Origin of the sequence: Microbacterium sp. CJ77, assembly GCF_002911615.1 — a bacterium.
Lineage (GTDB): Bacteria > Actinomycetota > Actinomycetes > Actinomycetales > Microbacteriaceae > Microbacterium.
Map to the genome: position 1 here is coordinate 1 of NZ_PQBR01000007.1, position 56,599 is coordinate 56,599.

At 69.3% G+C, this 56,599-nt stretch carries 54 protein-coding genes (1 of these 54 cut by a window edge); 32 read left to right on the forward strand and 22 right to left on the reverse strand.

Translation table 11 applies throughout. The features are described from left to right. The first annotated feature begins 137 nt into the window (after positions 1-137). Entirely contained in the window at positions 138-512 is a 375-nt protein-coding gene (locus tag C2868_RS05860; RefSeq protein WP_100810945.1) for a VOC family protein, read from the forward strand. 179 nt (positions 513-691) lie between these two features. After that, positions 692-1,489, forward strand: a complete 798-nt coding sequence (locus C2868_RS05865; RefSeq protein WP_198519531.1) for an IclR family transcriptional regulator — start codon at positions 692-694, stop codon at positions 1,487-1,489. A 26-nt stretch (positions 1,490-1,515) separates the two neighbouring features. Here C2868_RS05865 and C2868_RS05870 read toward each other — a convergent pair whose 3' ends face one another. From C2868_RS05870 to C2868_RS05895, 6 genes are read right to left on the reverse strand one after another with little or no spacing between them, the layout of a single operon-like run. Continuing rightward, on the reverse strand, positions 1,516-2,496 hold the full coding sequence (locus tag C2868_RS05870) for an aldo/keto reductase (RefSeq protein WP_100810943.1): 981 nt from the start codon (positions 2,494-2,496) through the stop codon (positions 1,516-1,518). Between the two features lie 58 nt (positions 2,497-2,554). Further along, a complete protein-coding gene (locus tag C2868_RS05875) occupies positions 2,555-3,784 on the reverse strand; it encodes an acyl-CoA dehydrogenase family protein (RefSeq protein WP_100810942.1) in 1,230 nt (409 codons plus the stop codon). Beyond that, on the reverse strand, positions 3,781-4,662 hold the full coding sequence (locus C2868_RS05880; RefSeq protein WP_100810941.1) for an amidohydrolase family protein: 882 nt from the start codon (positions 4,660-4,662) through the stop codon (positions 3,781-3,783). The genes C2868_RS05875 and C2868_RS05880 overlap by 4 nt, the downstream gene beginning before the upstream one ends. After that, positions 4,659-6,275 carry an AMP-binding protein gene (locus tag C2868_RS05885; protein WP_181003368.1) on the reverse strand — a complete coding sequence of 539 codons (1,617 nt, stop codon included), beginning with the start codon at positions 6,273-6,275 and terminating at the stop codon, positions 4,659-4,661. Before C2868_RS05885 ends, C2868_RS05880 begins: the two co-directional genes overlap by 4 nt. A gap of 5 nt (positions 6,276-6,280) precedes the next feature. Continuing rightward, entirely contained in the window at positions 6,281-7,183 is a 903-nt protein-coding gene (locus C2868_RS05890; RefSeq protein WP_103663123.1) for an SDR family oxidoreductase, read from the reverse strand. A gap of 35 nt (positions 7,184-7,218) precedes the next feature. After that, a complete protein-coding gene (locus C2868_RS05895) occupies positions 7,219-7,716 on the reverse strand; it encodes a MaoC family dehydratase (RefSeq protein WP_157813916.1) in 498 nt (165 codons plus the stop codon). 196 nt (positions 7,717-7,912) lie between these two features. Between C2868_RS05895 and C2868_RS05900 the strand changes: the two genes are divergently transcribed. From C2868_RS05900 to C2868_RS05960, 13 genes are all read left to right on the forward strand, one after another. After that, positions 7,913-9,016, forward strand: a complete 1,104-nt coding sequence (locus C2868_RS05900; RefSeq protein WP_100810938.1) for a hypothetical protein — start codon at positions 7,913-7,915, stop codon at positions 9,014-9,016. Positions 9,017-9,149: 133 nt separating this feature from the next. Beyond that, positions 9,150-10,058 (forward strand): MurR/RpiR family transcriptional regulator, encoded by a 909-nt coding sequence (locus tag C2868_RS05905; RefSeq protein WP_100810937.1) that lies wholly within the window; start codon positions 9,150-9,152, stop codon positions 10,056-10,058. 101 nt (positions 10,059-10,159) lie between these two features. Beyond that, on the forward strand, positions 10,160-11,296 hold the full coding sequence (locus tag C2868_RS05910) for an ABC transporter ATP-binding protein (protein WP_100810936.1): 1,137 nt from the start codon (positions 10,160-10,162) through the stop codon (positions 11,294-11,296). Positions 11,297-11,356: 60 nt separating this feature from the next. Then, a complete protein-coding gene (locus tag C2868_RS05915) occupies positions 11,357-12,703 on the forward strand; it encodes an extracellular solute-binding protein (protein WP_100810935.1) in 1,347 nt (448 codons plus the stop codon). 38 nt (positions 12,704-12,741) lie between these two features. Beyond that, the gene (locus C2868_RS05920) at positions 12,742-13,518 is read left to right on the forward strand and encodes a tyrosine-protein phosphatase (RefSeq protein ID WP_181003369.1); all 777 of its coding nucleotides are present in this window, start codon (positions 12,742-12,744) and stop codon (positions 13,516-13,518) included. A 52-nt stretch (positions 13,519-13,570) separates the two neighbouring features. Next, positions 13,571-14,485 (forward strand): phosphodiesterase, encoded by a 915-nt coding sequence (locus tag C2868_RS05925; protein ID WP_100810933.1) that lies wholly within the window; start codon positions 13,571-13,573, stop codon positions 14,483-14,485. 3 nt (positions 14,486-14,488) lie between these two features. Then, on the forward strand, positions 14,489-15,466 hold the full coding sequence (locus C2868_RS05930; RefSeq protein ID WP_232711184.1) for a carbohydrate ABC transporter permease: 978 nt from the start codon (positions 14,489-14,491) through the stop codon (positions 15,464-15,466). Positions 15,467-15,474: 8 nt separating this feature from the next. Then, positions 15,475-16,404: a carbohydrate ABC transporter permease gene (locus C2868_RS05935; protein ID WP_100810932.1), complete on the forward strand. Its 930-nt coding sequence runs from the start codon at positions 15,475-15,477 to the stop codon at positions 16,402-16,404. Positions 16,405-16,661: 257 nt separating this feature from the next. Further along, positions 16,662-17,942, forward strand: coding sequence for an aconitase X catalytic domain-containing protein (locus tag C2868_RS05940; protein ID WP_100810931.1), 1,281 nt, complete (start codon positions 16,662-16,664; stop codon positions 17,940-17,942). Continuing rightward, positions 17,939-18,418, forward strand: coding sequence for an aconitase X swivel domain-containing protein (locus C2868_RS05945; protein WP_100811353.1), 480 nt, complete (start codon positions 17,939-17,941; stop codon positions 18,416-18,418). The genes C2868_RS05940 and C2868_RS05945 overlap by 4 nt, the downstream gene beginning before the upstream one ends. Before the next feature lie 91 nt (positions 18,419-18,509). Continuing rightward, on the forward strand, positions 18,510-19,610 hold the full coding sequence (locus C2868_RS05950) for an ABC transporter substrate-binding protein (protein ID WP_157813915.1): 1,101 nt from the start codon (positions 18,510-18,512) through the stop codon (positions 19,608-19,610). A gap of 80 nt (positions 19,611-19,690) precedes the next feature. After that, the gene (locus C2868_RS05955; RefSeq protein ID WP_100810929.1) at positions 19,691-20,536 is read left to right on the forward strand and encodes an ABC transporter ATP-binding protein; all 846 of its coding nucleotides are present in this window, start codon (positions 19,691-19,693) and stop codon (positions 20,534-20,536) included. Further along, positions 20,536-21,333 carry an ABC transporter permease gene (locus C2868_RS05960; protein WP_100810928.1) on the forward strand — a complete coding sequence of 266 codons (798 nt, stop codon included), beginning with the start codon at positions 20,536-20,538 and terminating at the stop codon, positions 21,331-21,333. The genes C2868_RS05955 and C2868_RS05960 overlap by 1 nt, the downstream gene beginning before the upstream one ends. A gap of 44 nt (positions 21,334-21,377) precedes the next feature. Here the strand turns inward: C2868_RS05960 and mftF are convergent, their stop codons facing one another. From mftF to mftA, 6 genes are read right to left on the reverse strand one after another with little or no spacing between them, the layout of a single operon-like run. After that, complete coding sequence (gene mftF / locus C2868_RS05965) at positions 21,378-22,802, reverse strand: mycofactocin biosynthesis glycosyltransferase MftF (protein ID WP_100810927.1); 1,425 nt, start codon at positions 22,800-22,802, stop codon at positions 21,378-21,380. Then, positions 22,795-23,634 (reverse strand): mycofactocin biosynthesis peptidyl-dipeptidase MftE, encoded by an 840-nt coding sequence (gene mftE, locus C2868_RS05970; RefSeq protein ID WP_103663083.1) that lies wholly within the window; start codon positions 23,632-23,634, stop codon positions 22,795-22,797. The genes mftF and mftE overlap by 8 nt, the downstream gene beginning before the upstream one ends. Then, positions 23,634-24,824 (reverse strand): pre-mycofactocin synthase MftD, encoded by a 1,191-nt coding sequence (gene mftD / locus C2868_RS05975; RefSeq protein WP_100810925.1) that lies wholly within the window; start codon positions 24,822-24,824, stop codon positions 23,634-23,636. The genes mftE and mftD overlap by 1 nt, the downstream gene beginning before the upstream one ends. Positions 24,825-24,870: 46 nt before the next feature. Beyond that, the gene (gene mftC, locus C2868_RS05980) at positions 24,871-26,133 is read right to left on the reverse strand and encodes a mycofactocin radical SAM maturase (protein WP_100810924.1); all 1,263 of its coding nucleotides are present in this window, start codon (positions 26,131-26,133) and stop codon (positions 24,871-24,873) included. Beyond that, a complete protein-coding gene (gene mftB / locus C2868_RS05985) occupies positions 26,130-26,414 on the reverse strand; it encodes a mycofactocin biosynthesis chaperone MftB (RefSeq protein ID WP_100810923.1) in 285 nt (94 codons plus the stop codon). Before mftB ends, mftC begins: the two co-directional genes overlap by 4 nt. Position 26,415: 1 nt before the next feature. Next, positions 26,416-26,517: a mycofactocin precursor MftA gene (gene mftA, locus C2868_RS05990; protein ID WP_100810922.1), complete on the reverse strand. Its 102-nt coding sequence runs from the start codon at positions 26,515-26,517 to the stop codon at positions 26,416-26,418. A gap of 103 nt (positions 26,518-26,620) precedes the next feature. Here mftA and mftR point away from each other — a divergent pair, with 103 nt between their 5' ends. Together mftR and C2868_RS06000 are read left to right on the forward strand one after the other, a co-directional pair. Continuing rightward, positions 26,621-27,229, forward strand: coding sequence for a mycofactocin system transcriptional regulator (gene mftR / locus C2868_RS05995; RefSeq protein ID WP_100810921.1), 609 nt, complete (start codon positions 26,621-26,623; stop codon positions 27,227-27,229). Further along, a complete protein-coding gene (locus tag C2868_RS06000) occupies positions 27,226-28,860 on the forward strand; it encodes a GMC family oxidoreductase N-terminal domain-containing protein (protein WP_100810920.1) in 1,635 nt (544 codons plus the stop codon). Before mftR ends, C2868_RS06000 begins: the two co-directional genes overlap by 4 nt. A gap of 27 nt (positions 28,861-28,887) precedes the next feature. Here C2868_RS06000 and C2868_RS06005 read toward each other — a convergent pair whose 3' ends face one another. Next, entirely contained in the window at positions 28,888-30,348 is a 1,461-nt protein-coding gene (locus C2868_RS06005) for an aldehyde dehydrogenase (RefSeq protein WP_100810919.1), read from the reverse strand. Next, complete coding sequence (locus C2868_RS06010; protein WP_219811464.1) at positions 30,345-31,505, reverse strand: NDMA-dependent alcohol dehydrogenase; 1,161 nt, start codon at positions 31,503-31,505, stop codon at positions 30,345-30,347. The genes C2868_RS06005 and C2868_RS06010 overlap by 4 nt, the downstream gene beginning before the upstream one ends. A gap of 268 nt (positions 31,506-31,773) precedes the next feature. Between C2868_RS06010 and C2868_RS06015 the strand changes: the two genes are divergently transcribed. The 5 genes from C2868_RS06015 to C2868_RS06035 all read left to right on the forward strand — a co-directional run bounded on the left by C2868_RS06015 (position 31,774) and on the right by C2868_RS06035 (position 36,274). Further along, positions 31,774-32,784 (forward strand): ABC transporter substrate-binding protein, encoded by a 1,011-nt coding sequence (locus C2868_RS06015; protein WP_157813914.1) that lies wholly within the window; start codon positions 31,774-31,776, stop codon positions 32,782-32,784. Positions 32,785-32,915: 131 nt separating this feature from the next. Further along, complete coding sequence (locus tag C2868_RS06020; protein WP_100810917.1) at positions 32,916-33,755, forward strand: ABC transporter permease; 840 nt, start codon at positions 32,916-32,918, stop codon at positions 33,753-33,755. After that, entirely contained in the window at positions 33,752-34,537 is a 786-nt protein-coding gene (locus tag C2868_RS06025; RefSeq protein WP_232711183.1) for an ABC transporter permease, read from the forward strand. The genes C2868_RS06020 and C2868_RS06025 overlap by 4 nt, the downstream gene beginning before the upstream one ends. Then, a complete protein-coding gene (locus tag C2868_RS06030; protein ID WP_100810916.1) occupies positions 34,527-35,366 on the forward strand; it encodes an ABC transporter ATP-binding protein in 840 nt (279 codons plus the stop codon). The genes C2868_RS06025 and C2868_RS06030 overlap by 11 nt, the downstream gene beginning before the upstream one ends. A 110-nt stretch (positions 35,367-35,476) precedes the next feature. Next, positions 35,477-36,274: an IclR family transcriptional regulator C-terminal domain-containing protein gene (locus C2868_RS06035; RefSeq protein ID WP_181003370.1), complete on the forward strand. Its 798-nt coding sequence runs from the start codon at positions 35,477-35,479 to the stop codon at positions 36,272-36,274. A gap of 21 nt (positions 36,275-36,295) precedes the next feature. Here C2868_RS06035 and C2868_RS06040 read toward each other — a convergent pair whose 3' ends face one another. Both C2868_RS06040 and C2868_RS06045 read right to left on the reverse strand, forming a co-directional pair. Continuing rightward, positions 36,296-37,678: an FAD-dependent oxidoreductase gene (locus C2868_RS06040; protein WP_100810914.1), complete on the reverse strand. Its 1,383-nt coding sequence runs from the start codon at positions 37,676-37,678 to the stop codon at positions 36,296-36,298. Beyond that, positions 37,675-39,390: a dihydroxy-acid dehydratase gene (locus C2868_RS06045; RefSeq protein WP_100810913.1), complete on the reverse strand. Its 1,716-nt coding sequence runs from the start codon at positions 39,388-39,390 to the stop codon at positions 37,675-37,677. The genes C2868_RS06040 and C2868_RS06045 overlap by 4 nt, the downstream gene beginning before the upstream one ends. Positions 39,391-39,514: 124 nt before the next feature. Here C2868_RS06045 and C2868_RS06050 point away from each other — a divergent pair, with 124 nt between their 5' ends. From C2868_RS06050 to C2868_RS06070, 5 genes are all read left to right on the forward strand, one after another. Further along, the gene (locus C2868_RS06050) at positions 39,515-40,855 is read left to right on the forward strand and encodes a Bcr/CflA family efflux MFS transporter (RefSeq protein WP_157813913.1); all 1,341 of its coding nucleotides are present in this window, start codon (positions 39,515-39,517) and stop codon (positions 40,853-40,855) included. A gap of 46 nt (positions 40,856-40,901) precedes the next feature. After that, positions 40,902-41,453: a UGSC family (seleno)protein gene (locus C2868_RS06055; RefSeq protein WP_100810911.1), complete on the forward strand. Its 552-nt coding sequence runs from the start codon at positions 40,902-40,904 to the stop codon at positions 41,451-41,453. A 226-nt stretch (positions 41,454-41,679) separates the two neighbouring features. Then, positions 41,680-42,285 carry a PadR family transcriptional regulator gene (locus C2868_RS06060; RefSeq protein ID WP_100810910.1) on the forward strand — a complete coding sequence of 202 codons (606 nt, stop codon included), beginning with the start codon at positions 41,680-41,682 and terminating at the stop codon, positions 42,283-42,285. Positions 42,286-42,389: 104 nt separating this feature from the next. Next, on the forward strand, positions 42,390-44,135 hold the full coding sequence (locus C2868_RS06065) for an AarF/ABC1/UbiB kinase family protein (protein ID WP_100811350.1): 1,746 nt from the start codon (positions 42,390-42,392) through the stop codon (positions 44,133-44,135). 162 nt (positions 44,136-44,297) lie between these two features. Then, positions 44,298-47,075 carry a LuxR C-terminal-related transcriptional regulator gene (locus C2868_RS06070; protein ID WP_100810909.1) on the forward strand — a complete coding sequence of 926 codons (2,778 nt, stop codon included), beginning with the start codon at positions 44,298-44,300 and terminating at the stop codon, positions 47,073-47,075. On the opposite strand, the gene C2868_RS06075 is transcribed toward C2868_RS06070, so the two are convergent. Continuing rightward, complete coding sequence (locus C2868_RS06075; protein ID WP_100810908.1) at positions 47,009-47,506, reverse strand: hypothetical protein; 498 nt, start codon at positions 47,504-47,506, stop codon at positions 47,009-47,011. The two genes, C2868_RS06070 and C2868_RS06075, sit on opposite strands and share 67 nt — an antisense overlap. A 105-nt stretch (positions 47,507-47,611) precedes the next feature. Then, positions 47,612-48,685 carry a DNA polymerase IV gene (locus tag C2868_RS06080; RefSeq protein WP_100810907.1) on the reverse strand — a complete coding sequence of 358 codons (1,074 nt, stop codon included), beginning with the start codon at positions 48,683-48,685 and terminating at the stop codon, positions 47,612-47,614. A 46-nt stretch (positions 48,686-48,731) separates the two neighbouring features. Here C2868_RS06080 and C2868_RS06085 point away from each other — a divergent pair, with 46 nt between their 5' ends. Beyond that, positions 48,732-49,076, forward strand: a complete 345-nt coding sequence (locus tag C2868_RS06085; protein ID WP_100810906.1) for a DUF2200 domain-containing protein — start codon at positions 48,732-48,734, stop codon at positions 49,074-49,076. Between the two features lie 33 nt (positions 49,077-49,109). Here the strand turns inward: C2868_RS06085 and C2868_RS06090 are convergent, their stop codons facing one another. Together C2868_RS06090 and C2868_RS17770 are read right to left on the reverse strand one after the other, a co-directional pair. Continuing rightward, positions 49,110-50,111 (reverse strand): lytic transglycosylase domain-containing protein, encoded by a 1,002-nt coding sequence (locus C2868_RS06090; protein ID WP_181003371.1) that lies wholly within the window; start codon positions 50,109-50,111, stop codon positions 49,110-49,112. A 224-nt stretch (positions 50,112-50,335) separates the two neighbouring features. Next, positions 50,336-51,610, reverse strand: coding sequence for a hypothetical protein (locus C2868_RS17770; protein WP_100810905.1), 1,275 nt, complete (start codon positions 51,608-51,610; stop codon positions 50,336-50,338). A gap of 127 nt (positions 51,611-51,737) precedes the next feature. Between C2868_RS17770 and C2868_RS06100 the strand changes: the two genes are divergently transcribed. Together C2868_RS06100 and C2868_RS06105 are read left to right on the forward strand one after the other, a co-directional pair. Next, a complete protein-coding gene (locus C2868_RS06100; RefSeq protein ID WP_100810904.1) occupies positions 51,738-52,460 on the forward strand; it encodes a potassium channel family protein in 723 nt (240 codons plus the stop codon). Beyond that, positions 52,460-53,215 carry a CoA pyrophosphatase gene (locus C2868_RS06105; protein ID WP_100810903.1) on the forward strand — a complete coding sequence of 252 codons (756 nt, stop codon included), beginning with the start codon at positions 52,460-52,462 and terminating at the stop codon, positions 53,213-53,215. Before C2868_RS06100 ends, C2868_RS06105 begins: the two co-directional genes overlap by 1 nt. Before the next feature lie 28 nt (positions 53,216-53,243). On the opposite strand, the gene C2868_RS17775 is transcribed toward C2868_RS06105, so the two are convergent. Together C2868_RS17775 and C2868_RS06115 are read right to left on the reverse strand one after the other, a co-directional pair. Then, positions 53,244-54,188: a DUF1990 family protein gene (locus C2868_RS17775; RefSeq protein WP_308455392.1), complete on the reverse strand. Its 945-nt coding sequence runs from the start codon at positions 54,186-54,188 to the stop codon at positions 53,244-53,246. A gap of 57 nt (positions 54,189-54,245) precedes the next feature. Beyond that, positions 54,246-54,680: a DUF3054 domain-containing protein gene (locus tag C2868_RS06115; RefSeq protein ID WP_100810902.1), complete on the reverse strand. Its 435-nt coding sequence runs from the start codon at positions 54,678-54,680 to the stop codon at positions 54,246-54,248. A 22-nt stretch (positions 54,681-54,702) separates the two neighbouring features. On the opposite strand from C2868_RS06115, the gene C2868_RS06120 reads away from it, so the two are divergent. Beyond that, entirely contained in the window at positions 54,703-55,689 is a 987-nt protein-coding gene (locus tag C2868_RS06120) for an NAD-dependent epimerase/dehydratase family protein (protein WP_100810901.1), read from the forward strand. A gap of 212 nt (positions 55,690-55,901) precedes the next feature. Further along, positions 55,902-56,599, forward strand: the 5' portion of a protein-coding gene (locus C2868_RS06125; protein ID WP_100810900.1) for an SDR family oxidoreductase. Its footprint extends 199 nt past the window's final position; 698 of the gene's 897 nt are visible here — the first part of the coding sequence; the start codon lies at positions 55,902-55,904; the stop codon falls past the right edge of the window.

Genomic DNA, 56,599 nt, shown 5'->3' on the forward strand with positions numbered 1-56,599 from the left:
CCCGTTAGCATCGGCGGGATGATGACCAGCCAGGCCGTTCGCGGCCGCTCCCGGATCGGCGAACTGGTCGATCGCTGATCCGCGCCCCTCCCGTCGTCTGTGCGACCTCGACCCACTCACACAGACGAAGGAGCATCATGACCGCGCGCTTCAACCACACCATCATCGCGTCCCAGGATGCGGCCGAGATGGCCGACTTCTATCGGGACCTGCTCGAAGCCGACGAGGCCCCGTCCTGGGGACCGTTCACCAACATCCTCATCGGCGACGGGGTATTGCTGCAGTTCGCGGCTCCGTCGATCGAATTCCCGCCCCAGCACTATGCGTACCTCGTCGACGACGAACACTTCGACCGCGCCTACGCGAAGATCGGCGGCAGCGGTCGTGAGCACTGGGCAGACCCGCAGCGCACCCGCCCGGGAGAGATCAATGACGAACACGGGGGACGCGGCGTATACCTGCTCGATCCGTCCGGCCGCTACCTGGAGCTCATCACGCGCCCGTACCTGTGATCCGGGATCGAACCGTTACGAATCGCTCGATACGGACGATCCATGCAGCGGTTCGTGACGGTTCGGCGGGCGGAAAGACCCTGTCGAGCAGCGGAAAATCGGGCGCACGGGCGATACGGCGTGAACGCTCAGCGTACTCCTAGGTGCCAAAGCGTACATCGAGGAGTAGCCTGTCACGCATGACGATGGCGCCAATGAAGGTCCTCGACCCCGATGCCGGGTCGCGCTCGGTCGTAGATCGCGCACTCTCGATCCTGGCCACTTTTCAAGGTACTCGCTCGCGTCAAGCGCTTTCCGACATCAGTCGCAACAGCGGCCTCCCGATCGCGACCTGCTACCGCATCGTGCAACGCCTGACCGAATGGGGAGCGCTCGAGCGCGACACGGATGGCCGCTACCGCGTCGGCCTGCGACTCTGGGAAGTCGCATCGCGTGCACCGCGCTCGGTCGGACTGCAGCGTTACGCGCGGCCCTATCTGCTCGACCTGTACGAGACGACCGGATTCGCGACCCATCTCGCTATCCGCGAGGGCATCGAACTCGTCTCGATCGAACGCTTCCACAACCCCAGAAAGAACCCGCGCCGCCCGATCATCGGCGACCGCTACCAGATGCACATCAGCGCGATCGGGCAGGTGCTTCTCGCCTACGCGCCCCGGCACATCCAGGAAGAGGTCCTGTCGGGCGACCTGCCCGCCTTCACCGCGCACACCTACACCGACCGCGAAACGCTCGAGCGGGTGCTGGTCGACATCCAGCGGAGCGGCTACGCCGTCAGCGACCGGCAGACCGACCTCGAGAACGTCGCGGTCGCGGCACCCGTGCGCGGATTCGACGGCTCGGTCATCGCCTCGGTCTCGCTCGCCTACCCGCCCGGTACGGGCGATCTCCGCGGGATGGTGCACCTGATCCGCCTGACCGCGACCTCGATCTCGCGTACCCTCGCGGCCGCGGGCTACGGCGACGCGGCCAACTGAGCCAGGCCGAGGACCCGAGATCCCGGCTAGACGAACCCCTCGGGTCGACGCGGCGTGTACGGCGCCTCGATACGCGCGACCTCTTCGGACGTGAGCTCGAGATCGAGCGCCGCGACCGCGTCGGACAGGTGATTCGGCTTGGTCGCCCCGATGATCGGCGCCGAGACCGCGGGCTTGGTGAACTGCCACGCGAGCGTGACCTGAGCCCTGTTGACGCCCCGCTCGTCGGCGATCTGTCCGACCGCGTCCGAGATCGCGCGATCGGATGCCTCGTCCTGGCGGTAGAGCTTCGCACCGGTCTCGTCGAGCCCGAGCCTCTCACTCGCCTCACCGTGCGCACGAGACAGGCGGCCCCGGGCGAGCGGGCTGTAGCTCAGCACCCCGACCCCGGTCGCGGAACAGAACGGATGCATCTCGCGCTCTTCTTCGCGCATGATCGGGTTGTACTGGTCCTGCATCGAGACGAACGGGGTCCAGCCGCCCAGCTCGGCGACGTGCTGCATCCGCGCGAACTGCCACGCCCACATCGACGACGCACCGATGTAGCGGACCTTGCCCGCCCGCACGATGTCGTGCAGCGCCAGCATCGTCTCTTCGATGGGCGTACGCGGGTCGTGGCGGTGGATCTGGTACAGGTCGATGTAGTCGGTGCCGAGGCGCGCGAGCGACGCGTCGACCTGCGTCATGATCGCTCCCCGCGACAAGCCCCGATCGTTCGGGCCCGGGCCCATGGGAATGGCGAGCTTGGTCGCGATCACGACCCGGTCACGTGTCGTGAACTCGCGCAGCATCCGTCCCGTGATCTCCTCGCTCGAACCGAGCGAGTACACGTTCGCGGTGTCGAACGTCGTGATACCGGCCTCGACGGCGGCGCGGAAGAAGGGCCGCGAGTCGTCCTCGGCGAGCGACCAGCCGTGCCCACCGCGCCCGGGTTCGCCGTAGCTCATGCACCCCAGCACGAGGCGCGACACGGTCAGACCGCTCGCGCCGAGTTTCGTGTACTGCACGATCGCCTCCTGGATGGTGAACCCTGGTGAACCCTGGTCTACGTCGGGGAAGAGCGGGTCAGCGCGTGAACGCCGACAGCCCCGTGATCGCGCGCCCGACGATGAGGGAGTTCATCTCGTGCGTGCCCTCGTACGTGTAGACCGCCTCGGCGTCGGTGAAGTAACGGGCGAGGTCATTGTCGACCCGGATGCCCTCGGCCCCGGCGATCTCGCGACCGAGCGCGACGGTCTCGCGCACACGGTCGGCGGCCCAGGTCTTCGCCAACGCGGCGACGGTCTCGGTGAGCTCGCCCCGCACCTTCAGGTCGGTCAGGCGAACCGCGAACGACAGTGTCGCTGTCGCATTGCCGAGCATGCGCGTGAGCTTCTCCTGGATCAGCTGGAAACCGGCGATCGGCCGCCCGAACTGCTCTCGACCGAGGGCGTAGCGGAGCGCCGCCTCGTACGCGCCGATCTGCAGGCCGGCCGCGTTCCACCCGATGACGTAGCGCAGCTGGGCGAGGATCGCCGAGACGTCCCGGAACGAGTCGATGCGCTGCAGCCGCTCGGACTCGGGCACCACGACGTCGTCGAGCGTGATGTCGCCGTTCCGCACCATGCGCAGCGCGATCTTGCCGCGGATGTCGGTGACGGTCACGCCGGGCGCATGGCGTGGCACCAGGAAGGCCTTGGCGGCCCCATCGGCGACGTCCTTTGCGACGACCAAGATCAGATCCGAGAGTGCGGCGTTGCCGATCCAGCGCTTGTGCCCGGTGATGCGCCACGAGTCGCCTTCGCGCGTCGCGATCGTCTGCATGCCGGCCGCGACATCGGAACCGTGCTCGGGTTCGGTGAGGGCGAAGCATCCGGTCAGCTCGAAAGAGGGAATGAGCGGATCGAGGCGCGCAACCTGCTCGGGACTGCCGCCCTCGCGCACGACCGTGCGGAACATGCCGACCTGGCCGCCGTAGAGCGTGCCGATGGATGCGTCGAAGCGCTGGAACTCGAAGTGCTTGAAGCCGATGTAGTACGGGTTCGGGGCCCCGTCCGCATCGAGGAGCGCCGGGTCGTCCTCGAGGCGCAGGGCCGCGAGCTCCGTGCGCAGGTGCGCGGGGGATTCGCCGGCCTCCCACCACTCCGCCAGGTGCGGACGCGCCCTCTCTTCGAGCAGATCGCGCAGGGCCTGCAGCTTCGCGCGTTCCGTCGTGCTCAGCAGATCGGCGGCATAGCCCAGCAGGTCGGTGGGCGGCCCGCCCCGTCGCGGTGCGGTCGCGGCAACCCGCGCCAACGGTGAGGTCGGCTCGTTCATCGGCCCAGTCCGAGCAGTCGCACGGCGTTGTCCTTGACGATCGCCTGGCGGGCCGCATCCGGGAGTTCGAGCGCGTCGAAGTCCCTCAGCCAGCGGTCGGGGGTCAGGGCCGGAAGGTCCGATCCGAAGAGCGTCCTGGCGTTCAGGTAGGTGCGGGCCGCGCGGACGAGCGAGGGCGCGAAGTACTTCGCCGACCAGCCCGAGAGCTCGATCCAGACGTTGCTCTTGTGGGTTGCGACCGACAACTGTTCGTCCTGCCACGGCACACTCGGGTGGGCCATCACGATCTGCAGGTCCGGATGCCGCGCCGCGACGTCGTCGAGCAGCATCGGATTCGACAGGCCGAGCCGGAACCCGTATCCGCCCGACAGTTGCGCACCAGCGCCGGTCTGCCCGGTGTGGACGATGATCGGCAGCGAGAGCTCTTCGATCGCGTCGAACAGAGGGGTGTAGGCGGGGTCGGACGGATCGAACGCCTGCACGGTCGGGTGGAACTTGAAGCCGCGTACGCCGATCGACGCCTGTCGGCGGGCCTCGTCGACGGCTGCCTCACCCTGCAGAGGGTCGACGCTGCCGAAGGGGATGAGGACATCCGCGTTGCGCGCCGCGCCCTCGACGATCTCGTCGACGCTGTTCGGCGCATGGTCGAGGTTCGTGCTCGCGTCGACGGTGAAGACGACCGCGCCCATCTGCCGCTCGCGATAGTAGGCCGCGGTGGCGTCGACATCCCGCGGCTTCTCGTCGCTCTTGAAGTACTTCGCGAGCGCCTCGGTCAGCGCGGGCGGCGACGCCGTACGACCGGTCGAGTCGATCGAGACGTGCACGTGCACGTCGATCGCGGTCAGTGCGTCGGGGTCGAATCCGGGGATCGGGCTCATGCGTTCGCCTCCTGCAGTTCGCGCAGCGCGTCCTCTTTCACCCGCGCGAGTTCGACCTTGCCCGTGATCGAGCGGCCGAGCGTCTCGCGGACGAAGAGGTGCCGCGGCTTCTTGAATCCGGCCAGTCGCGACGCGACGAACCCGAGCAGTTCGGCGCTGTCGATCTCGGCGCCCTCCGCGGGTGCGACCATCGCGCTGACGGCCTCTCCGAATCGCGGATGCGGCAGGCCGAATACGATCGCGTCGCCCACGCTCGGGTGCGCGAGCAGCACCTCTTCGACCTCGGACGGGAACACCTTCTCACCGCCGGTGTTGACCACGGCCGAGAGGCGCCCGAGCAGATCGATCGTGCCGTCGCCGTTCGAACGCGCCCAGTCGCCCGGCACGACGTAGCGGTGCCCGCGGATCTGGAGGAAGGTCTTCGCCGTCTTCTCGGGATCGCCGTAGTAGCCCTTGGGTAGCACGCCGCGGTAGCCGAGGATGCCGAGGGCTCCGGCCTCGAGCGAGATCTCGTTGTAGTCCTCGTCCAGCAGCACGGCGCCGGGCGTCAGCACGAGCCGGGCCGGCAGGTCGTCGACGCCCTTCGTGATGCCGAACGCGTAGGGACCGCCCTCGCTCGACGCCAGCAGGTCGATGATCTCGAGGTCGCCGATCGAGTGCAGGCGACGCTTCACGTCGTCGCTGAACCGCATGCCGGACGAGAAGATCCACTTCACGTGGGGGAGTCCGTGGTGCTGCTCCGCCATCTCGGCGAGCGGCAGCGCCAGGGCATCCCCGGCGACGATGAGCCGCGTCGCCCGGTGTTCGGTCAGCAGCCGATAGGCCTCGTCGAGGTCCATGCTCGCGAACGCGTGCAGCACGATCGTGCCGCCGAGCGAGAGCGTGCCCATCGTCATCGACTGGGCCGTGCCGTGCAGCATCGGGCTCATCGGCAGGGTCACGACTCGCGGGGTCGCCGGGTCGATGGCGATCTCGATCGCGCGCTCGAGGGTCGTCGGCGGCTCGATCCCGGTCACGGCCCAGGTGGACTGGCGGCGGGCCTCGAGCAGGGTGTCGAGATCCCACTCGACCGCCTTGGGCGCGCCCGTCGTGCCGCCCGTGTAGAGGCGCAGCACGGCGCCCGCGGGAGCCTCGGCCGGCATGGAACCGCCCGTCGCCACGATGTCGTCGTAGCGGATGGCGCCGGGGATCGAGGAGCTGTCGAACATGCCGTCCGTGTCGTCGACCAGGACGATCGGGATGTCGAGGCCCGCCGCGGCCTCGGCGGCGATCGCGCCGAACGACGCGGGCGCGAAGAGCACCTTCGAGTCCGAATCGATCAACAGCGCCCGTACCTCGCTGGCCGTGTAGCGGTAGTTGAGGGCGACCGGCGCGACACCCGTCGCCAGACAGGCCCACGTGAACGTGAGGTACTCGGGCCGGTTGTAGAGCAGCGTCGCCGCGGCATCCCCGATCTGCAGCCCGCACTCGTCGACCAGGTAGCGGGCGAGGGCACCGGACTCGGCGGCGAACCGCCCCCATGTCATGTCACCGTGACGCGTGATGATCGCCGTGCGCTCCGGCGCCTCGCGCGCGATGCCCTGCCAGAGGTCGGAGTAGTGGATGCGGATCACGTACGTCACCCCTCCGCGCGAGAGGGGGGACCGGATGTCTGCGCCTGAGGGGCGAAACGCTCCTGCCAGCTGGCGTCGATCCCTGCGGCGCTCCAGCCGCCGTCGGAGAAGTCGACATCGAGCACGGCGGGGTGCGCGTAGAGGGTCAGGCGGTCTCCGCCGATGCCGATCGCCTGCCCGGTGACCGTCCGCGAATTCTCGGAGGCGAGCCAGACGATGAGCGGTGCGACATCTTCGGGCCCGCCCAGCCCGTTGTCGCGGCGGATCTCGCGAGGAATGGGCTCGCCCGCGAGATAACGCTCGTACAGTTCCGCGTACGCGGGGATCGTGCCGGTCATGGGCGACATCGCGATCGGGATCACGGCGTTTGCCGTGATGTCGGCCCGGGCGAGCTCGAGCGACCAGGTGCGCGCCATCGCCACGAGCCCCGCCTTGACGGCGGCATAGTTGGTCTGCCCGAATGACCCGAACTGACCCGCGGGCGAGCCGATCACGATGATGCGTCCGCCCTCGCCCTGCTCGCGCATCCGGATCGCCGCCGCTCGTCCCGTCGTGAACGTTCCGCGCAGGTGAGTCGCGACCACGGCGTCGAAGTCGTCGTCGGACATCTTCCACAGGACGCGGTCGCGCAGCACCCCGGCGTTCGCGACGAGGACGTCCAGGCGACCGAAGGCGGCCACGGCGTCGTCGACCAGCTGCTGCGCGGTCTCGGCCGACCCGACCGGGCCGACCGACGCGATCGCCCGCCCGCCGCGGCCCTCGATCTCGGTCACGGCGTCGGCCGCGGAGCCCGCGTCCACGTCGTTCACCACGACCGCGGCGCCCGCGTCGGCCAGGGCGATCGCGTAAGCGCGCCCGAGGCTGCGCCCCGCGCCGGTGACGATCGCGACGCGACCGTCGAGACGAATGTCTTCGAGACCTCCCGCATTCATGCCCACGCCGCTCACCTGTAGTGCCTCAGGACGAGCTCGGCCGCGACGGCCGGCTTCGTCGCGCCCTCGACCTCGAACACGAGCGCCAGGGTCACCTGCCAGCCGCCGGGGATCTCCTCCACCTTCGCGACCGTCCCACGCACGCGGATGCTCGCGCCCGAGGGCACGGCGTTCGGGAACCGTATCTTGTTGAAGCCGTAGACGATGCCCGTGCTCGTGCCCGACACCTTGTAGATCTCGCGCAGGTGCGGAACGACCATACTGAGCGTCAGCATCCCGTGCGCGATCCGCCCGCCGAACGGTGACGTGGCGGCGGCCTCGGCATCGACGTGGATCGGGTTGTCATCGCCCGAGAGCTGCGCGTAGAGGTCGATGTCGTCCTGCGGGATCGCGCGCCAGGTCGAGGGGCCGAAAGCCCGGCCCTCGATGCTGCCGACCTCGTCGATCGTCGTGAACACCTGCAGCTGCTCGGAGGCTTCCGGCGTGCTCGCCGGGGAATTGTCGGTCATGCGGGCTTCCTTGCCTGATCGGGTACCCGTGATGGGGTACCTGCGCCATCCTGCCGTGTGACAGTCACCCTGAGACGCGGCTTTTCGAACAGTGAAACCACCGGCGGTGGCCCGCGCGGCCCTATGCGACATTGCTTGCGGCCCCCCGGCGCGGCGGGTCAGCGCTCACATCAGCGGTTACAGAGGAGTTCCACGCATGTCTGTCACGGTGTCCAGCACGCCCGAAGTCGATTCCCACGAGATCATCGACGCCGTCGAGTACTACTTCCAGAACGAGTGGACGGACGGACTGCCCGTCGTTCCCGTCACCGAGTCGTATCTCGCAGAGTTCCTGGCCACGGTCGACCGGGATCCCGCCGAGGTCCTCTTCACGGTCGCCCACCTCAACCGCAGCATCACGGTGCGCCTCGCCGCGCTCAACGCGGCTCTGGCCGGCTGCAAGCCCGAGTACCTGCCGACCGTGATCGCCGCGTGGGAGTCGGTGGCGAAAGAGCCGCACCCCGCCCGCGGCATCTGGCAGTCGACGACCGGCACGGCGCCGTTCCTCCTGGTGAACGGACCCGCGCGCACCGAGCTCGAGATCAACAGCCGCGGCAACATCTTCGGCGGGGGCTTCCGCTCCAACGCCACGATCGGGCGAGCCATCCGCCTCGGCTTGATCAACGTCTTCGGCCTTCACCCGCACGGGCTCGACCAGGCAACGCAGGGCAACCCGTCGAAGGTGACGGCGGTCATCGCCGAGAACGAGGAGCAGAGCCCCTGGCCCTCGTTCTCGGTCGAGCACGGCTTCGAGCCCACCGACAGCGTCGCGACGATGTTCGTCATCCGCTCGGTCGTGCACATCGAGGCGCGACACACGATGATCCCCGAGCAGCTCGCCCTCGACTTCGTCGACACGATCTGCCGCACGGGCGCCCTCATCCACGAGTACACCTCCACGCTGCTCGTGCTCGTTCCCGAGCACGCCGAGCTGTTCGCGAACGCGGGATGGAGCAAGGACGACCTGCGGAACTTCATCTTCGAGAACGCTGTCCGCGATCGGGCCGATCTGGCACGGGTCGGCAAAGATGCGCTGTCGAACAAGAGCCGCTGGCGGCTGCCCGCGGATCACCCCGACTCGACACCGGACACGGCAAGCGGGAGCGACACCCCCGACCGGGTGCGGCTGCTCAGTCATCCGACGAACGTGCAGATCGTCGTCGCCGGCGCAGACAACGCGGGTGTCTCGGCGGTCGTCGAGGTCTTCACCCTGAACCCGCCTCGCGCGATCCCCTTCTCATCCACCAAGGTCGACGGGTAGGGCGCCGCGGGCGGGACGCGCAGCCGCCCGCGGTGCGGATGCGGCGCCTCGGCCGGCGCCGGATCGCCGTCGGTGCTCCGGCGGTGAACTCTCGGCCACCTGGGCGTCGCGAAGACGTGGTAGACCCGAACTCATGAACGCACGCGCCACCGAGCCGCCCGTCGGGGGGACGATCGATCACATCCTCGCGGTTCTGCCGTCCCTGATCCCGAGCGCCCAACGCGCGGCACGTATCTGCGCGGAGCGCCCGGAGGACGTGGTGAACATGTCCGGCGCCGATCTCGCGGAAGCTGCAGACACCTCGGCAGCCGCCGTGACCCGGATGAGTCAGGCGCTCGGATTCCGCGGGTTCCAGCACCTGCGCCTTCTGCTCGTGCGCGACCTCGGCGCTGCGGTCAGGGACGGCGGCATTCGAGCCGAGGGCACGGCGGGGTGGCTCCATGCTCTCGCCGAGGGCGCGTCGGACGTGATCCAGACCTCGCTCGCCTCGGTCGATCCGGACGTGTTCGACGCCGCGGCGGAGGCGATCGCTCGCGCTCCGCGTTTGCTCGTCGCCGGCACCGGGGCCTCGGGACCAGCCGCTCAGTCGGTCGCGGTCGCCTTCGTCATGAACGGTCGATCCTGCGAGGCGCCCACCGATGGCGTCGTGCAGCAGCTGACGGCCAGCGTCCTCTCGCCCGGGGACGTGTGCCTCGTCGTCAGCTCGAGCGGCGCGAACGCCGCGACCCTCGCGGTCGCGGCGGCGGCGGCGGAGGCCGGAGCCACCGTGATCGGCGTGACGAGTTTCACGCGTGCGCCGCTCGCGGAGAACGCCGCCCTCCTGCTCATCGCCGGGGCGCGCTTCCAGGCCTGGGACCAGGGCATGGTCGGCAGCGGGCTCGTGCAGCACCTGGTGCTCTCGGCGCTGCAGATGGCGGTCTCGGAGCGCATGAAGGAGACGGCGGAGCGGGCTCGCGCCGCGGTCCGGGATGAGGTGCTCGGCATCGTCACGGAGGACGCAGGCGCGGAGCGGGATGTTTCCGGAGCCACCGGCATCCGTTGACGTCCCATTTCCTTGCAATTTACTTTCGCTCCCTTGAATCTGGGTGCAAGCGAATTTCACGGGAGATTCCCGAGAACTGAGACGCTTGCGGGGAGCGTCTCATGGGCACGATCCAGCTCACCGGGATCGGACGCAGCTTCCGGAACACGGCGGCCGTCAGCGACATCGACCTGACGATCGAGCGCGGCGACTTCGTCGTGCTGCTCGGTCCCTCGGGTTGCGGCAAGACCACGCTGCTGCGCATGATCGCCGGGCTGCTCGAGCCGACGACCGGACGCATCCGGCTCGACGGCGCCGACATCACCGACCTTCCGTCGAAGAAGCGCGACCTGGCCATGGTCTTCCAGAGTTACGCGCTGTACCCGCACCTGAGCGTCCGGAAGAACCTCGCGTTCCCGCTCCGCGTGCAGAAGATCTCGAAGAGCGAGATCGCCCGACGCGTACAGGAGGTCGCCGACTCCCTCGAGATCGGACATCTGCTGGATCGGAAGCCGAAGGAGCTCTCGGGCGGACAGCGTCAGCGCGTCGCCGTCGGCCGAGCCCTCGTCCGCAACCCGAAGGCTTTCCTGATGGACGAGCCGCTGTCCAATCTCGATGCGAAGCTGCGCACCCAGACGCGCCACGAGCTCACGGCCCTGCACCAGCGCCTCGGCGCGACGTTCGTGTACGTCACCCACGACCAGGTCGAGGCGATGACGATGGCGACCAAGATCGTCGTGCTGAACGCGGGGCGGATCGAGCAGTACGGCACCCCCGAAGAGGTGTACGACCGTCCCGAGTCGGTCTTCGTCGCGGGTTTCCTCGGAAGTCCGGCCATGAATCTCCTCGACGCTCGGGTGACGACCATCGACGGCACCGTGGCCGTCACCGCCGACGGTGTCGCCGGTGATCTCTGGCCCGGGACGACGGATGATCTGGATGTCGTCCTCGGCATCCGCCCCGAGCACCTCGCCGTGACGCGCGGACCGATCGACGGCAGTGGCATCACGCTCGTCGGTCGCGTCGACATCGTCGAGAACCTCGGCGGCGAACAGATCCTGACCTGCAGCACGGGCGCCGGTCGGGTACACGTGCGCACCTCGCGCGACGTCGTATGCACCCGCGGCGACGAGGTGACCCTGCACGCGGACGCCTCGCACGCCCACCTGTTCGAGCGCTCTTCGGGCCGCCGCCTCGAATGGGTCGACGAGCCCGCCCCCGCGCCGGCAATCGATCGCACGGTCGCCCTCGCCCCCTGACGTTCGAACCCAGACCCCCATCCCGAACCCGAATCCCACACCACAGGAGAAACACCCCTCATGAACACCTCCGTTCGTCGCGCCTCGATCGCCTCGCTGGCGCTCCTCGGCATCACCCTCGCAGGCTGCGCCACCGCCGCCGGAACGGATGCCACGGCATCCGGATCCCTCACCGAACTCGCCGACGACCAGCAGGTCGAGATCGTGTTCGAGTCGTACAACCTGGCGAACGTCGGCACCTGGTCGGACGCGATCAACACGCTGCTCGACGAGTTCATGGTCGAGCACCCGAACATCACCGTCGTGGGGCAGCCCAGTTCGTCCGCCAGCACGGCGGCGAGCGTGCAGCAGCAGGTGCTCGCTGGCAACCCGCCCGACGTGGCACAGCTGACCTTCAACGAGCTCGACTTCGCCGCCACGACCCTCGGGGCGCTCGACCTCACCCAGCTCGTGGGCGAGGAAGGCCTCTCGGAGCAGTTCGGCGGCGAGTACCCCTACCACGAGCGCGCACAGGTGCTCGCGGACTGGGAGGGAGCGACGTACGGCCTGCCGTACGTGTTCTCGACGCCGATCCTCTGGATCAACGAGGAGCAGTTCGAGGCGGCCGGGCTCGACCCCGCCACGGTCGACCTCTCGACGTGGGACGCCGTCGCCGAGGCCGCGGCCCAGATCACCGCGACCACGGGAGCGCCGTCCATGAGTGCGTCGTGCGTCATCACGGGCGGGAGCTGGTGCATGCAGGGACTGTTCCTGTCGAACGGTGGGCGCGTGCTGAGCGACGACCGCACGACGATCGAGTTCGGCTCGGACGAGGCGATCGACACGGTCGAGACGTTCCGCGCGATGTGGGACGACGGGATCCTCACGAACGAGGACGCCACGACGCAGTACGAGGCCTTCGCCCAGGGCAAGACCGCGATCCACGTCAACACCTCGGCCCTGCAGGGTGCCTTCATGGGCGGTGCACAGGCGGGTGGCTGGACGCTGGACGCTCGCCCTCTGCCCGCGTTCGGCGACAAGCCGGTCGTCCCGACCAACTCCGGCTCGTTTCTGGCGATGTTCGCGAGCGACCCGGCCAAGCAGGCGGCTTCGTGGGAGCTCATGCAGTGGATGACGAGCCCGAGGGCGTACGAGGTCATCTCGACCGAGATCGGCTACCTGCCGCTGCGTGCGAGCATGACAGAGGAGGGCGGCCCCCTCTACGAGTGGGTCCAGGCGAACCCCCTCGTGCAGCCGAACCTCGATCAGCTCGACGCGCTCGAGCCGTGGGTGTCGTACCCGGGCGACAGCTACGCGCAGGTCGACCAGGTGCTGGCCACCGCGATCGAGGAGTCGATCTTCTACGGCGCCGACCCGGCCGAGACGATGACCGCGGCCGCCGAGCGCGCCCAGGGACTCATCGAATGAGCGGCGGTACGAATCGAATGAGCGGCGGGACGAGTCGAATGAGCGGCGGGACGACGGATGCCCCGACCGCCGAGCAGCGGGGCCCTGTGCGCCACCACCGCGTGAGCGGCTTGTACAACCTGCGCGACACGGGCGGCTACCGCGCCGGCGACGCCACGTCTCGCTGGGGCAAGCTGTTCCGCTCCGACGCCCTGCACCGTATCGACGAAGAGGGGCGTGCGCGCCTCGCGGACCTCGGCGTCGCACATGTCGTCGACCTGCGCGGCGGCGACGAGAGGCTCACGGCGCCGAGCGCGCTCGACGGCCTCGCGGCACGGGTGCACCACCTGCCCGTGTTCGACGACGCCGCCCCGGCCCGCCAGGCCGGCGCACGGATCGGCCTGGCCGAGGTGTACGACCACATGGTCGACGAGCGGGGCGCCCATCTCGCCTCGGCGATCCGCGTGATCGCCGAGGCGGGGGACGACGAAGCCGTGCTGGTGCACTGCACCGCAGGCAAGGACCGTACGGGCCTCGTCGTCGCCTTCGCCCTGCTGGCGGCGGGTGTGGACCGCGACGAGGTGGTGGCCGACTATGCCGCCACGTCGGCGAACCTCGCGGGGGAGTGGGCGGACGCCATGCTCACCGCATTCACCGGCCGCGGACAAGAACTCACGCCCGAGATCGTCGAGCTCGTCACGGCGAGCCCGGCGCCGGTCATGGAGGCTGTGCTGGAACGGATCGATCACGAGCACGGATCGATCCGCGAGTACCTCCGCCGCCAGGGACTCACCGACGGTGAACTCGATCGGCTGACGCGCGCACTCGTCGGCTGACGCATCCGTCCACGCGCAGATCGCGCCCTCATCACACACGACAGGAGCAATCATGAACCGCATCCAGGGGCAGCACCCCGAACCCGAGCACTTCATCCTGCACGTCTCCGACACCCACTTCGTCGGCACGGGAGAACTGCTCCACGACAAAGTCGACTCCGACGTCTATCTCGCCGAGCTCTTCGACGGCTTCGCGAAGTCGAACGCCCGTCCCGAGGCGATCGTCTTCACCGGTGATCTCGCCGACACCGGACGGCCCGACGCGTACGAGCGCCTGCGCGCCCTCGTCGAACCCGCCGCGGAGCGGCTCGGGGCCGAGGTGATCTGGGTCATGGGAAATCACGATGAGCGCGTCGCGTTCCGACGCGGCCTCCTCGACGAGGACGGCGACCAGTCCCAGCCCGTCGACCGCGTGTACGACGTCAACGGCCTGCGCATCATCGCCCTCGACTCCACGGTGCCCGGAAGCCACCACGGCGAGATCAGTGACGCGCAGCTCAAGTGGCTCGCGCACGAGCTCGAGGTGCCCGCGCCCGACGGCACCCTCCTGGCGCTGCACCACCCGCCCGTGCCGAGCCCGCTCGGCCTCATCGCCCTCGTCGAGCTGCGCGACCAGGATCGCCTCGCAAGGGTCATCGAGGGAACCGATGTCCGGGGCATCCTCGGCGGTCACCTGCACTACTCCACGCACAGCACGTTCGCCGGCATCCCCGTGTCGGTGGCTTCGGCGACCTGCTACACGCAGGACCTGAACGTCGTGTACCCCGGAGCGCGCGGTCAGGACGGCGCGCAGTCGTACAACCTCGTGCACGTCTACGGCGACCGGGTGCTCCACTCGGTCGTGCCGATCGGCCAGTACCCGACGGTGTACGAGATGACGCCCGAGATGCTCGAGGCCTTCATGAAGATGACGCCGGCCGAGCAGGTCGCCGCTGTCGACGCATCCGTCGCCACGGGCGCGGAGTAACCCGTGTTCCTCGCCGTCACACCGCCCGCGCGAAGCGCCGCCGCGCACGCGACGGCGAGCACGGACGCGGATCCGGCGCCGACATCGCCCCGGCGGCGTCGGATCCGTCCCGGCACCCTCGTGCCCTACCTGTACGTGCTGCCGGGTGTCGCATTCCTCATCGTCTGGACGTACAGCCCGTTGGCACAGACCTTCGGACTGTCGTTCTACGACTGGAACCTGTTGCCGACCAGCCCGAAGACGTTCGTCGGTATGCAGAACTACGCCGAGGTCGTCGCCCTGCCGGAGCTGCACACCGCTCTCTGGAACACCGTCGTCTACATCACGGCGTTCTTCGTGTTCTCGCTCGTCTTGCCGATCGCGATCGCGCTCCTGGCACGACAGGTGCAGGGGCGGCTGCGCACGTTCTACCAGGCGCTCATCTTCGTGCCGTTCCTCATCACCCCCGTCGCCACGAGCGCCGTCTGGCGGTGGCTCTTCGCCGAGCAGGGGGCCGTGGCGACCGTGCTCGCGAGTGCCGGTATCGACATGCCCAACGTGTTCCGCGACGCCGACCTCGCGATCTGGGCCGTGATCGTCATCGTCGGATGGCAGATGCTCGGATTCGGCGTGCTCGTCGTCGCCGCCGGATTCGCCGGGATCAGCCCCGAGTACGGCCAGGCGGCGTCCCTCGACGGGGCCGGCACCGGCACGATCACCCGTCGCATCACGCTGCCGCTGCTGTCGCCGACGATCGTCTTCCTCGCGCTGATGACGATCCTCCTGGCGGCCCAGTGGACGTATCCGATCATCGACCTGCTCACCCAGGGAGGGCCGACGAACTCGACCACGAACATCTACTACCTGCTGTATCAGTTCGGGTTCCAGAATTTCGACGCCGGTATCTCCGCGGCCGCCGGTGTCATCTTCTTCGCGGGTTTCGGTGTGATCGCGTTCATCTTCCTGGAGTTGCAGGATCGCCTCAGCTTCTACGACAACTAAGGATCCCGATGTCTTTCGTCACCGTGACCGCACCCGCCATCGCATCGCGGACACCCGTCACCGACGCCCCGGTCGGAGCTGTATCCGTCGCGCGATCGCGGAAGGCAGTCGACGACCGCGCCGTCGCGTCTCGCACGCGCTCGGGTGTGGTCGTCGGGCACGTCGTGCTGGTCGTGCTCGCGCTCTTCAGCATCTTTCCCGTGTACTGGATGTTCGCGACCGCGCTGCGCGCACCCGAGAACGCCCTCGACCAGACTCTGCTGCCGTGGCCCCTGAGCCTCGAGAACTTCGCCTATGTGTGGGAAGCGATCCCGATCGGCAACATGCTGTTGAACACGTTCGCGATGTCCCTCATCCTCGCCGCAGCGCAGCTGTTCATCGCCGTCCTCGCAGCCTACGGTTTCGCGGTGTGGGACTTCGCGGGCCGCAAGCTCTTGATGTTCCTGTTCATCGGCTCGTGGCTCGTGCCGTTCCAGGTGACGATGATCCCGAACTATCTGCTGGTGTCCCAGCTCGGGCTGCTCGGCACGATCGGCGGGGTCGTCGTGCCCCAGCTCGCCGGCGCGTTCGCCGTGCTGTTGATGGTGCAGCACATGCGTGCATTCCCCCGCGAGCTGCTCGAGGCCGCCCACCTCGACGGGCGGTCGAGCTGGTCGACGCTCTGGAGCGTGGTCGTGCCGAACATGAAGCCGGCTCTTGCCGCCCTCGGGATCATGGCGTTCATCTCGGCCTGGAACGAATACCTGTGGCCGACCCTGATCATGCGTCAGGGCGACGCACTCGTCCAGGTGGGGGTGCGCAGCTTCCTCTCTGCCGAGGGCAACAACTGGGGTGCGACCATGGCGGCGGCCGGGCTCGCGTGCGTCCCGGTGCTGCTGATCTACATCTTCCTCCAGCGGTATGTGGTCGACGCCTTCGTCCGGTCGGGTTTGAAGTAGCAGGTGTGGCACTCGGACGGCGCGTCCTCCAGCCCCGGGGACGTGGATGTGTGACCGCAGCCAACCGTTCAGCCTGCGGCGGGAGGCAGACCACGACGATGGGGCCTTTCGGCCAGTGAAACCGCCGCCGCGGTTCTGCTCGCTGCTGTGCGACATTGTCATCGGCCCCCGGCGCGGTGGGCCAGCGGACGCAGAGGAGCTCCACGCATGTTTCTGATTCTCTCCGAGACGCATGACGGCCTTCCGCGCGGGACAGAATGAATCTCACCGACGAAGAGATGCGGATGCGCGACGGCGCCGAGGGTTCGGCGGTCGCCGCGGCGATGGACCTGCTCATCCGGTACGGCGAGGCGCTCGGGGCGGAGCGCCTCGTCGACACGCGCAACGTCGCCGGCACGATGACGCAGCCCTCGCCCGCGAAGGCGCAGCTCGTGCGCGAGGGAGGGTGGGCGAAGGCCTACGCGGTGATCAACCTCGACTGCGACGACGACATCGAGATCCCGCGCATGAAGGTGCCCACCTGCCAGCTGCAGCACGGATTCTCGGACGACGCGGAGGGACTCACGGCGTACTCGCCCCAGTCCATCGAGCTGCAGACGGATGCAGAGAACTACTACTCCGAGCGCGGCGTGAACATCCTGGCGACCTGCACGCCGTACCAGGTCGGCAACCTGCCCGTCCGCGGCGAGCACGTCGCCTGGATGGAGTCCTCCGCCGTCGTCTACGCCAACTCGGTGCTCGGCGCCCGCACGAACTGCGAGGGCGGCGCGTCGACGGGTGCGGCCTCGCTCACGGGCAAGATCCCGTACTGGGGCAACCACATCACCGAGAACCGGTACGCCACCCACCTGCTGCAGGCCGACGCGCGCATCGACACGTTCCAGGAGTGGGGCATGCTCGGCTACTACGTGGGCGAGCTGGTGCAGGAGGCGCGTCCGGCGATCGTCGGATCGCTCGCCCAGCCCGACCTCGCCGACCTCAAGCACTTCGGCGCCGCGACCGCGACCTCCGGCGGCGTCGAGATCTTCCACATCCCGGGCATCACCCCCGAGGCACCGACGCTGGAGGCGGCGTTCGGCGGGGGAGCGATCCCCGAACCGATCCGGTACGGCGCCGCCGAGCGGCGCTGGGTGTACGACACCCTCAACGCGCAGGGCCAGAGCGACGAGGTCGACTTCATCCTGCTCGGCTGCCCGCACGCCTCGCTCGACCAGATCGCGTTGGTCGCGCACCTGCTCGAAGACAAGCGGCTGAACGACGGCACGGAGCTCTGGGTCATGACGCCCCGGGCCCTGCGCACGATGGCGGACCGCAACGGATACACCCGCACCATCACGCGCGCAGGCGGCAAGGTGCTGACCGACTCGTGCCCGGCCATGTCGCGTGCGGCCCCTCCGGGCACGAAAGTGTTCGCGACCGACTCCGCGAAACAGGCGCACTACCTGCCCGCGATCCTCGGCATCGAGGCCTGGTTCGGCACGCTCGAGGAGTGCGTCGACGCGGCCGTCACCGGGCGCTGGCGCGGTGGGCTCGCATGAGCGCCGACGGCGACGCACAGAGCGAGCCGATCATCGAGTTGCGCGGACGAGGCATCGTGCCCGGGACCGTTGAGGCCGAGGCGCTCGTGACCCGCGATCCGGTCTCGGGCTTCGGCGGAATCGATGTCGCGACGGGCACGGTGATCGAGCCGCGCCATGAGCTCTTCGGCGTGTGCTTCACCGGCAAGGTCCTCGTCTTCCCGGGCGCGAAGGGTTCGTCCGGGTGGTCGGGATTCTTCCAGTCGACGCGCCTGATGGGTACGGCGCCCGCCGCGATGGTGTTCAACGTCGTCACGACCAAGGCGGTGCTCGGGGCCATCGTCACGCGCATCCCGACCGTCGTCGAAGCCGCACCCGATCCGCTCGATGTGATCCGCACCGGTGATCTGCTCCGCGTCGATGGAGACAACGGCGTCGTCACGGTGCTGCGCCGCGCGACGACGGCACGAGTTCACCCGGTCGCTTCCATCCAGTAAAAAGAAGCGTTTCTTTCGCGGGCTAGGCTCGGCACACTCGTTGGACCGTCCCGCACAGTCGCGGGCGGGACCAGCCGACACAGGAGTCGAAATGTCCACAGCAATGCAGAAACAGAGCCCCTGGTCTTTCCGCCGCGACATCCGGATCACGGTCACGGCGCTCGCCGCGGCCGCCGCGCTTGCTCTCGCCGGATGCTCGGGCACGGCCACCGCACCCTCGACGGACGGAGAGTCGGCCCCCGCCGAACTCAACGACATCGTCGTGGTGTCGTTCCTCCCGCTCCAGTCGTTCACTTTCACGCCCGAGATGTACGCCTACTCGTCCGGGATCTTCGAGGACTACGGCCTCGACGTCCAGCTGCAGCCCGTGCAGGGCACCTCGGCGGCGATCCAGACGCTCCTCGGCGGCGCCACCCCGATCACCCGCGTCAGCACCGTCGATGTCATGCCGGGCATGGAGTCCGGTCAGCCCATCATCGGTGTCGGCACCATGGCGTACCGCAGCAACCTGCGGGTCATCTCGACCGAGGACAACCCGATCGAATCCGCCGCGGACATGGAGGGCAAGGTCATCGGCCTCGGCTCGGTCGGCGGCACGAGCGAGAAGATGCTCAACTTCGCCCTCGATGAGGCCGGCGTGCCGCGTGACTCGGTCACCCGCCAGGCCGTCCCCGTCACGTCGGCGACGTACGAGCTCGTCAAGCAGGGTCAGCTCGACGGCTATGTCGTCAGCCTCGACACCTCGATCGGCATCACGGAGCAGAACTCGGACGCCGTGTCGAGCCCTGCCGGACTCGTGGACGCCCCCGAGCGTCAGGTGTGGATCACGACCCAGTCCAACCTCGAGAACCCCGAGCGGGTCGAAGAGATCGAGCTGTTCCTCGCCGCGATCAAGGAGGCGACGCAGGAGATCATCGACGACAGCGAGAACGACTTCGCGAACGTCCTCGCAACCCTCCGCGACAGCGGCGATTGGGACTTCGCGGCGCTGAACGACGACGCGATCGCCGTGGAGGCCCTCAAAACCTACACCTCCGAGACCTGGATCGACTCGAGCGGCACTGTCGGGCTGCTCGAGAACGACGAGGACTACTGGACGACGATCTACGACGCCTACGTCGAGGGCGGTCTGCTCAAGGGCGGCGCCGACCCGTCGGCCTGGATCACGAGCGATCTGCTGCCCGCCGACTGAACCTCGCATCCACCCGGTGGTGGTCCCGCGGACTCCGCGGGGCCACCACCTTCCCCTGAAACGAGAGCGATGATGCCCCTATGAGCACCCCGATCCCGACTCCGTCCCCCAGCGGGAGCACCCCCTCGACAGGATCGACGGACGCGGTCCCGCGTCTGAAGATCGCAGGCGTCGGGCGTGACTTCGTCACGCGATCCGGAACCACGCACGCCGTCTCCGGCGTCGACCTCACCATCGAGCGCGGTGAGTTCATCGCCCTGATCGGACGGTCGGGCTGCGGAAAGACCACCCTGCTGCGCATGATCGGCGGTCTGCTCGCACCGAGCGCCGGAACGATCCAGGTCGACGGCAACAACCTGTGGCGCGGAACGTCCGTCGACGAATCGGCCATCACCAAGCTCGGTTTCGTCTTCCAGGAGAGCAACCTGTTCCCGTGGCTTTCCGTTCTCGACAACATCGCCCTGCCGATGAAGCTGCGCGGGGCGAGCAAACAAGCCAGGCGGGCCCGTGCCACCGAACTGGCGGCGCTCGTCGGGCTCAGCGGATTCGAGAAGTCCTATCCGCGTGAGCTCTCGGGCGGGATGCGTCAGCGCGCCGCGATCGCCCGCGCGCTGTCGACCGAGCCGGAACTGCTGCTGATGGACGAGCCTTTCGGTGCGCTCGACGCACTCACCCGCGAACGGATGAACCTCGAGCTGCAGCGCATCGTCCTCGAGACCGCATCGACGGTCGTCTTCGTCACCCACGACATCCCCGAGGCGGTGTTCCTCGCCGACCGCGTCGTCCACATGACGCCGCGTCCCGGGCGTGTGCGGCAGATCCTGCCGGTCGCCGAGCCGAAGCCCCGCACGATCGACACGACGACGACCGCCGAATTCAACGAGATCGTGCGGAAGCTCCGCCACGACATCGACGAGGAGAACTGATGAACCGTCAGAAAGTCATGCGGATCCTGCCCTGGATCGTGACGCCCGTCCTCGTCGTCGTGATCATCGTGATCTGGCAACTGGTCGTCACGATCGGACAGGTCAACCCGTTCCTGTTCCCGCCCCCCGCGGCCGTGGGTGAGAAGTTCATCGGACTCTTCTCCACCCCGGGCATCTGGGGGCACACCCTCACGACGCTGTCGGAGATCCTCATCGGATTCGCGATCGCGGTCGTCACGGGTGTCGTCGTCGGCGTGCTGCTCGGCAAGCTGCCCTGGCTCGAGGCGAGCGTCCGCCCGCTCATCGTGATCACGCAGGTCGCTCCGAAGGTCGCCTTCATCCCGCTGTTCGTCATCTGGTTCGGGTTCGGCATCACGTCGAAGATCTGGCTGTCTGCCCTGCTGGCGTTCTTCCCGATCATGCTGAACATGCTGCTGGGCGTCCGCTCGGTCGAGCAGGGTCAGCGCGAGGTCATGAAGAGCCTCAACGCCACGCGCACCCAGACCCTCTTCCAGCTCGAGATGCGCAGCGTCCAGCCCTACCTGTTCGCGGGCATGGAGGTCGGCATCGTCCTGGCCACCACGGGTGCGATCGTCGGTGAGTACATCGCCGGCAGCCAGGGACTCGGATTCCTCGTCGTGTCGAGCATGAACCAGCTGGATGCCGCGCTCACGTTCGCGCTCATCCTGTGGCTGTCGCTCCTGGGACTCGCGCTGTACCTGATCGTGAACGAGCTGAAGCGCTTCTTCATCCCGTGGCACGAATCGGTCTACGGCCTGCGCAACACGACCGCGTAGGCAGTTCTTCGCGGCGCATCCGTCGACGGATGCGTTCGGTCGGCCTACTCGCCGCCGCGCACGACCCTCGGTCGGAGCGCGGCGGCGGACCGTCCCCGCAACGACGACCACCAGACACCCGCACCGTAGGCGATGTCATCGAGGCGACGGGCGAGGGTGAAGCGCACGGGATCGAGTCGCGGCCGCAGACGCACGTACTCGATGGCCGCATCGGCGAGCGCCGCGACGAGTGCGGCTCGGCGCACGCGCCGCGAGAAAAGGGCGAGGACGATCGTGAGCGGCCACCAGTGCCGCACGAGAAGCGCGGAGCCCTGCACCAGCGTCGTGACGGTGCCCTGCGCGGCGAGCAGCGCTGCGAGGCGACGCCGATGCGGGACGTGAGGGATGCTGCGGGCGATCCGCGCGGCGAAAACCGCGACGATGCCCACGCCGACCGGGAGCGACCAGCGTCGCTGTGCGAGCGTGGTCGCGAGCAGGGCGATGCTCCAGGGTGGGAGGGCGACGGGGGCGATGTCGCGGGGGTGCCGCACGCCGAGCCCGTACGCCCCGGTGCCGTAGTCGAACTTCCGCCGCATCCAGGCCCCGAGTGTCGCGCGATGCTCGTGCCGGACGATTGCCGTCGGGTCGTAGGTCACCCGATGCCCGGCGCCGACGAGTCGCCACACGAGGTCGACGTCCTCGCCGACCCGGAGCTCGGCGTCGAATCCTTTCCCGAGCGCCGAAACGCGGGCGACGAGGCACGTGCTCGAGACCCACGACACGCGGCTGCGCGGCCGGACGGTCGAGGCATCCGGACCCAGATCGAGCGAGGACCGGGCGTCCTCGTACCTTTCGAGCCAACTCTCGTGCTCGCGACGCAGTCCGCGCACGGCGGGCGCGACGAGCGCCACCTCGGGGTCGACGAGATGGCGCAGCAGGGTGTCGAGCGCGCTTTCGTCGAGGACCACATCCGAGTCGACGAAGGCGACGAACGGCGTCTGCACGACGGCGAGGCCCGCGTTGCGGGCGGCGGCCGGGCCGAGATTCTCGGGCAGGGCGACCAGTCGCGCGCCGTGCGTCGCGGCCACTCCCGCAACGTCCGGGGGATGGAGCGAGCCGTCGTCCACGACCACGACCTCGGCGACGCCCTCGGGAACGCTCGCGAGCAGACGCGCCAGCTGCGACGGACGGTCCCGTACGGGGATCACCACCGTGAGCAGGGCGCGCGACACATCGGGGAGGGAGGCCGCGACGAGTTCGCCCATGCCGGTCGCGTGCAGGTACCGGGCGAGTGCTCGGCTCGTTTCGTCCTCGACCGTGAGGTCGCGGCCATCCAGGCGCTCGGCGGCGGCGGCGCTGATGCGCGAGACACGGATGGGCGCGCCGCCCACCAGCACCCGCCCGGCTCCGCTCGAGGTCGGGCGTGAGCGCCGTGTGTGGGTGTTCAGCCGCACGACCGTGCCGTCGGGCGGGAAGGTCGGGTCAGTCATCCGCGCCGCCTTGCTCGCCCCGGGGCGCGGGGTGCGCCACCAGCAGCCCGTCGGTCGTGGGTTCGCCCGTCAATCGACGCCATGCCGCTTCGGCGATCGCCGCCAGAAGTCGCTCGCCCGCCGCGGACGATGCCCCTCGGGGGTCGCCGAGCACACCGTTCGGCGACACCGCGCGCACGCCCTCGGTGCGGAGACGGGGGAGGAGCTCGCCGATCGGTGCGGTGGCACCGGGCTCGATTCGTTCGACGCGGATGGCGGGGGCGCGGAGCCGGGCGAGCATCGAGGTCTCGTCGTAGCCCGCGTGGGCGTCGTGTGACCCGCCGTCCTCCGGCACGCAGGGCAGCCACGCGGCGTCTCGGCCCTCGGAGCGCAGCACCCGGACGGCGGCGATCAGGGCCTCGAGATTGCCGCCGTGGGCGTTGACGAACACGAGCCGCGGCGCCCAGGTGCTCGCCGACCGGCCGAGCTCGACCAACAGGAACTGCAGGGCCGCCGTGCCGATCGACATCGTCCCGGCAAAGCCCTGGTGCTCGCCGCTCGAGCCGTAGGCGATCGCGGGTGCGACGACGGCGTCGTCCCCGCTGTCGCGCACGCGTGCGGCGAGCGTGTCGGCGATCGTGACCGCGATGGTCGCGTCGACGTCGAGCGGCAGGTGCGGCCCGTGCTGCTCGGTGGCACCGAGCGGCACGAGCACGAGCGGTGCCCCGACCGTCGGCCACGTTCGGTCGACGAGGCGCACCGCATCATCCAGCGGGTGCGCGTCGAGCGCGTGTTCGTCCGGGTCGCGGGTGCCGCGCCGAGGGGAGTCGTCTCGTTGGGGGTCGGCGGGCATCAGCTGGTCGGGGTCGACGGAACCCCCAGCCGACGTTCGAAGCTCGGCGGAATCCAGAGGTCGGCGCGGCTCAACTCGTCGATCGAGGAGTGACCCAGACCGAGCACGGCCGAGTCCAGCCCGCCGCGCAGGATGTCGAGCACGTTCTCGACACCCGCCTGCCCGTTCGCCGCGAGCCCCCACAGGTATGCCCGGCCGATCATGACCGCGTCGGCGCCGAGCGCGAGGGCCTTTGCCACGTCGCCGCCACGGCGCACGCCGCCATCGAGAAGCACCTCGATCTGCGAACCGACCGCCTCCGCGATACCCGGGAGCATCCGGATCGGTGCGGGGGTGGAGTCGAGGTTGTTGCCACCGTGGTTCGAAACCGAGATCGCCGAGACGCCGGCGTCCACGGCGCGGAGCGCATCATCTATGCGCGAGACGCCCTTCAACAGGAACGGTCCGCCCCACTGCTCGCGAAGCCAGGCGACGTCTTCCCAGCTGGGCGGCGGCGTCATCATCCACTCGCCGTACGCGCCGAAGAAGGTCGGTGCCTTCCCCGATCCGACGGCCAGGTTCGGGGCCGTCAGGTCGGGGACGCGGCCGGAGCGCAGGAAATCTGCCAGCCACTGCGGCCGGACGAGCGCGTGCGGAGCGAAGCGAGCCGCCGCGCGCAGCGTCAGCTTCTCGGGGATCTCGGGGCTGCCCCAGTCGCGGCCGTGCGAGAACGACCAGTCGAGCGTCGCGATGAGTGCCTTCGCTCCGGCCGCACGCGCCCGGTCGAGACGCTCGAGCATCGTGTCGCGGGTGCCCTGCCAGTAGACCTGGTAGAGAAGGTTCTCGTTCGCGGCCGCGACCTCCTCGACGCTCTTGCTCGCGAACGAGCTCAGACCGATCGGGATCCCGCGGTTCGCCGCCGCGCGGGCGACCGCGACCTCGCCATCGGGATGAACGGCCTGCACGCCCGTGGGAGAGATGAGCACGGGCATCGCGATATCGATGCCCAGGACTTTCGTCGACAACCGTCGTTCGGCCTGGTGCCCCGCGACCTTCGGTGCGAAGGCGAGCTCGCCGAAGGCCGCCATGTTGTCCTTGTACGACAGCCCGCGCTCCGAGCCCGCGATCAGCGCACCGTAGACGGGCGCGGGTAGACGCTTCTTCGCGCGCCGTTGCGCCTCGGCAACCGACTCGAACCAGGGATTGGCCATATTCGTCTCCTGAAGGGGGGGTGTCGCGGAAGGGTGGTGCGCCGACTCAGGCCGTCGGCGGCACGAATCCGGCGAGCGGGCTCGCGGCACACGCGCTCACGGGCATCGCTTCGATGTCGTCGCGGCGGCGCAGCGTGAGCGGAACAGGCTTGGCGGATCGCGGTCGCGGGGGCGACGTGCGGTGCGAGTGATCGCCGCTCGGGCGCGGGGAGCCCGCGGGATCGTTCCGAGCCGCGAGCAGCTCTTCGCCGTAGCCCTGGACGCACTCGGGGTCGGGTCCGTCGAGCGGCAGACCCGTGAAGAACTTCGCCGCCATGCATCCGCCCTTGCACGTGTCGAAGAATGCGCAGGACGCGCAGGCTCCGCCGGTCTGCGGTGCCCGCAGCTCCTGGAACAACGCGGACTCGCGCCAGACATCGGTGAAACCGCCGGGCGTGCGCACGTTGCCGGCCAGGAAGTCGTCGTGGATCGCGAACGGGCACGCGTAGACGTCGCCGATCGGGTCGATCAGGCAGACCACGCGGCCCGCGCCGCACAGGTTGAGCCCGGGGAGGGACTCGCCGTACGCGGAGAGGTGGAAGAACGAGTCGCCGGTGAGCACCTCATCGGCGTGCGCGAGCAGCCAGGTGTAGAGCTCGCGCTGCTGCTCCTGTGTGGGGTGCAGCTCGTCCCAGACGTCGGCGCCGCGGCCCGAGGGACGCAGGCGCGTCAGGCGCAGCTGCGCGCCGTACTCGTCGGCGATCCTCTTGAACTCATCGAGCTGCGGGATGTTGGTGCGCGTGCACACGACCGAGAGCTTGAAGTTCTTCATGCCGGCGTCGCGTAGGTTCCGCATCGCCGTGATCGCGGTCTGGTACGAGCCGGGGCCGCGGATGTCGTCGTTGACCTCGGGGGTCGCGCCGTCGAGCGAGATCTGCACGTCGACGTAGTCGTTCGCGGCCAGCAGTGCGGCGCGGTCCGGCGTGAGCTTCACGCCGTTCGTCGAGAACTTCACGCCGACGTGGTGCCGGGTGGCGTAGTCGAGCAGCTCCCAGAAGTCCGATCGCACGGTCGGCTCGCCGCCGCCGATGTTGACGTAGAAGACCTGCATCCGCTCGAGCTCGTCGATGACGGCCTTGCACTCGTCGGTCGAGAGCTCGCGCGGGTCGCGTCGGCCCGAACTCGACAGGCAGTGCACGCACGAGAGGTTGCACGCGTAGGTGAGCTCCCACGTGAGGCAGATCGGCGCATCGAGTCCGCGCTCGAACAGATCGACGAGGCGTTCCGGACGCGGTGCCGCGGCGCGGGGCGGATCCAGTGTGATGCTCATGCGGCGTGCTCCTCGAGACGTCGTCGTTCGATCATGCGGGAGTCGGCGAGGGTGCCGAGAGCCCGGAAATAGCGTGGTCGATCTTCGTCGGCGACCCCGACCGCGTCGCACGCGGCGCGTGCGCTGGGGGAGTCGGACAGAGATGTGACGATGCTCAGCAGCGTGCGGTCCTTCAGGAACGACAGCTTGCGCGTGCCGAAATGGTAGAGCAGAGCGCCGAACGGCTCCGGACGCACCGAGACCTGTTCGCTCAGACTCCACCCCGCATCGGGGTCGAACACGTCAGTACACGCCGCACATGCCGTCGATGGACACTTCCTCGACGAGACTGTCGGCTTCGACGGCGTCGTTCGACGTGGCGGGCTTCACGGTTTGCGGATCCATGGGATGCTCCTTCACAACGCCACGGCTCCTTCGCCGTGCGCGGTACGCTCGACTCTAATGGCACCGAGTGCCGAATGGAAGACAGAAGGCGAACAAACACGCCGTGACGATATCCTCACGAATCGGTCGCGCTCCGGCAACGACGCACGGAGAGCTCAGCGCGATCGCGCTCGAGCTGTTCCTCGAGCGCGGCTACGAAGAGACGACCGTCGATGACATCGCCGCCGCCGCGGGGATCGGTCGCCGCACGCTGTTCCGCTACTTCCCCTCGAAGAACGATCTGCCGTGGGGTGATTTCGACGCCCTGCTCGCGATCATGCGTGCCCACCTCAGCGATCTGCGACCGGACCTTCCGATCATGGAAGCGCTGCGCGAGGCGATCATCGAGTTCAACCGCTTTCCACCCGAGCAGATCGCGCTGCACCGTGAACGGATGCACCTCCTGCTCGAGGTGCCCGCGCTCGTCGCGCATGCCTCGCTGCGCTACCGGGACTGGCGTACCGCGGTCGCCGAGTACGTCGCACGCCGCATCGGCGGCGACGTGAACGATCTCGAACCGCAGGCGGTTGCATGGGCGTGCCTCGGCCTGTGCCTCTCGGCGTATCAGGAGTGGCTGCACCACGACGGCGAAGACCTGCTGGTGCTGATCGATCGCGCCTTCCGCCACCTGGAAGCCTCGTTCGAACCGCCGGCGAAGCGGACGGCAGGATGACCGGGCCCGAGGTCGACGTCATCGTCGTCGGCTCGGGCGGGGCGGGAGCGCCGCTGGCCGCCCGACTGAGCGAAGACCCGGCGCGACGGGTGCTGGTGCTCGAGGCGGGCCCCGTGCCCCGCACCCCGCGTGATTACCCACCCGAACTCCTCGATGCGTCCACGGTTCAGGGGGCGATGCCGGGCTACCCGTACAACTGGGCGTACCTCGGCCATCTCACCCCCCAGTTGCCCTATCTCGTTGCGCGCGGACGGATCCTGGGCGGTTCCACCGCCCTCAACGGCGCGTACTTCGTGCGCGCGACGCCCGACGATTTCGCCGCGTGGGCCGAGGCGGGCGGACCCGACTGGAGCTACGAGGCCGTCCTGCCCGCGATGCGTCGGCTCGAGCACGATCACGCTTTCGGCGGCGACCCGCGCCACGGTGATTCCGGGCCGATCCCCATCGAGCGCTCGACTCTGACCGATCGGCTGGGCGCCGCCTTCCATGCGGCGGCGATCGACAGCGGCTACCCCGACGAACCCGACAAGAACGTGCCCGGCCCGCCCGGCGTCGGCCCCGTCCCCTCCAATCTCCACCGCGGCAGACGCTGGAACACCGGCATCGCCTACCTGCAGCCCGTCTTCGACCGCCCGAATCTCGAGGTGCGCGGCGATGCGCGCGTCGCTCGGGTGCTGATCGAGCGGGGGCGGGCGATCGGCGTCGAACTCGCGGGCGGCGAACGCCTCCGCGCACGCGAGGTCGTGCTGGCCGCGGGCGGCATCGCGAGCCCGCACCTGCTGCTGCTCTCGGGGATCGGACCGCGCGCTCAGCTCGAGAGCGTCGGCATCTCGGTGGTCGCGGACCTGCCCGTCGGTGTCGCGTTCTCGGACCACCCCGACATCGCGGTCGGATGGCGCCCGCGAACGCCCCTCGGCAGCCCGAGGGATCGGGTCGCTTTCCCCGCCTCCCTCAATTTCGCCTCGACCGCCGGGACCGGTCGTGCGGATCTCGAGATCCTGCTGTCGGTGAAGTCGCTCGGCTACCTGCTGACAGGTTCGGCGCATCCGCTCGGCAGCGGAGCGTGGGCGGCCCTGCGGCATCCGTGGCGAACGCTCCGCGCCCTGTTCGGTGTTTCGGCCCGACGGATGGCTTCGCAACTGGCGCATCGCGACGACCTGCAACTGATCGTCGCCCTGCAGCAGCCCGAGGGACGGGGCACGATCCGCCTGGCCAGTGCGGATCCCGATGTCGGGCCCCGCATCGACTACCGCTATCTCGAGACGCCCGGAGACCGGGCCCGCATGCGCGAGGGGCTGCGGGTGGCCGTGGGGCTGTTGCGCTCGGATGCCCTTGCGCCCCTCGTCGACCGGCTGACCGAGCTCGACGACGCGACGCTCGGCGACGACGACCGCCTCGACGCCTGGGCGCGCGGCCACCTCGGTACGGCGATCCACATGTGCGGAAGCGCACCTCTGGGGCCGGCGGGCGCGCCGGGCGCCGTCGTCGACGGGCACGGGCGCGTGCACGGCGTGCCGGGATTGCGGGTGGCGGACACATCCATCCTGCCCACGGTGCCGTCGCGGGGACCCGCGGCGACCGCCGTCCTGATCGGCGAACGGATCGCCGAGTTCATCGCGCGCGGTGACTGACGGCGCGCGGCGAACCCGGCGACCCGACTAACGCCAGATCGACTTGACCTCTTGGTAGTTGCGCACCGCCTGTGCGCCGAACTCGCGGCCGAGGCCCGAATCCTTGTAACCGCCGTAAGGGGTGTTGAAGTCGGGGCGGTAACCGTTCAGCCCGATGGAGCCCGTGCGGACCCGCCGGGCGACACCGAGGACCTCGTCGTCGGCCCCGTACACGGCGCCGGCGAGGCCGTAGTGCGAATCGTTGGCGATGCGCACGGCGTCGTCGACGTCGCTGTACGGAAGGAGCGTCACGACCGGCCCGAAGACCTCCTCCTGCACGATCTCGCTGTCCTCTGCCGCGCCGGTGATGACGGTCGGTGCGTAGAAGTAGCCGGAGCTCGGCAGCGACTGGCCGCCCGTCACGACCGTCGCTCCGGCGGCCCGGGCTCGATCGACCATGCCCGAGACGCGCTGGTGAATGCGCTGTGAGACGAGGGGCCCGAGCTCGGTGTTCTCGTCCCAGGGGTCGCCGACCGTGAGATCGCTCGCGAGAGCGACGAGCCGGTCGTGCACCTCGTCGTAGATGCCGGCCGGTGCCAGCACCCGCGACATCATGGCGCAGACCTGGCCGCTGTTGTCGAAGATGGCGTGCCGCAGGCTGGCGAAGGTCGCGTCGAGGTCGGCCGATTCGAGGACGATCGCCGCGGACTTGCCCCCGAGTTCGAGCGTCACGGGGATCAGCCGCTGACCGCCCGCGGACGCGATCTGACGCCCCGCCTCGGCCGAGCCGGTGAAGCTGATCTTGTCGATGCCGGGATGCGCGACGAGGGCCTGCCCGGTCTCGCGCCCGCCCGGGACGATGTTGATGACTCCCGGCGGCATGCCGATCGCGAGGCTCGCCTCGGCGAATGCGAAGACGTCGAGCGCGGTCTCGGCGGCCGGTTTGATGACCACCGTGCACCCCGCGGCGAGCGCCGGGCCGAGTTTGAGCGTCAGCGCGGCCTGCGGGTGGTTCCATGGCACGATCAGCGCCGCAACGCCCAGGGGTTCGTGCCGCACGATGGAGTTGCCCGTGCCGTAGATATTGGGACGTTCTTCTTCTTCGAGGTCCGGGGTGCGCGCGACCTGGGCGTAGTAGCGCAGGTGCGTGATCGGCCGCACGCTCGCCCACGGCCGCGAAACCGAGATCGGCTGACCGATTTCGGCGGTGATGAGCGCGGCGGTGTCGAGCCCGCGACGCTCCATCTCGTCGGCCAGCTTGTCGATCCAGTCCGCGCGTTCCGCTCCGGTCAGACGCGGCCACGGGCCGTGGTCGAACGCCTCGCGTGCCGCGCGGACGGCGCGGTCGACGTCGGCGGCGATCGCGTCGGGAGCCCGCCCGACCTCGCTCAGGTCGATCGGGCTCTCGATGACGAGCTCGGCGGTGGTGGCGGGCGAGACCCACTCGCCGCCCGCGAAGATGCTGTCGCGCGAGACGGAGCGAGCTGTCGGGGTGATCGTGGTCGTCATGATTCCTCCGTGGTGCGCGTCGTGTCGGATGTGGGGTGCGCGATACCGCCGCGCATGTTGCGGCCTTCGAGCAGGTCGATGTACCCCTGCCCGATGTCATCGAGCGCGTAGGTCGCCGAGATCAGCTCATCGAGCTTCAGCTGCCCGGTCTTGTACATCGCGTACTGGCGGGGGATGTCGGCGCGCGGGTTGCTCGCGCCGTAGATCGCGCCCTGGATGCGCTTCTGGAAGCGCGTGATGTCGAGCGGCGAGATCGGGATGCTGATCTCGGAGCTGGGGGCGATCGCCGTGACGACGACGGTGCCCGCCTTGCGGATCGCGTAGAACGCATCGGCGACGTCCTGGCCGCGCAGACTCCCGACCGTGATGATCGCGCTGTCGGCGCCCTGCCAGTCGGTGATGCTGCGGGCGAACTCGGCGGCGTCGGCGATGTTGTCGAACGCGTGTGTGGCGCCGACCTCGAGGGCCTTCTGACGTTTGAGTTCGACCGGGTCGACCGCGATGACGGCCAGAGCCCCGGCGTGCGAGGCGCCCTGGACCGCGTGGATGCCGACGCCGCCGACACCCATCACGATCACGACGTCGCCCGGGCTGACGTCGGCGGCGTAGACCGCCGAGCCCCAGCCGGTGCCGACACCGCAGCCGAGCAGCCAGACCTTGTCGAGGTCGGCGTCCGCGGGCAGCTTCACGGCCGAGTTGACGTCGACGACGGTGTGCTCGGCGAAGGTGCCGAGTCCGCACATCTGGCCGACCGGCGTGCCGTCCTCGAGCGAGAACCGGAAGCTCTCGGTGTCGGTGAAACGGCTTCCGCGCATCAGGAACGCGCCGAGCTGGCAGAGGTTCGTCATCCCCTCGTTGCACCAGCGACACTTGCCGCAGCTGGCGATGAACGAGAACACGACCTTGTCGCCGACCGACCAGTCGGGCGTGTTCGGTCCGACGGCTTCGACGATCCCGGTGCCCTCGTGTCCGCCGACCATGGGGAGATGCCCGGCCTCGCTGTCGCCCGTGACGAGGTGGTAATCGGAGTGACAGAGCCCGCTCATGGCCATCTTGACGCGGATCTCTCCCTGACGAGGGTCGTCGAGCAAGACATCCATGACCTCGAACGGGCCGGGCTGCTCTCGAACGACGGCCGCACGCGTGCGAATCGGCATGGTTTCTCCTTTGAAACAGGGGGTGTGCCGCACGTTCGAACCGACGTGGGGCGTCGCGACAACGATAGCTCGAAACGGCCTCAGTGCACCACTGTGCGTACAGAAGTACGCAATGTGTTGAAATGACCCCCGTCGGTGTGACACCATCGCCATCGTCGGGCAACGTCGAAATCGACCTGCGCGGCCATACCGGACGGAGTGCATTCACCCCGGGCCCGGGCTCCGCGCAGTGGCGCACGGAGCAACCCGACTGGCAATGGAGGCAGTAATGAAGTCCCTACGCACCCGAACACCCCTCACCCTGGGGGTCAGCGTCCTCGCCGTTCTCGGCCTCGCCGCGTGCGGCGCCCAGACCGACGCGGGCGGCGGCAGCAGCGCCGGCACCAGCGACGCACCGGCCGAGATTCAGCCGCTCGTCGCGGGCGTCATCCCCGTCACCGACATCGGCCCCGTCTACATGGCGCAGCAGAACGGCGTCTTCGAAGAAGCCGGTTTCGACCTGACCCTGCAGCCCGCCGGATCGTCGACCGAGATCATCCAGGCCATGCAGTCCGGCCAGGTGCAGATCGGCTACGGCGGCTCGACCGGCGTGTTCCAGGCGGTCGAGAACGGTGTCGACCTCGTGATCATCGCCGCCGCGAGCGCGACGCCCGATGACCCCGAGAACGGCATCAACGACCTCCTCGTCACGGCAGACAGCCCGCTGAAGTCCGCGAAGGACCTCGAGGGCAAGACCGTCGCGGTCAACGCGCCTGGTGGTTACACGCAGCTGCTCGCCGACATCGCGATCACGGACGACGGCGGAGACCCGAGCAAGGTCAACTACGTGCAGATGGGCGTGCCCGACCAGCCGGCCGCGCTCGCGAGCGGCGCGATCGATGCATTCGTCGCCGGTGAGCCGTTCGGCACCCTCGGCCGGGAGCAGAACGGATTCCGCACCCTCGCGAACCCGTTCACCGCGCTCTCGGACAGCGCGGTCGTCGCGGGTGTCTGGTACGCCCTCCGCAGCGATGTCGAGGAGCGCCCCGACTACTACGCGAAGGTCGCCGCCACCATCGACGAGGCGAACGCCTACGCGCTCGAGAACGACGAGGAGCTGCGCGAGAACATCGCCGAGTTCACCAAGATCGACCCCGAACTCGCCGCCCGCATCCGTCTCGGCTCGTACGGCAAGCTCCCGCTGACGGTGGACAACCTTCAGGCCATCGCCGACTGGTCGTACGAACTCGGCTACGTCAAGAACAAGGTCGACCTGGAAGAGCTCGTCTGGGTTCCCTGACCTGCTGACGGCGCTCGCGCGCTGACGGCGCTTCATCGCTGACAGTGCGGGTCCGTGGCTCCCGGATGCTCCGGGGGCACGGACCCGCACTGGTCAGCCCACCGACCACCACACCCTCACGGAGGATGCGCATGCCGACACGTGCGGCGCCCGCGGAACGCACTACCCGCATAGCGTTCAGTCAGACACGGATCTCGACACCGATTCTCGGACTCCTCGGGATCCTCGCGTTCATCGCGGTCTGGGAGTTCGCGTCCCGGCTCGAACTGGTCAATTCGACCTACCTGCCGCCCTTCAGCGAAGTGGCGGTGACGGTCGTGGAGGTCGTCTTCGGCGAGCAGTATCGCGCGCAGTTCTGGACGGCCCTCGGCAACACGATGCTCGGCTGGAGCGTCGGACTCGCCATCTCACTCGTTCTCGGAATCGCCGCGGGCCTCGTGATCGGATCGAATCGGTGGGTGCGCGAGTTCACGCACTCCACGGTCGAGTTCCTCCGGCCCATTCCGTCGGTCGGTCTGATCCCTATCGCCATCGTGATCTTCGGAGTGCGGCCCACGGCGACGATCGCGATCGTCGTGTGGGCGTGTTTCTGGGTCATCCTCATCCACGTCATCTACGGCGTCAGCGATGTCGACCCGGTCGCCGCGTCGACCGCGCGGAGCTACGGTTTCGGACGGTTCGCCCGCGCCCGTTACGTCGTCTGGCCCACCCTGCTGCCGTACCTCATGACCGGCGTGCGTCTCTCCGGCACCATCGCCCTGGTCGTCGCCATCACGATCGAGATCGTCGTCCAAGCCCCCGGAATCGGTCAGATGATCGCGCAGTACCAGTCGGCCGGCAACGCTCCCGTGGTCTACGCCCTCGCCCTCCTCGCCGGTGTTCTCGGCCTCGTCATCAACCTCGTGTTGCGGCAGCTGGAGAACTCCGTGCTCGCCTGGCATCCGTCCGTTCGGGGGGAGGTCATCCCGTGAACGCACGCACCGTCACACGACGCGTCTTCATGGCGCTGGCTCTGCCGATCATCATCATCGTGCTCTGGTGGCTCGGCACGCTCAACGAGACCAACCCCTTCGTTCCCAAACCCGTCAACATCGTCAACGACCTGGTCACCGTGTGGGCGGGCCCGCTGCTCGTCGAGCAGGTCGTGCCGTCGCTCTACCGTCTCGGTGTCGGACTCGGCGGAGCGATCGTCGTCGGCGTGCTGCTCGGCATCCTCGTCGGTATGAGCCGTTTCGCGCGCAAGCTCACGGGACCGCTCTTCGAGTTCATCCGCGCCGTGCCGCCGCCGGTGCTCCTGCCCGTGCTGCTTCTGGTGATCGGCATCGATGACCGCTCGAAGATCTTCCTGATCTTCCTCGGCTGCCTCTGGCCCGTCCTGCTGAACACGATCGACGGGGTCCGCTCGGTCGACCAGGTGCTCGGCGACACGACGCGCACGTATGGGTTGCGCGGCTGGTCGCGGCTGCGCTACTTCGTGCTTCCCGCATCGATGCCCCGCATCATGACGGGCATCCGACTCGCGCTGCCGATCGCCATCATCCTGATGGTCGTCTCGGAGCTGTACGCGGCCCTCGATGGGCTCGGATACCAGATCATGCTGTTCAAGCAGACCTTCCAGACCGGGCCCATGTGGGCCGGAATCTTCATCATCGGCTTCATCGGCATCCTGCTCGCCTTCATCTTCCGGGTGATCGAGCGGCGAGTGCTGGCTTGGTATTACGGACAACGAGAGGTGGAAACCAGTGAGCGCTGACGTGAAGGGGGCCGAGGCTCCCGTACTTCTCTCGGTCCAGGGAATCCAGAAGATCTACTCGACCACCGGAGGTCGGGGCGTCGAGGCGGTCCGTGACCTCACCTTCGACCTGCGCAGGGGCGAATTCGCGTGCCTGGTCGGGCCGTCCGGTTCGGGCAAGACGACGCTCCTCAAGGTCATCTCGGGACTCATGGCTCCGACGAAGGGTCAGGTCGTGCTGGACGGCAAGGTCGTGGATGGGCCGCCACGCAACATGGCCCTCGTCTTCCAGGAGTACGGGCGCTCGCTCTACCCCTGGATGCGTGTCGCCGAGAACGTCGAACTACCGCTCAAGGTGGCGGGCGTCGGGCGTGACGAGCGCAAGGCGCGCGTCGCCGAGGCCCTCGAGGCGGTCGGTCTCGCGCACGTGCCCAAGTCGTACCCGTGGCAGCTCTCGGGAGGAATGCAGCAGCGCGTCGCCATCGCACGCGCCGTGGCCTATCAGCCCGAGGTGCTGCTCATGGACGAGCCGTTCGCGGCGGTCGATGCGCAGACGCGTGCGGACCTCGAGGACCTCGTGCGTTCGGTGTGGGCCAAGCTCGGGCTCACGGTGCTCTTCGTCACGCATGACATCGACGAATCGGTCTACCTCGGTGAGCGCGTCATCGTCCTCTCGTCCTCGCCGACCGTCATCCTCGAGGACCTCGCCATCGACCTGCCGGCCGAGCGCGATCAGCTCGAGACGCGATCGGACGCGAGATTCGTCGAGCTGCGGCATCACGTGTACGAGCAGATCCAGAAGGCCAAGACCTACACGGGCGACACCGAGACGGTACGGACCGTTGCCTGAACCGCGTGGATGACACGCGCGACGCGACCTCGTTGCGCAACGGATGGATGCCCCCTATCTCTAGGATGGTCCCGGTGGACGCAGAGCGTCCACGCGGCGAAGGGGCAGACATGTTGGACGAGAGATCGCGCGATCGTATCCAGAGCATCGAACGTGGGGTGGAGGTGCTACGCGCCTTCAACGACCGCCAGGGGCCGCTCAGCGTCGCCGACATCGCGGCGCGCGTCGACCTCGCGCGGCCGGTCGTCCGGCGCATCCTGCTGACGTTCGCTCACCTGGGGTACGCCGAGTCGGCGGGCGGACTGTGGAGTCTGACGCCGCGCATCCTGGAGCTCGGCTCGGGGTATTTCGCCTCGTCATCACTGCCCGAGATCTCGTACGGGTACATGATGGACCTGGTCGAGCGCACGGGAGAGACGTGCAGCATCGGCGTGCTCGACGGCATGGACGTGATCCACGTCGCCCGTGTCGAGGACCGGCGCCCGCTGCCCGATTCCATCCGCATCGGCAACAGGTTGCCCGCGCACGCGACCGCGATCGGCAAGGTGCTGCTCGCGCGCCTGTCGGATGACGAGCTGGACGGTGTGCTCGCGACCGCCCCGCTCGAGGTCCACACACCGGCGACGGTCACGGATGCGGCGAGCCTGCGTGCGCGCCTCGACGAGGTGCGTGCGAACCAGTACGACATCTCGATGGAGGAGTTGCACCCCGGACAGGTCGCGGCGGCCGTGCCCATCGTGATCGACGGCAATGCCGTGGGCGGGCTCGCCGTCTCGTCCACGACGGTCCGCGAGACCGTGGAGAGCCTGCGTGACGTGATCATCCCCGTGCTCTTCGCGACGGCCGCCGACATCGCCAGCGCCTATCGCAACGCCAACCCGCAGCTGTTCCGGACGGGCGGCCGCTGACCCCTCGGCTCGACCCCGGGCTCAGGGCACGGGGACGGTGATGCCCTCGGGCAGGCGCGTGCCGAGGTACGCGCCGTCGGACTCGAGGCGCTGCTGCAGCGTCGGTACGTCGACTCCCGTCGCGGTGCCGTCGCCGGACAGCGCGAGGTCGGCCGCCGTCCCCGCCGCCTGACCCATGACCCAGCACGGGCCCGTCACGCGACCGGACGACTGTCCGCCCTGCGTCATCGATGCCGCGCGTCCCGCGACGAAGAGGTTGCCGACGACCTGCGGCACGATCATCCGGTAGGGGAGCTGGTTGTACCCGCGGGATTCGACCGGGGCGAATTTGAAGACCACATCGCCGACGACATGCGCCTCGACGGGCCATCCGTTCACGCCGATCGTGTCGTCGAAGTCACGGCACTCGAGCACGTCCTCCTGCGTCAGCTGGTAGGCGCCGACGATGCGACGCGTCTCACGGATGCCGATGGACGGGGCGATGTCGACGACGTACGAGTCCTGGAATCCGGGTGTGACCTGCTTGATGAAAGCGAACGTGTCCTTGACCTGCTGGCGTCCCTGCAGCTCGCCACGGGTCAGCTGGTCGACGTCCGTGCCGTCGATGGCGGAGCCGTCCTCGTTCGAGAGCTGCGTGAGGTTCGAGCGCCACTCGAGCGGGTTGCGCTGCGGACGCACGATCGGCTTCTTGCGCGGGAAGTGGTGCGTTCCCGCGGCCTCGGCCTCTTCCATGAGGCGGCGCACGGTCTTCCAGGCCTCGCCGGCCTCTTCCGGGTGCACGCCGTTGATGCGGAACATGAGCGAGGGGTACATCAGGTGCTCGCTCACCTCGAACGGAGCGCCCGACCAGGCGGCCAGGTCGCCGTCGCCGGATCCGTCGATGAAGAACCTGCCGCGGACGGCCGCACGCCCCGACTTCGACTCGACGATGACGGCGTCGATCGTCTTCTCGTCGCGCATCACGACATCGACCACGGATGTGTGGAAAAGCAGCTCCGCGCCGCCGGCGATCACGAGCTCGTCAGCGGCGATCTTGAGTGCCGAGATGTCGTACGACAGGGCCTGGATGCGGTTGTCGACCGAGAGATGCACGTCGTTCAGGCCGTCCATGACGCGCATCCGGTCGAGGAGCTCGTCGGCGAACCCGTGCACGGACTGGAAGTCCGTGCCGTACGCGCGCGCGTGCATGCCGCAGAAGGTCGCGAGGCCGCCCATCGTGCCGGCGCCGCCGAGGAATCCGTACTTCTCGATCAGCAGGGTCGATCGGCCCGCACGCGACGCGGCGGTCGCGGCCATGAGACCGGCGGGGCCACCGCCGACGACGACGACGTCATACTCGCCGATCACGGGGATGTCGCGCTCGGGCTCGCGGATCGTCCGCTGGTGCGTGGGGGAGGTGGTCATGCTGTCTCCTTGACGGTGGAGGGGTTCGTGGAACAGGGGCGCGCGCACAGCACGGCGCCGCACGACAGGGGCTGGACGAGTGCCTCGTACTGGTCGAGGTACCCGTGGCCGGTGTCGCGATCGACGGGCGGAACGTAGTCCGGCCGGGCGGCGAGCTCGGCCTCGTCGACGAGCAGGTCGACGGTTCCCTTCTTGACGTCGATCTCGATGAGGTCGTCGTCGCGGACGCGGCCGAGGGGGGAGCCCGGTGCGGCCGCTTCGGGCGACACCTCGCCGACGGTCATGCCCTGGTTGACGAGCCCCGAGAACTGCCCGTCGGTCACCAGGGCGACGCTGTGGGCGAGCCCGCGCGCGTGCAGGGCGAAGATGAACGCCGAGGTCAGGCCGAGACCGGGCGCACCGGTGACGCCGATACCGCGGATCACCGCGACATCGCCCTCGCGCAGGCGTCCGCTCGAGATGGCCGCGATGGCCTCTTCGCGCGTTCCGAAGATGCGCGCGGGTCCGCGGAAGGTGTGCGGCCCGGGGTCCGGCACGGGCCGCTTGGCGACGGCACCGCCCGGGGCCAGAGTGCCCTTGAGGACGCTGATTGCGGGGTCGGTTCCGAAGGGATCGTCGATCGACCGGATGACGTCTCCGTCGGCGGGCTTCGCGAGCGCCGCCTTCTGGGCGAGGGTCGCGCCGGTCACCGTGAGTTGATCGCCGTCGAGCAGGGGGAGGAGTTCGCGGATGATCGTCGCGCCGCCCCCGGCATCCTCGAACTCCTCCGTGATGCGCGGGCCGTTGGGGCGCACCGAGCAGAGCAGCGGCGTCTCGCGTCCGAGCTGGCGGAACATCTCCCAGACGTCGACGTCGAGGCCGGATTCGATGGCGATCGCCTGCAGGTGCTTGATGGTGTTCATCGAGCCGCCGATGGCGAGCATCGTGCGCACCGCGTTGCGTACCGAGCCCTCGGTGATGATCTGGCGCGGGCGGATGTCGCTCTCGATGAGTGCGGCGAGGGCATGGGCCGAGCGGCGAACCGTGTCCCACATCGGCTCGCTCAGCGCGCGGACGGGCGCCGATCCGGGCATCGCCATCCCCAGCGCCTCGGCGAGGATGTGCATCGAGTTGGCGGTGGCGAGGCCCGCACACACGCCGGGACTGAGGATGGCGTCCTCGGCGAGCAGTTCGAGGTCGTCCGTCGACTCGCCGGTCACGGCGGCCTTGGACGCGTGCAGGAAGATCTCTTCGATGTCGGCCGTGCGCCCCTCGGCGAGGCCGGAGTGCTGGTAGCCGCAGGGGATGATGATCGTCGGGATGTCGAGCCGACCGGCCGCCATGAGGTGCCCCGGTGTCGTCTTGTCGCACGACGAGAGGCAGATCATCGCGTCGAGCTTCGCTCCCTCGACGGCGGCCTCGATGTCGTCGACGATCAGGTCGCGGCTCGGCAGGATGTAGCGTCCCGCCCGTCCCGCGCTCGTGACGAAGTCGCTCGGCGCCGTCGTGCGGATCTCGAACGGGAGCAGGCCCGCATCGCGCAGCTCGTGCTTGAGTCGCGCGGCGACCTCGTCCAGGTGCGAGAAGCACGCGGCGAGGTCGGACGAGGTGTTGACGATCGCGACCTTCGGCTTCTCCCAGTCGGCTTTGGGGATTCCGAGGGCCGTGTAGTGCGCGCGGCGAGCGATCGCGAGCGCTGACGTCGGTGGCAGGTTGCTGCGTAGTGCGGGCATCGTTGTCCTCTCGTCGCGGTGGGGCGTCCGGGCATGGCCGGACGGATGCGACGCCTTCGAGTGTACGCATTGCGGACGATAGGTCGCAATGCGTAAATTGATGGCGCGACGAGGAGGTGCGCGGATGGGCACGACCGACCGACTCGGCAGAGGTCACGGTGACGGCAATGGTGACGGCGATGGTGACGGCGATGGTGATGGGAGCGCGAGCGGCGGGGGACCGCGCCTGACTCCCGGACTGCTCGTCGTGCTCTGCGTCCTGATGACTCTCAACCCGATCGTCGCCAACATGTACCTGCCGGCCCTCGGCATCATGGCCGACGACCTCGGCACGAACATCGTCGGCATCCAGCTCGCGCTGACGGCATTCTTCCTCGGCGTCGCGGTCGGCCAGCTCGTCGTCGGCGCGCTCTCCGACAGCCTGGGTCGGCGCCGCGTGCTCGTGCTCTCGTTCGTCGTGCTCACCGCCGCGAGCGCGTTCGTCGCGGCCGCCCCGACGCTCGAGGTGATGATCGTCGGGCGGGCGTTGCAGGGGCTCGGGGCGGCGGCGAGCGTCGTGATCGTCCGCGCCATCGTCTCGGATGTCGGCGTGGGCGCGCAGGTCTCTCGGGCCTACAGCATCCTGATCGGCACGCTGGCGGTGGGGCCGCTGCTCGCGTCGCTCTCGGGAACCGTGCTGCTGCAGGTCTCGGGATGGCACGCGATCCTCGTCGGCACGGTGGTCGCGAGCGTCGGATACCTCGTCCTCGCGGTCGTGGCGATCCCCGAGAGCCTGGCCGCCGCGCGGCGCGCCCCGTTTCGGCTCGGATCGATGGTCGGCGCCTACGGTCGGTTGTTTCGCGACCCCGCCTACGTGGGCTTCGCCCTCACGATGGCGTTCGTGTTCGCGGGGCTCACCGTCTACGTCAACGCGACATCCTTCGTCGCGCAGGACGTGCTGGGCCTGAGCCCCTGGGGCTTCTGGCTCATCTTCACGGCGTACGGGCTGTCGGTCTTCGCGGGCGGATGGGCCAACGCGCCGCTCTCGGCCCGGTATGGCCCGCGGCGGATGCTGACGGTAGACCTCGGGGTCGCGATCGTCACAGCCGCGGCGCTCGTGGTGATCACCGCGACGGAGTCCCTCACCGTGCCCGTCTACGCCGTGCTGATCGTCGTGAGCTGCGCGGCGGTCGCCGGTGTGATGGCGAATGCGACGACCCTGACGCTCGGCCGGGTGTCGTTCTCGGCCGGGTCCGGCGCCGCGCTCATGGGTTGCGTGCAGTTCGCGCTCGGTGCCTTGGCGGCTCCCATCGGCGGGCTCGCGGGCCCGGATACGGCACTCCCGATGACGCTCGGGATGCTCGGATGCTTCACGCTGAGCCTGGCCGCGAGCATGTTCGGTCGATTCCACGAGGGGCGAGCCCCGCGTGCCTTTCCGGCAGATGAAAATCCCCCTGCGCTGCCGGGAGCTGGCGCGGCACCGTAGAACGCGGCGACCGATGGCGGATCGCCGAGACCTACGGAGGAACCGGATGACCACCTCGACCCGCGAAGCGCTCCTCGACCCGACCGGGGCAGCCGAGGGTGCCGATGACGGCACCCTGTCGCCGCGCCCCGTGACCCTGAAGGGGTTGACGGTCGGACTGCTCGACAACACCAAGCCCAACTCGACGCTGTTGCTCGACGAGATCGCCGCCGACCTCAAGCGCGACTACGGCATCGGCGAGGTCAAGCACTACGTCAAGGACTACTTCGGCACGCCGGTCAAGGACGAACTGTTCCAGCAGATCGTGTCGGAGGTCGACATCGTCATCACGGCCGTGGGCGACTGCGGGTCGTGCAGCGCCGCGACCGTGGCCGACGGCATCATGTTCGAGCGTGCGGGCATCCCGACCGTGAGCATCACCTCCGACTCGTTCGCGATGTCGGGGCGTGCGATGGCCGAGGTCCAGGGATTCCCGGGCTTCCAGTTCGTCATGGTGCAACACCCCGTCGCGAGCCTCGACACCGAGCACATCCGCGGTCGCGCCGACCAGGCCGTGCCCGACGCCCTCCGGATCCTCGGCGTCACCGAGATGGCCTGAGCCAGAGTCCGCCGCACCCCCCCCGGCCTTCGCGCTCACCTGTCGCAAAACGCTCGATCCGGACCTCGGATGCAGCGTTTCGTGACAGGTGAGCGTGCGGTCGGGCGCCACGAGCTGTGGCAGACGATCAGTGAGTTCACAGGCATCTGGGTATCGAAACCGCCCTCAGCGACATATCGTTGACTATCGTTGGATAGGCGGCAATGGACACCGCACGGAGGTCATCATGAGCGATTCATTCGGAACGAACGGCTTCGGATTCGGCGGCGGCTCGGGTCTCGGATCCGGCTTCGGCAAGACCGGCGCGGGGATCTGGGACGCGATGGAGCAGCTGCGCGAGGAGTTCGAGCGGCGCGTCATGCCCCGCGGCGGAGCCCGCATGGGCCGCGGCGACGTGCGTGCGGCGGTCATCGCCCTGCTCGCCGAGAGCCCGATGCACGGCTACCAGATCATCCACGAGATCGAAGAGCGCAGCGGGGGCAGCTGGAAGCCGAGCCCCGGCTCGGTCTACCCGACCCTGCAGCTCCTCACCGACGAGGGACTCGTCACCGCGGAAGAGGCCAACGGCCGCAAGACCTACGCTCTCACCGAGGCGGGTCGCGCCGAGGCTGATGCCGCGGGCGAGCGTCCGGCGCCGTGGCAGGCATCCGGCACCGGAACCGGCGGCCGCGAGAGCAGCGGGCGCGCGACGGCTCTGCCCAAGGCCGGAGTCGAGCTGGCGCAGGCCGCCGCTCAGGTCGCGCGCACGGGCACGACCGAGCAGGTGCAGCAGGCGGTCGTCGTGCTCGAAGACGCGCGCCGTAAGCTCTACTCGATCCTCGCCCAGGACTGACCGGAGTGCCCTCGGCGCGAAGGCGTCACGAGGGAGCAGTGTTGGTTCGAGGTGCAGAGAGCGGCAGGGTCGTCAACAAGGCCGCTGCGTACGATGCCGGAGCCATGCGCTCCCGCTACCGGCGCATTCTGCGGTTCGCCGCGCGCTTCCTCGTTCAGACGTGGTGGTTCGAACTCGTCCTGCCCCGCATCGGCCTGACCCGCATCGCGGTGCGCACGCGCAACGCGCGCATGAAGCGATTCGCACGCGCCTTTCACGGGCTGGCCGTCGACCTCGGTGGCCTGATGATCAAGGTCGGACAGTTCATGTCCTCGCGCCTGGACGTCCTGCCGCCCGAGATCACGAAAGAGCTCGAGGGGCTGCAGGACGAGGTGCCCCCGGTGCCGTTCGCCCACATCCGCTCCGCTGCCGAGGCCGAACTCGGCATGCCGCTCGACCGGGCCTTCTCGTGGTTCGAGGAGACCCCGGTGGCCGCGGCATCCCTCGGCCAGGCGCACCGCGCCCGGCTGTCGGCCACCGACGCCGCCGAGACCGGGCTCGATGCCGTCGTGGTCAAGGTTCAACGGCCCGGCATCCAGCAGATCGTCGACGTGGACCTCGCGGCGCTGCGCAAGGTCGGCGGATGGCTCAGCCGCATCCGCCTCGTCTACACCCGCGTGAACGCCCCGGCGCTCGTCGAAGAGTTCGCGGTCACCAGTCTGGAAGAGATCGACTACGTCCACGAGGCGGGCAACGCCGAGCGATTCGCGCGCGACTTCGAGGGCGACCCGCGCGTAGCCGTGCCCGAGGTGGTGTGGGAGCGCTCGACCCGTCGGGTCCTGACCCTGCAGGACGTCACCGCGATCAAGATCAACGACTACGACGGACTCCGCGCCGTCGGTGTCGACCCCGACGAGGTCGCCCGCGAGTTCGCGTCGGTCATGTTCGACCAGCTCTTCGACCACGGCTTCTTCCACGCCGATCCGCACCCCGGCAACGTCTTCGTGACGTTGCTGCCGGATGCCTCGGGCTCCGGCGCCGGGGGAGCGGGCGTCGTGGCGGGGTCGGCTGCCGGGGTCGACGGATCCGGTTCGGTTCCCTCGTCGCCCGCCTGGCGCTTCACGTTCATCGACTTCGGGATGATGGGCGAGGTTCCGCCCGGGCTTCGCCGCGGGATGCGCCAGCTGCTCATCGCCGTGGCCTCGCGCGACGGGCGCGGGCTGGTCGACGCGATCCGCGAGGTGGGGGTGCTGCTGCCCTCGGCCGACACCGGCGAGCTCGAGCGGGCGATGACCGCCCTGTTCGCGCGGTTCGGCGGCATGGGCTTCGCCGAGCTGCAGGAGGTCGATCCGCGCGAGTTCCGCGACTTCGCGATCCAGTTCGGCGATGTGGTGCGGTCGCTGCCGTTCCAGCTGCCCGAGAACTTCCTGCTGATCATCCGCGCCTCGTCCCTCACCTCGGGCGTCTGCAGCGGACTCAACCCGGCGTTCAACCTGTGGGACTCGGTCGAGCCCTACGCCGCTCAGCTGCTGCGCGATGAACGCGGCAACATCGCCCAGGCCGTGGGCAAGGAGGCGCTGTCGATCGCGGCGCTGGCGGTGCGGCTGCCGCGTCGCGTGGACGAGCTCGTCACCCGGATCCAGGACGGCGAGATCGCGGTCGACACCCCGCGGCTCGATCGCCGGATCGCGCGGCTCGAGCGGACCGTGCGCCGGGTCGTCTCGGCGGTGCTGTTCGCCGGGTTGTTCATCGGCGGGGCCGTGCTGCGGCCGGAGGATCCGCTGTTCGGCACGGTTCTGATGTCGGTGTCGGCGCTGCCCCTCCTGCACGCGTTGTTCGCCGGGATGCGGCGCGGGCCCGGGCAGGGCTGAGGCTGCGTCACCCCGCGAACGGTCGCGACTCGCCGTGTCGCGCGGCTGGTGTGCGGCGTGTCGCGACCGTTCGGTGAAGGATTCGTCGGGCCCCGGGGAGCGCCGGCCCCAACGGGGAGGCGAGTGTTGTCGGGCGATGACACGGCTCGCTAACGTCGTGCTGTGACGACCGCTCAGCGATCCCCGTCCGAATGGCCGATCGTGGCCCGTGCCGCGCACGCCGAGGGCGCGGTGCGGCGGCTGCTCGCACGCCCCGCCCGGGCGCAGCTGATCACGGGCCCCGCCGGCATCGGTAAGACGACGCTCGCCCGGGCGATCGCCGCCGACCTGTCGCGGCAAGGACGCACGATCGTGCCGATCATCGGTGTCGCCGAACTTCGGGCCGTGCCCGCTGCCGCGCTCGCTCCCGTGCTGCTCTCGGCGTCCCGCGGCCGAGGCGAGCGGAACGCCACTGGCGCCGCTGGCGCTGCTGCCACCGCCGACACCGCGGACGTGGCGCACGAACCGATCGCGGACACGCCGGATGCTGTGGGGGAGCGCGTGCACCGCTTCGTCGCGGCCGTGGGGTCGCACGCGGGGGAGCATGCGCTCGCTGTCGACGATGTGTCACTGCTCGACGACGTCACGGCCGGCGTCGTCTACCAACTCGTCCGCGTGTTCGGCGTTCCGGCCATCCTCACCGACCGTTCCGGCCGTCGTCTACCGGGACCCATCCTGCGGCTGGTGAACGAGGGTCTGCTCGACCAGATCGAACTGCCCCCGCTCGCCACGGGTGAGCTGGTGGAGGTCGTCGAGCGATTCCTCGGAGGCCATCTGCATCCCGACACGACGACGCGACTCGAAGCGGCGAGCCAGGGCAATCCCCTCGTGCTGCGCGAACTGATCCTCACCGCCGAGGCGCGCGGATGCGTCGTGCCCGGGGCCCTCGGAATCGAGATCGACACGGTCAGTCATGCCACACGGTTGGTCGACAGCGCACGGGAGCAGCTCACCGTGCTCACGGACTCCCAGCGGCAACTCGCGGAGCAACTGGCGCTCTCGCAGCCCTGGCCAGAAGACCTGGCGTTTCGCGCCGATGAGGCGGCGCTGCGCGGACTCGTTCGCCACGGAATCGCAACCGTATCGACCGTCCGCTCGCGAACGCTCGTCCGGATCGCGCACCCGCTGCTCACGGAAGCGCTCATCGCGGACATCGGCCCCGATCGGCGAGTGGATCTCGCGCGGCGCGCCGCCGCGGCCCTGCTCTCGACGGGCGATGACGATGATCGCCGGAGGGCCGTTCACCTCCTGCCCGAAGACGAGGTGGAAGCGTCGGAGCTCGAATGGGCGGCGACCGCCGCCGCGTCCGCCGGAGACCCCGCGGCCGCTTTGCGGCTCGCGCGCGCGGCAGAACGACGGCGACCGACCGCCTCGAGTGCCCTCGTGCGTGCCGTCGCGCTGTCGGCGCTCGGGCGGGACGCGGACCAGGCCTTTCTCGACGCCGCCGAACGGGCGGAGGACGATCCGCGTCGTGCCCTGGTCGCGCTCCGGCACGGCCAGCACCTGGCGTACAGGTGCCGAGACCCGCGCGCCGCGGCGGAGCTGGCGCGCGGGGTTCGGACCGGACTCGATCCGTCCGCGACGGCTCTGCTGGACGCCGAAGTCGCCAAGTGGCTCGCCATGGTCGGGGAGTCCTCGGGCTACGAGCCCGCGGACGGCGTCCCGCCCATCGCACGTCTGGGCGGGTTCGTCACCGAGGCCATGTTCGCGACCATGGCCGGAGACGTCGAACGAGCGACGGAGGCCGTCACACTCGGCCGCCCCCTCGCCGAGGCGCATCGAACCGAGCTGCCGCACGCGGAGAGCCTGCTCGAGCTGTCGCAGTTCCTCGTGCACGTCGCCTCCGCCGACATCCGCCCGGCTCGAGAACTCGCCGAACGGGAGCGCCTCGACGGTGATGCGGATGCCGCGGGCATGTGGGCCTATACGCTCGCGCTCGTCGAGTTCCACGCCGGGCGCGCCGACCGGGCACACGATCTCGCGCGCCTCGCTGTCCGGCAGCTGCAATGGCGGGATTTCACCGGGTTGGTGGACGTGGCGCTCTCCCTCGAACACACCTGTGCCGTCGTCGGCGGAGACGAGACGGCGATCGCGCTCGTCCGGGAGCAGGCGCCCTCGAGCGATATCAAGGTCGTACTGCAGCGCGCCGAGGCCGAGGCGTGGGCGCTCGTCGGCGACGGCCGAACGGATGACGCGCTCGGGGTCGTCTGCGCCGCGGTGGAGGAGGGGCTGCGTCAGCGGCACCATCTGCTGGCGGCGCTGACGGCGACCACAGCCATCCGCTTCGGTCGCGCTCGCGCCGTGTCGACGCTGCTCGATCGTGCAGCCGACGCGAGCGGGTCACCGCTCTGCGACCTGCTCGCGCGGACCGCGCGGGCGCGGTCGCGCGGCGAGTACGGCGAGTGCCTGGATCTCGTTCCCGCGTTGACCCGGGCCGGCATGGTCGCCGTCGCGGCACGGATCGCGAGGGACGCCGCCGTCCGAGCGGGAGCGGGGGCGACCCGCACCCGGGCGCGGGTCGCCGCCGCGCACCTCGCAGCGCGGACGTTGCCGGACCCCCCGCGCACGCCCGACGACGACGAGGCGCTTTCCCCCCGTGAGTGGCAGATCGCGCGGGCCGCGGCGGCGCGCCACCGCAGCCGCGAGATCGCAACCGATCTCGGGCTGTCGGTGCGCACCGTCGACAACCATCTCGCGAGCGTCTACCGCAAGCTCGGCGTCTCCGGCCGCGACGAGCTGGCCGCCGCCCTCGAGGGGCGGGGTGATTCCCCGCCCCCATCGGCGCCCCCACCCCCGCCAGCACGACGGTCACCATCACCTGAGGTTCCCCATCCTCACGCGGCGACCGGGGACACCGTGTACGAAACCACGATCCCCTCGTCCGACGCCGTCCACCCGTAGACGACGTTCCACTCGGGCGAGGTCAGCATCGCCCCCTTGAGCTCGCCGTAGTCGGTCTCGCCCATCATGTCGAACCCGGATGCGGCCAGCTCGTCCACCACGGCACGTGCCGCATCCTCACTCGTGACCTCGATCGAGATGCTGTAGCTGTCGCCCATCTTGATGGCGGAGACGATCCGCCCCTCGGGGACCGGGAGCCCGGGCCATCCGTCCGGCAACGACGCCCCGTCGCCCGACGTGTCGACGTCGAGGTCCACGTCCTCACCGCTCTGCGCGGCAGCCTCTTCCACCAGGCCCTCGACGATGTTGTCGGGTGAGGGCACGAGCGAGCAGCCGACGAGGCCGATCACCACGAGGGGGGCGATGAGGACGAGTGGAATCGTCCGCAGGGAGAGACTACGGCGAAGACGGGCGTGGGGAGGACGGAGCATTCGGACATCCTTCGTGAAGCGACAGGGTCGCGAAGATCATCCCGACAGTCGCCCTGCGCGGGCAATGAGTAGAGATTGCTCAGCGGAGCGGATCCGGAGTGCTGCTCACCATCCGCCGCGCGTCGGGGTGTGGTCGTCCCGCGCGTCCTCGGGGATCGCCATCTCGGCACGGATGCCGAGCAGCCGCACGGGCCGGTCGGGCTCGATCTTCGCGACCAGGGCCATCGCCTCTGTCATGATCGCCGGGACATTCGTCGTCTCAGCGATCTTGCGGGTGAAGGTCTTCGTCACGAACGGGGCGTACCGGACCTTCAGGCCGAGCCCGATGACGGGTCGCGCGTCGGCCGAGACATCCGCGAGAACCTGGGCGAGCAGCGTCCGTGCCGCGTCCTCGATCTCGTCCCGCGTCTCGAGATCCCGCTGAAACGTCGTCTCGCGCGAGTGCCCGCGCGGCACGTAAGGCGTGTCGTCGACCTCAGCGGAGCCCTCGCCGCGACCGAGCTGCGCGTACCAGGGGCCCATGCGCGGTCCGAACTCGGCGGCCAGGACGGCGTCCTCTGCGGCCGCTAGTTCGACGACGGTGCGGATGCCGAGGGTCGCGAGCCGCTTCGAGATCTTGCTTCCGACGCCCCACAGCTCGATCGTCGGGCGGTGCCCCATGACCTCGAGCCAGTTCGCGGCGGTCAGGCGAAACACCCCGCGCGGCTTGCCGAACCCCGTCGCGACCTTCGCGCGGACGAGCGTGTCGCCGATGCCCACGCTGCAGTGCAGGGCGGTACGCGCGAGGACGGCGGACTGGATGCCTCGTGCGTAGCCCTCGGGATCGTCCGTCGTGACCCCGACGAACGCCTCGTCCCACCCCAGCGCCTGCACGACCGCGCCGGGTTGCGCGCGTAGTTCGGCCATGACCTCCGCCGACACGGCGTCGTAGGCCTCGCGATCCACGGGCAGAATGACGGCATCCGGAGCCTTGCGTGCGGCGATGCGCAGGGGCATCCCGGATCCGACGCCGAGCTCCCGTGCCTCGTACGACGCGGTGGACACGACGGCACGCTCGGTCGGGTCGCCGCGCCCGCCGACGATGACCTGCTTGCCGGCGAGTTCGGGGTGACGCAGCACCTCGACCGCCGCGATGAACTGATCGAGGTCGACGTGGAGAACCCACGGGGTGGCGGACATGCTGCCAGTGTGCGCCGTGTCGGCGGTTCGTGACTAGGATCACGGCATGCATCGGGTCTTCACGACGGCGGTCTCGGCCGTGTATCCGCACTACCTCACGAAGGTCGAGCGCAAGGGCCACACGCGGGCCGAACTCGATGAGGTCATCGCGTGGCTGACCGGCTACGACCGAGCCGACCTCGAGCGGATTCTGGCAGACGGGACGACGTTCGAAGAGTTCTTCGCGGGCGCGACGCTCAACCCGAACGCCGCCCTGATCACGGGGACGATCTGCGGCGTGCGGGTCCAGGAGGTCGAGGATCCGCTGATGCAGAAGATCCGGTATCTCGACCTGCTCGTCGACGAAGTCGCGCGCGGTAAGAAGATGGAGAAGATCCTGCGCCAGGCGTAACGCGCCCGCCCCGCGTTACGCCTCAACGCGTGATCAGTACCAACCGACCGACTGCGAGTGCGACCAGGCACCACAGGGGGTGCCGTAGCGACCCGAGATGTAGCCGAGTCCCCACGAGATCTGCGTCGCCGGGTTGGTCTGCCAGTCGGCACCAGCCGAAGCCATCTTGCTGCCGGGCAGCGCCTGCGGAATGCCGGTCGCACCGCTCGAGCGGTTGTACGCCTGGTAGTTCCAGCCCGACTCCTTGTTCCAGAGCGAGACGAGGCATCCGAACTGGTCATCGCCCCACCCGTATCCGGCGAGCATTCCGCGAGCCGTCGCCTGCGCCTCGGCGGCACTCGTGCCGCTCGCGGCCAGCGCGGGCGCGCCACCGGACGATGTGCGCGGAGCGGCTTTCGCGGCGGCAGCGGCCGCGGCCTGCTCGGCGGCCACACGCGCCGCCTCGGCTGCAGCGGCCTCTTCGGCGGCTTTCTTCGCGACGGCGGCGTCGAGGCTGCCGCGCAGACCCGCGACGCGCTCGTTGACGGGTGTCACCAGCTCGTTCACGTCGGAGATCAGACCCAGCACGAGAGGGGCCGGCAACAGAGTCGCGCTCTCCAGACGATCCGCCGCCTTCTGGAGCTGGACCGTGTCGATGGTCGTGACGGGCTCGCCGATGTCCAAACCGGAAGCCTGGATGTCGGTGGTGACCGTCGTCGCGGCAGCAACGGAAGCATCCGCTGCCGCGAGCGCCTCACGCATGTCGGAAGATCCCGCATCCGTGCCGTTCGCCGTGACGATCGGCGCTACCGCAGCCGACGTCGTGAACGATGCGCGCGTCATCGTGAGAGCCGTATCGGACACCCCGGATGCGCGAGATGCCTCGGCCTGCGCGGCGGGAACCGTCGCGAATCCGACGGCGCCGACGAGAGCGAGAGCGAGCCCGGCCGAGACGAGCGTGGGGCGCCGCCGAGCTCTGCGAGCGCTTCGCTCGGCGAGTCGCCGGGTGCGGCGAGCGGGCAGATCTGAAGAGGCAGAAATCGGGGCAGAGCGCATGAAGACCAGTTCCGTATCGGTGAGCCGCGCCCTCGGGTGGGCGCTTCGCATCCGCGCCTGCGGACACAAAGCAACGACTTTGGCACACCCCACCTGGATGCTTCCGGTACGTTTCCTGGACGTCCGGTGAGAACCGGACACAAGAAAAGGCCAGATCGGAGGCATCCGTAGCCGCTCGCGAAGCCCCGCAGACGGGTCCGCCCGAACCGCTCAGCGACCTCGGATCACAGTGAGGCGAAGGCCTCGAACGTCGTGTCGGCGGGAAGCACATCGAAGAACATCGCCTCGAACTGCACCTTCGTGCCGTCGCTGGGCAGCCGGTCGACGTAGGCGGATTCGGCGCCCAGGATCCGCCCATCGGGCGCCCGCGCGACGACCACCACGCTCACGAACTCCTGGTCGCTCTCGAACGTGCCGCTGACGGTTCCCGTGACGGTCGTGGAGAAGTCGTCCGAAGCCGCCGTCACGCCATCGATGAGGAACGATCCGGTCTCGTCGAACGGTGACGGGATCGCCTCAGCGGCGTCCGGCCCCCGGCCGTCGAGTTCCACGATCTCGCCCTGTCCGACGTCCGTGAAGATACCGCTGATGGCGGTCGTGCCGCTCAGGATGGTCGGGTAGCTCGATGAGGTGTCGAGGATCGTGCCATCGGCGCTCAGCGCTTCGACGTCGATCGCGGCGAAGTCGAACACGTAGTCGGTGTTCGGGTTCTCGATGATCAGGACGTACCACCAGATGGTCGGGTCGTAGGACGTGCGACCGAATGCGGATTCCACGACGACCAGGTCTTGTGCGTCTCCGGCAGGATCGGATGCCTCGTCGTCATCGACGGGCGGCTCGCTGACCCCGATGCCGGGCCCCGGGATCATCTCGTCGGTCGTGGCGTCCGCGAGGATCGCGAACGATGCGATCGACATGACGACGGAGACGATCCATCCGACGACCGAGATGACGAGCGCCGCGATGCTGAGACCGTTGGCACCCTGCGTCTTCTTGATCAGCGCGATGAGCGCCACCACGAATCCCGCGAGCAGCACGAAACCCGAGAACCATGTGACGAAGGGGATGAAGGCCATCACCAGACCGATCACCGCCAGCACCAGGGCGATGATGGCGAGAGCCTTCGGCCGACCGCCCGGCGGCGGAACCGCCCCCGGCATCGGTGGCGGCATGTGTCCCGCGCCGTACGCCGCGGTCGGCGGCGCGCCCGGGTACGGCTGCACGAGCGGAGCGCCCATCGGGGGGCCCGCAATCGGTGCGCCGCCCGGGTAGCCGGCTGCCGCCCCCGGGTACCCCGCCGCGGGGCCGGAAGCCATCGCGTACGGCGGCAGCGGGGGAGCGGATGCGGCGGGCGCGGACGGTGCAGGCCCGGACGCCGCGGGATCGGATGTTGCGGGGCCACCTGTCGGCGTCGCGGGCTCGGCTTCGGCCTCTGCCGTGGCGGATTCGGGCTCGGGCGCGTTCGCGTCGATCCGATCCGGATCGAGGGGATCTGACATGGGATTCTCCTGACGGTGGTGCCGAGCGTGCCGACCGGGAGCCGGAAAGAGGAAAGGCCTGACAAACGGATGGTATCGGGGAACCGCCCCCGAAATCGATGCGTCCCGTCGCTGCCATAATCGGCGCATGTACGGACCTCGAATCGAACGCTGGCAGAGCGCGACCGGATGGGCGCTCACGACCGCCGCCATCCTGTTCCTGGTCGCCTATGCGACCCAGATCCTCGCCGAACCGACGGGCGCGATCGCCGCCGCCTGCGAGGTGATCCTCTACGTGACCTGGGCCGCATTCCTGATCGACTATCTGGTGCGGCTCGTGATCGTCGAGAACCGGAGCAGATGGTTCGTGCGCCACCTGCTCGACTTGGCGATCGTGGTGCTGCCGATGCTGCGTCCCCTGCGTCTGATGCGGTTCCTGGCGATCCTCGCGATCATCCAGCGCGGCGCCGGCAACATGCTCCGGGGGCGCGTGGTGGTGTACACGGTCGGGGCGACGATCCTCACGGTCGTCGTCGCCGGGCTCGCGGTGTACGACGCCGAGCGGACCAGCGGCAACATCGACTCGTTCGGCGACGCGATCTGGTGGGCATTCGTCACCATCACGACGGTCGGCTACGGCGACTACTATCCCGTGACGGTCACCGGTCGGATCGTGGCCGTCGGTCTGATGATCGGCGGCATAGCCCTCATCGGCGTCGTGACCGCGACGCTGGCCTCATGGATCGTCGAGCGGGTTTCGGATGCCGCGTCGAAGCAGAAGCCGGCCGCGACCGAGGAGCACGTCGAGACCCTCCGTCGCGAGATCGCCGAGCTCAAGGAGATGGTCCGCGGTCTGATGCCCGCGAAGTGATGATTCCCCGGCCCGACCGGGGCGCGTCGTACGCTGGGCGGGTGCCCGCCTCGCCCACGCCCCGGAACGCGCGATCCCAGCTCGCCGCGTTGGCCGAGGTCGTCGCGTCCGGCAGGTTCGCGCCGCAGATCGCCGCCCGGTTCGGACCGCCCGTCAACGACGCGCGAGCGGCAGCCGTGCTCATCCTGTTCGGCGTGCTGGATGCGTTGCCGAGCGATCATCATGCCCACCGCACCGCAGTATCGCGCGACCTGGACGTCCTCCTGCTCGCGCGTGCCGTGACCCTGCGCTCGCACCCCGGGCAGGTGGCGTTCCCCGGCGGACGCGTCGATCCGGACGATGACGGCCCGGTGGGCGCGGCGCTGCGCGAAGCACGCGAAGAGACGGGCCTCGACCCGGCGGGCGTCGAGGTGCTCGGTTCGCTCGGCACGATTCCGCTCTCGTTCTCACGGCATGCCGTGACGCCCGTGCTCGGATGGTGGCGGGAGCCGTCTGCCGTGCACGCCGTCGATCATGCCGAGTCGGCGGAGGTGTTCCGCGCGCCGGTGGCGGATCTGTTGAACCCCGCGAACCGCGGCACCACCGTCATCCGTCGCGACGGTCAGGAATGGCGCGGGCCGGGGTTCCTCGTTCGGCATGCGACCGGCGAGCATCTCGTCTGGGGATTCACGGGCACGCTGCTCGACGGGCTCTTCGATCTGCTCGGCTGGACCGAACCGTGGGACGCCGCACGCGAGCTGCCGCTGGAGCCGTGATCCAGACCGAGTGCGCAAGCGGGAGAGCTCAGCGCAGGGCGCGCAGATACCGTCGCCGCGCGATGCGTTGCGCGACACGCGCGGCCGGGTGAAGGATCCGCCACGGTTGATGCGGTGCGGGGGCCGTGAGCGAGCGGACGGTGAACGTGATGCCGGCGCCCTCCGACGTATCGTCGCGACTCACGATGAAGGCCTCTTCGCCGAGCACCGGGTGTCCGGGAAGCGTGCGATAGGCGAAGCCGACGCGCGTCGGTTCGCTCACGACGGCGACCACTTCGACGGGCTCCGTGACGGTGATCCCGAGGACCCGCGCGCGAATCATCAGGCGGTCGCCGACCGCGACAGGACCGGGGGAGCCGACGACGAACCCGCTGCGGGTCTTGACCGACCAGCTCAGCACCTCTCGTGTCGTCCGGGCCCAGGTCGCGGCTCCGCGGCCGATGCGGGCGGATGCCTCGGCCCGGCGGAACCCGGGATGCGACGCGTCCGGCCAGTCCGCGAGCGCCGGGTGGGTGTGCGTCGGCGGGGTCGGCGCGACGGCCGCGACGAGGTGGGCGTTCCGCTGCCGGATGAGTCGGCGCAGGTAGGGCACGAGGACGAGACGCTCGGCGAGCACGCCGAAGATCGGTGAGCCCACCGTGAGCGTGTCGACCATGATCGTGGCGGACCCCGCAGCGCGGAACACGTGCTCGTGTCGAAATACCCGGAAGGGCCCGCGCACCTGCTCGTCGACGAAGCGATGCGGGCGATCGAGCGCCGTGATGCGGCTCGTCATCGTGAAACGGATGCCGAAGTGCCGGGCCCGCCAGGTGACCGACTCGCCGAGCCCGATCTGACCGCTCGTGACCCCCGCGACGGCGCGCTCGCCCGAGCTGCGCATGGAGTCGAGGTGATGGTCGATGCTGAGCGATGCATCGAACATCTCCTCGACGCGGGCGGTGGTCCGAGTCGTCACGGAGAAGCTGCGGGGCACGGCACGATCCTCGCAGAGGGGCCGGCCACTCGTCGCCACGGTTCGTGTGTCTGCGTTTCAGCCCTCGGTGCGGCTCGCCCGCGCCCGCGCTCGCGCCACGAGAGCAACGACGACCCGCCACCCGACCAACAGGAGGAGCAGCGTCGCCGACGCGACGACGATGAACGCGAGGGCCGTGCCCTGACCGCTGACGGCGCGCAGCAGCATCCCACCCGCGACCGTGACGACCCACACCCCGAGTCCCGTGCGCAGCGGCGCGAACGGGCGTCGCCACGCGAGGGTCACCAGCCACCCGAGGACGAGCGCGACGAGGAAGGGCCAGGATGTCTCGACCAACCCGGTTCCGCCTGGGCCGAGGACGCCCTCGTCGTGGCTCGCCCGCCCGATCGCGGCGAACACGATCACCAGGACGACATCCGCGAGAAAGGCGGCGACGACGGCGCGAACCACGAGAACTCCTCTCCGTGCCGCGAACAGGCGACGATCAAGCATCGCACCGATCCACTATCGCGCCATGTCTCTCACATGCCAGGATGGGCATGTGCCCGCGGAGCTGCACATCGTCGTCGGAGCCGGCCCGGTCGGTACTACGGTCGCGCACCGGCTTGCTCGCGCGGGACACCGGGTGCGTCTCGTGACGCGGTCGGGCTCCGGACCCGAGCACCCGCTGATTCAGCGGGTGAGCGCCGATGCATCCGATGCCGGCACCCTGGCGGCCATCGCCAAACGTGCCACCGTCATCTACAACTGCGCGAACCCGGGCGCGTATCCGCAGTGGAAGCGCGTGTGGCCGCCTCTCGCGGCGTGCATCCTCCAGGCCGCCGAGTCGTCGGGAGCGGTGCTCGTGACACTCGGCAACCTCTACGGCTACGGTCCCGTTTCGGAGCCGATGACCCGCGATCTGCCGCTGCGACCGAGCGATCCGAAAGGCGCCCTGCGGGCCCGTATGTGGGAGGACGCGCTCGCCTCCCACAACGCGGGGCGAGTCCGCGCCACCGAGGCACGGGCATCCGACTACATCGGACCCACCGCGCCGGCCCGCAGCTCGATCCTCGCCCTGTACGCCAACGCGACACTGGCGGACCGGGTCGCCTGGGTCTTCGCCGACCCGGATCAGCCGCACGCGTGGACGGCCGTGACCGACATCGCGGCGACCCTCATCACCCTCGGCACGGACCCTCGCGCGTGGGGCTCGCCCTGGATCGTGCCCTCGAGCGAGGCGATCTCGACACGCGCGGTGCTGAGTCAGCTCGCACAGATCGCTGGCGCGGGCGAACCACGGCTGCGTCGCATCCCGCGCGGCGCGCTGCAGGCGGCGGGGCTGGTGGTGCCCACGATTCGGGAGCTGTGCGGCATCCTCTACCAGTTCGACGCGCCCTTCGCCGTCGATGCGTCGGACACGATCGAGATCCTGGGCGTCACCCCGACCCCCTGGGGCAAGGTGCTCGCGCGGACGGCGCCGATCTGGCGCGAGCGTGCCCTCGTCTCCCGGGCGGCCTAACGCGCGGGTCTTCGCGCGGCGCAATGAGCCGGGCTCCGTAGCGACGCGGACGGGATTGCGCAACCCCGGTTCGGATGCGCCATGTCATCCGTACCGTTGCTCGCGTCGGACGACAGACGGATTCGCGCCGGGAGTCTTCGCACCGTGAAACGACCGGCAGGAGCTCGCGGTCCGCGCACCGTATCGAGACGTATCGAGAGGACGCACAACGCATGTCACGAGATCAATACACCCTCACGGATCCCGCCGCACTGTATGCCGACATCGAGCCCGAGAAGCAGCGGATGGCTGAGCCCGGCCTCGACGCGGATCTGACCGACAAGGCCGACCTGGGCGAAGACTCGTACCGTGGCACCGGCCGTCTGACGGGGCGCAGGGCGCTCATCACCGGCGCCGACTCCGGCATCGGGGCGGCGACCGCGATCGCGTATGCCCGGGAGGGCGCCGACGTCGCGATGTCGTATCTGCCCGAAGAGAAGGAGGACGCCGATCGCATCGCCGGAATCCTCGCCGACGCGGGTGCGACGGTCCTGCAGCTGCCGGGTGACCTGCGCGACCCGGCGTACTGCCGCGACCTGGTGGCGAAGGCGGTGGAGAAACTCGGTGGCCTCGACATCCTGGTCAACAACGGCGGTAAGCAGGTCGCCGTCGACGATCTCACCGACATCACCGACGAGCAGTTCGACGACACCTTCAAGACGAACGTCTACGCGATGTTCTGGATCACCAAGGCGGCCCTGCCGCATCTGAAGCCCGGTGCGACGATCATCAACACGACGTCGATCCAGGCGTACAGCCCGTCGGAGACGCTCGTCGATTACGCGTCGACCAAGGCGACGATCAACAACTTCACGAAGGGGCTCTCGCAGCAGCTCGCCCCGAAGGGGATCCGCGTGAACGCGGTCGCGCC

What these genes read in the sequence shown, in the direction of transcription:
- C2868_RS05935 (WP_100810932.1), top strand. Translation starts at nt 15,475, where the DNA reads ATGTCTTTCGTCACCGTGACCGCACCCGCCATCGCATCGCGGACACCC.
- C2868_RS06055 (WP_100810911.1), top strand. Translation starts at nt 40,902, where the DNA reads ATGACCACCTCGACCCGCGAAGCGCTCCTCGACCCGACCGGGGCAGCC.
- C2868_RS06060 (WP_100810910.1), top strand. Translation starts at nt 41,680, where the DNA reads ATGAGCGATTCATTCGGAACGAACGGCTTCGGATTCGGCGGCGGCTCG.
- C2868_RS05945 (WP_100811353.1), top strand. Translation starts at nt 17,939, where the DNA reads ATGAGCGCCGACGGCGACGCACAGAGCGAGCCGATCATCGAGTTGCGC.
- C2868_RS06090 (WP_181003371.1), bottom strand. Translation starts at nt 50,111, where the DNA reads ATGCGCTCTGCCCCGATTTCTGCCTCTTCAGATCTGCCCGCTCGCCGC.
- C2868_RS06000 (WP_100810920.1), top strand. Translation starts at nt 27,226, where the DNA reads ATGACCGGGCCCGAGGTCGACGTCATCGTCGTCGGCTCGGGCGGGGCG.
- C2868_RS05910 (WP_100810936.1), top strand. Translation starts at nt 10,160, where the DNA reads ATGGGCACGATCCAGCTCACCGGGATCGGACGCAGCTTCCGGAACACG.
- C2868_RS05915 (WP_100810935.1), top strand. Translation starts at nt 11,357, where the DNA reads ATGAACACCTCCGTTCGTCGCGCCTCGATCGCCTCGCTGGCGCTCCTC.
- C2868_RS06100 (WP_100810904.1), top strand. Translation starts at nt 51,738, where the DNA reads ATGTACGGACCTCGAATCGAACGCTGGCAGAGCGCGACCGGATGGGCG.
- C2868_RS05925 (WP_100810933.1), top strand. Translation starts at nt 13,571, where the DNA reads ATGAACCGCATCCAGGGGCAGCACCCCGAACCCGAGCACTTCATCCTG.
- C2868_RS05865 (WP_198519531.1), top strand. Translation starts at nt 692, where the DNA reads ATGACGATGGCGCCAATGAAGGTCCTCGACCCCGATGCCGGGTCGCGC.
- C2868_RS05895 (WP_157813916.1), bottom strand. Translation starts at nt 7,716, where the DNA reads ATGACCGACAATTCCCCGGCGAGCACGCCGGAAGCCTCCGAGCAGCTG.
- C2868_RS05900 (WP_100810938.1), top strand. Translation starts at nt 7,913, where the DNA reads ATGTCTGTCACGGTGTCCAGCACGCCCGAAGTCGATTCCCACGAGATC.
- C2868_RS06035 (WP_181003370.1), top strand. Translation starts at nt 35,477, where the DNA reads ATGTTGGACGAGAGATCGCGCGATCGTATCCAGAGCATCGAACGTGGG.
- mftE (WP_103663083.1), bottom strand. Translation starts at nt 23,634, where the DNA reads ATGCCCGCCGACCCCCAACGAGACGACTCCCCTCGGCGCGGCACCCGC.
- C2868_RS05880 (WP_100810941.1), bottom strand. Translation starts at nt 4,662, where the DNA reads ATGAGCCCGATCCCCGGATTCGACCCCGACGCACTGACCGCGATCGAC.
- C2868_RS05960 (WP_100810928.1), top strand. Translation starts at nt 20,536, where the DNA reads ATGAACCGTCAGAAAGTCATGCGGATCCTGCCCTGGATCGTGACGCCC.
- C2868_RS05940 (WP_100810931.1), top strand. Translation starts at nt 16,662, where the DNA reads ATGAATCTCACCGACGAAGAGATGCGGATGCGCGACGGCGCCGAGGGT.
- C2868_RS05955 (WP_100810929.1), top strand. Translation starts at nt 19,691, where the DNA reads ATGAGCACCCCGATCCCGACTCCGTCCCCCAGCGGGAGCACCCCCTCG.
- C2868_RS06050 (WP_157813913.1), top strand. Translation starts at nt 39,515, where the DNA reads ATGGGCACGACCGACCGACTCGGCAGAGGTCACGGTGACGGCAATGGT.
- mftD (WP_100810925.1), bottom strand. Translation starts at nt 24,824, where the DNA reads ATGGCCAATCCCTGGTTCGAGTCGGTTGCCGAGGCGCAACGGCGCGCG.
- C2868_RS06085 (WP_100810906.1), top strand. Translation starts at nt 48,732, where the DNA reads ATGCATCGGGTCTTCACGACGGCGGTCTCGGCCGTGTATCCGCACTAC.
- C2868_RS06045 (WP_100810913.1), bottom strand. Translation starts at nt 39,390, where the DNA reads ATGCCCGCACTACGCAGCAACCTGCCACCGACGTCAGCGCTCGCGATC.
- C2868_RS06120 (WP_100810901.1), top strand. Translation starts at nt 54,703, where the DNA reads ATGTCTCTCACATGCCAGGATGGGCATGTGCCCGCGGAGCTGCACATC.
- mftF (WP_100810927.1), bottom strand. Translation starts at nt 22,802, where the DNA reads ATGACTGACCCGACCTTCCCGCCCGACGGCACGGTCGTGCGGCTGAAC.
- mftA (WP_100810922.1), bottom strand. Translation starts at nt 26,517, where the DNA reads ATGGATCCGCAAACCGTGAAGCCCGCCACGTCGAACGACGCCGTCGAA.
- C2868_RS05950 (WP_157813915.1), top strand. Translation starts at nt 18,510, where the DNA reads ATGTCCACAGCAATGCAGAAACAGAGCCCCTGGTCTTTCCGCCGCGAC.
- C2868_RS05875 (WP_100810942.1), bottom strand. Translation starts at nt 3,784, where the DNA reads ATGAACGAGCCGACCTCACCGTTGGCGCGGGTTGCCGCGACCGCACCG.
- C2868_RS05920 (WP_181003369.1), top strand. Translation starts at nt 12,742, where the DNA reads ATGAGCGGCGGGACGACGGATGCCCCGACCGCCGAGCAGCGGGGCCCT.
- C2868_RS06010 (WP_219811464.1), bottom strand. Translation starts at nt 31,505, where the DNA reads ATGCCGATTCGCACGCGTGCGGCCGTCGTTCGAGAGCAGCCCGGCCCG.
- C2868_RS05860 (WP_100810945.1), top strand. Translation starts at nt 138, where the DNA reads ATGACCGCGCGCTTCAACCACACCATCATCGCGTCCCAGGATGCGGCC.
- C2868_RS06080 (WP_100810907.1), bottom strand. Translation starts at nt 48,685, where the DNA reads ATGTCCGCCACCCCGTGGGTTCTCCACGTCGACCTCGATCAGTTCATC.
- C2868_RS06105 (WP_100810903.1), top strand. Translation starts at nt 52,460, where the DNA reads ATGATTCCCCGGCCCGACCGGGGCGCGTCGTACGCTGGGCGGGTGCCC.
- C2868_RS06005 (WP_100810919.1), bottom strand. Translation starts at nt 30,348, where the DNA reads ATGACGACCACGATCACCCCGACAGCTCGCTCCGTCTCGCGCGACAGC.
- C2868_RS06015 (WP_157813914.1), top strand. Translation starts at nt 31,774, where the DNA reads ATGAAGTCCCTACGCACCCGAACACCCCTCACCCTGGGGGTCAGCGTC.
- C2868_RS06115 (WP_100810902.1), bottom strand. Translation starts at nt 54,680, where the DNA reads ATGCTTGATCGTCGCCTGTTCGCGGCACGGAGAGGAGTTCTCGTGGTT.
- C2868_RS17770 (WP_100810905.1), bottom strand. Translation starts at nt 51,610, where the DNA reads ATGTCAGATCCCCTCGATCCGGATCGGATCGACGCGAACGCGCCCGAG.
- C2868_RS06020 (WP_100810917.1), top strand. Translation starts at nt 32,916, where the DNA reads ATGCCGACACGTGCGGCGCCCGCGGAACGCACTACCCGCATAGCGTTC.
- C2868_RS06040 (WP_100810914.1), bottom strand. Translation starts at nt 37,678, where the DNA reads ATGACCACCTCCCCCACGCACCAGCGGACGATCCGCGAGCCCGAGCGC.
- mftC (WP_100810924.1), bottom strand. Translation starts at nt 26,133, where the DNA reads ATGAGCATCACACTGGATCCGCCCCGCGCCGCGGCACCGCGTCCGGAA.
- C2868_RS05905 (WP_100810937.1), top strand. Translation starts at nt 9,150, where the DNA reads ATGAACGCACGCGCCACCGAGCCGCCCGTCGGGGGGACGATCGATCAC.
- C2868_RS06075 (WP_100810908.1), bottom strand. Translation starts at nt 47,506, where the DNA reads ATGCTCCGTCCTCCCCACGCCCGTCTTCGCCGTAGTCTCTCCCTGCGG.
- C2868_RS06065 (WP_100811350.1), top strand. Translation starts at nt 42,390, where the DNA reads ATGCGCTCCCGCTACCGGCGCATTCTGCGGTTCGCCGCGCGCTTCCTC.